At 57.5% G+C, this 55,199-nt stretch carries 60 protein-coding genes and 1 tRNA gene (2 of these 61 only partly in view); 46 read left to right on the forward strand and 15 right to left on the reverse strand.

Annotation, left to right across the window (positions count from 1 at the left end; translation table 11 throughout):
- From I9187_RS14435 to I9187_RS14585, 32 genes are all read left to right on the forward strand, one after another.
- Positions 1-771: the 3' portion of an AMP-binding protein gene (locus tag I9187_RS14435; RefSeq protein WP_171620663.1), read on the forward strand. Its footprint begins 759 nt before the window's first position; only the last 771 of its 1,530 coding nucleotides appear in the window; its start codon lies off the left edge, out of view; the stop codon is at positions 769-771.
- A complete protein-coding gene (locus tag I9187_RS14440; RefSeq protein ID WP_171175186.1) occupies positions 764-1,132 on the forward strand; it encodes a hypothetical protein in 369 nt (122 codons plus the stop codon). The genes I9187_RS14435 and I9187_RS14440 overlap by 8 nt, the downstream gene beginning before the upstream one ends.
- 2 nt (positions 1,133-1,134) lie before the next feature.
- Positions 1,135-2,742 carry a carboxyl transferase domain-containing protein gene (locus I9187_RS14445; RefSeq protein WP_209509432.1) on the forward strand — a complete coding sequence of 536 codons (1,608 nt, stop codon included), beginning with the start codon at positions 1,135-1,137 and terminating at the stop codon, positions 2,740-2,742.
- A gap of 1 nt (position 2,743) precedes the next feature.
- Positions 2,744-3,169, forward strand: coding sequence for an ASCH domain-containing protein (locus I9187_RS14450; protein WP_171175182.1), 426 nt, complete (start codon positions 2,744-2,746; stop codon positions 3,167-3,169).
- A gap of 3 nt (positions 3,170-3,172) precedes the next feature.
- On the forward strand, positions 3,173-5,104 hold the full coding sequence (locus tag I9187_RS14455; RefSeq protein WP_171727820.1) for an acetyl/propionyl/methylcrotonyl-CoA carboxylase subunit alpha: 1,932 nt from the start codon (positions 3,173-3,175) through the stop codon (positions 5,102-5,104).
- Between the two features lie 78 nt (positions 5,105-5,182).
- On the forward strand, positions 5,183-6,034 hold the full coding sequence (locus I9187_RS14460) for a hydroxymethylglutaryl-CoA lyase (protein WP_171727819.1): 852 nt from the start codon (positions 5,183-5,185) through the stop codon (positions 6,032-6,034).
- Position 6,035: 1 nt separating this feature from the next.
- Entirely contained in the window at positions 6,036-6,818 is a 783-nt protein-coding gene (locus I9187_RS14465; protein WP_171175175.1) for a crotonase/enoyl-CoA hydratase family protein, read from the forward strand.
- A gap of 192 nt (positions 6,819-7,010) precedes the next feature.
- Positions 7,011-7,376, forward strand: coding sequence for an NADH-quinone oxidoreductase subunit A (locus I9187_RS14470; protein WP_050602775.1), 366 nt, complete (start codon positions 7,011-7,013; stop codon positions 7,374-7,376).
- Positions 7,367-7,900, forward strand: a complete 534-nt coding sequence (locus I9187_RS14475; RefSeq protein ID WP_171175173.1) for an NADH-quinone oxidoreductase subunit B — start codon at positions 7,367-7,369, stop codon at positions 7,898-7,900. The genes I9187_RS14470 and I9187_RS14475 overlap by 10 nt, the downstream gene beginning before the upstream one ends.
- 11 nt (positions 7,901-7,911) lie before the next feature.
- Entirely contained in the window at positions 7,912-8,514 is a 603-nt protein-coding gene (locus I9187_RS14480) for an NADH-quinone oxidoreductase subunit C (protein ID WP_171175171.1), read from the forward strand.
- Between the two features lie 2 nt (positions 8,515-8,516).
- Entirely contained in the window at positions 8,517-8,693 is a 177-nt protein-coding gene (locus I9187_RS14485) for a hypothetical protein (protein WP_170422563.1), read from the forward strand.
- Between the two features lies 1 nt (position 8,694).
- Positions 8,695-8,820, forward strand: a complete 126-nt coding sequence (locus I9187_RS22130; protein WP_256368700.1) for a hypothetical protein — start codon at positions 8,695-8,697, stop codon at positions 8,818-8,820.
- Positions 8,820-10,043, forward strand: a complete 1,224-nt coding sequence (locus I9187_RS14490) for an NADH-quinone oxidoreductase subunit D (RefSeq protein WP_170621366.1) — start codon at positions 8,820-8,822, stop codon at positions 10,041-10,043. Before I9187_RS22130 ends, I9187_RS14490 begins: the two co-directional genes overlap by 1 nt.
- Complete coding sequence (locus I9187_RS14495; protein WP_171175167.1) at positions 10,043-10,672, forward strand: hypothetical protein; 630 nt, start codon at positions 10,043-10,045, stop codon at positions 10,670-10,672. The genes I9187_RS14490 and I9187_RS14495 overlap by 1 nt, the downstream gene beginning before the upstream one ends.
- A 39-nt stretch (positions 10,673-10,711) precedes the next feature.
- On the forward strand, positions 10,712-11,830 hold the full coding sequence (gene nuoE / locus I9187_RS14500) for an NADH-quinone oxidoreductase subunit NuoE (RefSeq protein WP_171175165.1): 1,119 nt from the start codon (positions 10,712-10,714) through the stop codon (positions 11,828-11,830).
- Between the two features lie 30 nt (positions 11,831-11,860).
- A complete protein-coding gene (locus I9187_RS14505) occupies positions 11,861-12,082 on the forward strand; it encodes a DUF5337 domain-containing protein (RefSeq protein ID WP_171092174.1) in 222 nt (73 codons plus the stop codon).
- 12 nt (positions 12,083-12,094) lie between these two features.
- A complete protein-coding gene (gene nuoF, locus I9187_RS14510; protein ID WP_170400329.1) occupies positions 12,095-13,393 on the forward strand; it encodes an NADH-quinone oxidoreductase subunit NuoF in 1,299 nt (432 codons plus the stop codon).
- 5 nt (positions 13,394-13,398) lie between these two features.
- Positions 13,399-13,815: an MAPEG family protein gene (locus tag I9187_RS14515; RefSeq protein WP_171092171.1), complete on the forward strand. Its 417-nt coding sequence runs from the start codon at positions 13,399-13,401 to the stop codon at positions 13,813-13,815.
- A gap of 37 nt (positions 13,816-13,852) precedes the next feature.
- Positions 13,853-14,203, forward strand: a complete 351-nt coding sequence (locus I9187_RS14520) for a hypothetical protein (RefSeq protein ID WP_171175163.1) — start codon at positions 13,853-13,855, stop codon at positions 14,201-14,203.
- Positions 14,204-14,304: 101 nt separating this feature from the next.
- Positions 14,305-14,709 (forward strand): DUF5333 domain-containing protein, encoded by a 405-nt coding sequence (locus tag I9187_RS14525; protein WP_245223228.1) that lies wholly within the window; start codon positions 14,305-14,307, stop codon positions 14,707-14,709.
- 3 nt (positions 14,710-14,712) lie between these two features.
- On the forward strand, positions 14,713-16,734 hold the full coding sequence (gene nuoG, locus I9187_RS14530) for an NADH-quinone oxidoreductase subunit NuoG (protein WP_171175161.1): 2,022 nt from the start codon (positions 14,713-14,715) through the stop codon (positions 16,732-16,734).
- Between the two features lie 204 nt (positions 16,735-16,938).
- Positions 16,939-17,976: an NADH-quinone oxidoreductase subunit NuoH gene (gene nuoH, locus I9187_RS14535; RefSeq protein WP_171175157.1), complete on the forward strand. Its 1,038-nt coding sequence runs from the start codon at positions 16,939-16,941 to the stop codon at positions 17,974-17,976.
- A gap of 1 nt (position 17,977) precedes the next feature.
- Complete coding sequence (gene nuoI / locus I9187_RS14540) at positions 17,978-18,472, forward strand: NADH-quinone oxidoreductase subunit NuoI (RefSeq protein ID WP_170343788.1); 495 nt, start codon at positions 17,978-17,980, stop codon at positions 18,470-18,472.
- Positions 18,469-18,879 carry a carboxymuconolactone decarboxylase family protein gene (locus tag I9187_RS14545; protein WP_171175155.1) on the forward strand — a complete coding sequence of 137 codons (411 nt, stop codon included), beginning with the start codon at positions 18,469-18,471 and terminating at the stop codon, positions 18,877-18,879. Before nuoI ends, I9187_RS14545 begins: the two co-directional genes overlap by 4 nt.
- The gene (locus I9187_RS14550) at positions 18,876-19,478 is read left to right on the forward strand and encodes an NADH-quinone oxidoreductase subunit J (RefSeq protein WP_170615376.1); all 603 of its coding nucleotides are present in this window, start codon (positions 18,876-18,878) and stop codon (positions 19,476-19,478) included. Before I9187_RS14545 ends, I9187_RS14550 begins: the two co-directional genes overlap by 4 nt.
- 4 nt (positions 19,479-19,482) lie before the next feature.
- Positions 19,483-19,788, forward strand: coding sequence for an NADH-quinone oxidoreductase subunit NuoK (nuoK, locus tag I9187_RS14555; RefSeq protein WP_005984024.1), 306 nt, complete (start codon positions 19,483-19,485; stop codon positions 19,786-19,788).
- A gap of 7 nt (positions 19,789-19,795) precedes the next feature.
- Positions 19,796-21,973, forward strand: a complete 2,178-nt coding sequence (gene nuoL, locus I9187_RS14560) for an NADH-quinone oxidoreductase subunit L (protein WP_171175153.1) — start codon at positions 19,796-19,798, stop codon at positions 21,971-21,973.
- Positions 21,973-23,517, forward strand: coding sequence for an NADH-quinone oxidoreductase subunit M (locus I9187_RS14565; protein WP_171175151.1), 1,545 nt, complete (start codon positions 21,973-21,975; stop codon positions 23,515-23,517). Before nuoL ends, I9187_RS14565 begins: the two co-directional genes overlap by 1 nt.
- A gap of 15 nt (positions 23,518-23,532) precedes the next feature.
- The gene (gene nuoN / locus I9187_RS14570) at positions 23,533-24,975 is read left to right on the forward strand and encodes an NADH-quinone oxidoreductase subunit NuoN (protein WP_209940227.1); all 1,443 of its coding nucleotides are present in this window, start codon (positions 23,533-23,535) and stop codon (positions 24,973-24,975) included.
- 54 nt (positions 24,976-25,029) lie between these two features.
- On the forward strand, positions 25,030-25,779 hold the full coding sequence (locus tag I9187_RS14575) for a biotin--[acetyl-CoA-carboxylase] ligase (RefSeq protein WP_209509429.1): 750 nt from the start codon (positions 25,030-25,032) through the stop codon (positions 25,777-25,779).
- A 12-nt stretch (positions 25,780-25,791) separates the two neighbouring features.
- A complete protein-coding gene (locus I9187_RS14580; protein WP_171175145.1) occupies positions 25,792-26,571 on the forward strand; it encodes a type III pantothenate kinase in 780 nt (259 codons plus the stop codon).
- Entirely contained in the window at positions 26,568-28,235 is a 1,668-nt protein-coding gene (locus I9187_RS14585) for a ribonuclease J (protein WP_171175143.1), read from the forward strand. Before I9187_RS14580 ends, I9187_RS14585 begins: the two co-directional genes overlap by 4 nt.
- 10 nt (positions 28,236-28,245) lie before the next feature.
- Here I9187_RS14585 and I9187_RS14590 read toward each other — a convergent pair whose 3' ends face one another.
- The gene (locus I9187_RS14590) at positions 28,246-28,947 is read right to left on the reverse strand and encodes an NUDIX hydrolase (RefSeq protein WP_171175141.1); all 702 of its coding nucleotides are present in this window, start codon (positions 28,945-28,947) and stop codon (positions 28,246-28,248) included.
- Between the two features lie 25 nt (positions 28,948-28,972).
- Positions 28,973-29,371, reverse strand: a complete 399-nt coding sequence (locus I9187_RS14595; protein ID WP_171175139.1) for a DUF983 domain-containing protein — start codon at positions 29,369-29,371, stop codon at positions 28,973-28,975.
- A 220-nt stretch (positions 29,372-29,591) separates the two neighbouring features.
- On the opposite strand from I9187_RS14595, the gene I9187_RS14600 reads away from it, so the two are divergent.
- From I9187_RS14600 to I9187_RS14615, 4 genes are read left to right on the forward strand one after another with little or no spacing between them, the layout of a single operon-like run.
- A complete protein-coding gene (locus tag I9187_RS14600; RefSeq protein WP_171175136.1) occupies positions 29,592-30,062 on the forward strand; it encodes an EF-hand domain-containing protein in 471 nt (156 codons plus the stop codon).
- 6 nt (positions 30,063-30,068) lie between these two features.
- The gene (locus tag I9187_RS14605) at positions 30,069-30,686 is read left to right on the forward strand and encodes an RNA polymerase sigma factor (protein WP_171175134.1); all 618 of its coding nucleotides are present in this window, start codon (positions 30,069-30,071) and stop codon (positions 30,684-30,686) included.
- Entirely contained in the window at positions 30,676-31,029 is a 354-nt protein-coding gene (locus I9187_RS14610; protein ID WP_245223229.1) for a hypothetical protein, read from the forward strand. Before I9187_RS14605 ends, I9187_RS14610 begins: the two co-directional genes overlap by 11 nt.
- Entirely contained in the window at positions 31,026-31,499 is a 474-nt protein-coding gene (locus I9187_RS14615) for a periplasmic heavy metal sensor (RefSeq protein WP_171175131.1), read from the forward strand. The genes I9187_RS14610 and I9187_RS14615 overlap by 4 nt, the downstream gene beginning before the upstream one ends.
- 6 nt (positions 31,500-31,505) lie before the next feature.
- Here the strand turns inward: I9187_RS14615 and I9187_RS14620 are convergent, their stop codons facing one another.
- A complete protein-coding gene (locus I9187_RS14620; RefSeq protein WP_171727815.1) occupies positions 31,506-32,906 on the reverse strand; it encodes a diguanylate cyclase in 1,401 nt (466 codons plus the stop codon).
- Positions 32,907-32,994: 88 nt separating this feature from the next.
- Between I9187_RS14620 and I9187_RS14625 the strand changes: the two genes are divergently transcribed.
- The 5 genes from I9187_RS14625 (at position 32,995) to I9187_RS14645 (ending at position 37,369) form a co-directional block, all read left to right on the forward strand.
- Positions 32,995-33,279 carry a DUF3572 domain-containing protein gene (locus tag I9187_RS14625; protein ID WP_171175120.1) on the forward strand — a complete coding sequence of 95 codons (285 nt, stop codon included), beginning with the start codon at positions 32,995-32,997 and terminating at the stop codon, positions 33,277-33,279.
- A gap of 24 nt (positions 33,280-33,303) precedes the next feature.
- A complete protein-coding gene (locus tag I9187_RS14630) occupies positions 33,304-34,005 on the forward strand; it encodes an HAD family hydrolase (protein WP_171175118.1) in 702 nt (233 codons plus the stop codon).
- 109 nt (positions 34,006-34,114) lie between these two features.
- Positions 34,115-35,674, forward strand: coding sequence for a trimethylamine methyltransferase family protein (locus I9187_RS14635; protein ID WP_171175116.1), 1,560 nt, complete (start codon positions 34,115-34,117; stop codon positions 35,672-35,674).
- Positions 35,675-35,792: 118 nt separating this feature from the next.
- Positions 35,793-36,380 carry a heme NO-binding domain-containing protein gene (locus I9187_RS14640; RefSeq protein WP_171175113.1) on the forward strand — a complete coding sequence of 196 codons (588 nt, stop codon included), beginning with the start codon at positions 35,793-35,795 and terminating at the stop codon, positions 36,378-36,380.
- Positions 36,377-37,369, forward strand: coding sequence for a GGDEF domain-containing protein (locus tag I9187_RS14645; protein WP_171175111.1), 993 nt, complete (start codon positions 36,377-36,379; stop codon positions 37,367-37,369). Before I9187_RS14640 ends, I9187_RS14645 begins: the two co-directional genes overlap by 4 nt.
- A 3-nt stretch (positions 37,370-37,372) precedes the next feature.
- Here I9187_RS14645 and I9187_RS14650 read toward each other — a convergent pair whose 3' ends face one another.
- From I9187_RS14650 to I9187_RS22205, 8 genes are all read right to left on the reverse strand, one after another.
- The gene (locus tag I9187_RS14650) at positions 37,373-38,071 is read right to left on the reverse strand and encodes a CbiX/SirB N-terminal domain-containing protein (RefSeq protein ID WP_171175102.1); all 699 of its coding nucleotides are present in this window, start codon (positions 38,069-38,071) and stop codon (positions 37,373-37,375) included.
- 61 nt (positions 38,072-38,132) lie between these two features.
- On the reverse strand, positions 38,133-39,065 hold the full coding sequence (locus tag I9187_RS14655; RefSeq protein ID WP_171175100.1) for an AEC family transporter: 933 nt from the start codon (positions 39,063-39,065) through the stop codon (positions 38,133-38,135).
- 54 nt (positions 39,066-39,119) lie between these two features.
- On the reverse strand, positions 39,120-39,917 hold the full coding sequence (locus I9187_RS14660) for an MBL fold metallo-hydrolase (protein ID WP_171175097.1): 798 nt from the start codon (positions 39,915-39,917) through the stop codon (positions 39,120-39,122).
- A complete protein-coding gene (locus tag I9187_RS14665) occupies positions 39,914-40,720 on the reverse strand; it encodes a TatD family hydrolase (RefSeq protein ID WP_171175095.1) in 807 nt (268 codons plus the stop codon). The genes I9187_RS14660 and I9187_RS14665 overlap by 4 nt, the downstream gene beginning before the upstream one ends.
- Positions 40,717-41,838 carry a DNA polymerase III subunit delta' gene (locus I9187_RS14670; RefSeq protein ID WP_171175093.1) on the reverse strand — a complete coding sequence of 374 codons (1,122 nt, stop codon included), beginning with the start codon at positions 41,836-41,838 and terminating at the stop codon, positions 40,717-40,719. Before I9187_RS14670 ends, I9187_RS14665 begins: the two co-directional genes overlap by 4 nt.
- Before the next feature lie 3 nt (positions 41,839-41,841).
- Positions 41,842-42,468: a dTMP kinase gene (gene tmk / locus I9187_RS14675; RefSeq protein ID WP_171175091.1), complete on the reverse strand. Its 627-nt coding sequence runs from the start codon at positions 42,466-42,468 to the stop codon at positions 41,842-41,844.
- Positions 42,465-43,631, reverse strand: coding sequence for a D-alanyl-D-alanine carboxypeptidase family protein (locus I9187_RS14680; RefSeq protein WP_209509428.1), 1,167 nt, complete (start codon positions 43,629-43,631; stop codon positions 42,465-42,467). The genes tmk and I9187_RS14680 overlap by 4 nt, the downstream gene beginning before the upstream one ends.
- 16 nt (positions 43,632-43,647) lie before the next feature.
- Positions 43,648-44,952 carry an SPOR domain-containing protein gene (locus I9187_RS22205; protein ID WP_209509427.1) on the reverse strand — a complete coding sequence of 435 codons (1,305 nt, stop codon included), beginning with the start codon at positions 44,950-44,952 and terminating at the stop codon, positions 43,648-43,650.
- 202 nt (positions 44,953-45,154) lie between these two features.
- Here I9187_RS22205 and I9187_RS14690 point away from each other — a divergent pair.
- Positions 45,155-45,244, forward strand: a tRNA-Ser gene (locus I9187_RS14690).
- Between the two features lie 375 nt (positions 45,245-45,619).
- On the opposite strand, the gene I9187_RS14695 is transcribed toward I9187_RS14690, so the two are convergent.
- Together I9187_RS14695 and I9187_RS14700 are read right to left on the reverse strand one after the other, a co-directional pair.
- Positions 45,620-47,299, reverse strand: coding sequence for a recombinase family protein (locus I9187_RS14695; protein WP_093964943.1), 1,680 nt, complete (start codon positions 47,297-47,299; stop codon positions 45,620-45,622).
- On the reverse strand, positions 47,296-47,712 hold the full coding sequence (locus tag I9187_RS14700) for a DUF2924 domain-containing protein (RefSeq protein ID WP_093964944.1): 417 nt from the start codon (positions 47,710-47,712) through the stop codon (positions 47,296-47,298). The genes I9187_RS14695 and I9187_RS14700 overlap by 4 nt, the downstream gene beginning before the upstream one ends.
- A gap of 675 nt (positions 47,713-48,387) precedes the next feature.
- Between I9187_RS14700 and I9187_RS14710 the strand changes: the two genes are divergently transcribed.
- The 3 genes from I9187_RS14710 to terL are packed head-to-tail and all read left to right on the forward strand — an operon-like array spanning position 48,388 to position 51,671.
- Positions 48,388-49,782 carry a DNA methyltransferase gene (locus tag I9187_RS14710; protein ID WP_245223230.1) on the forward strand — a complete coding sequence of 465 codons (1,395 nt, stop codon included), beginning with the start codon at positions 48,388-48,390 and terminating at the stop codon, positions 49,780-49,782.
- Positions 49,775-50,206, forward strand: coding sequence for a DUF5681 domain-containing protein (locus I9187_RS14715; protein ID WP_093964947.1), 432 nt, complete (start codon positions 49,775-49,777; stop codon positions 50,204-50,206). The genes I9187_RS14710 and I9187_RS14715 overlap by 8 nt, the downstream gene beginning before the upstream one ends.
- Positions 50,193-51,671: a phage terminase large subunit gene (gene terL, locus I9187_RS14720; protein ID WP_209940228.1), complete on the forward strand. Its 1,479-nt coding sequence runs from the start codon at positions 50,193-50,195 to the stop codon at positions 51,669-51,671. Before I9187_RS14715 ends, terL begins: the two co-directional genes overlap by 14 nt.
- Positions 51,672-52,122: 451 nt before the next feature.
- On the opposite strand, the gene I9187_RS14725 is transcribed toward terL, so the two are convergent.
- Positions 52,123-53,226 (reverse strand): hypothetical protein, encoded by a 1,104-nt coding sequence (locus tag I9187_RS14725; protein WP_209509545.1) that lies wholly within the window; start codon positions 53,224-53,226, stop codon positions 52,123-52,125.
- Between the two features lie 25 nt (positions 53,227-53,251).
- On the reverse strand, positions 53,252-53,950 hold the full coding sequence (locus I9187_RS14730) for a Crp/Fnr family transcriptional regulator (RefSeq protein WP_209509546.1): 699 nt from the start codon (positions 53,948-53,950) through the stop codon (positions 53,252-53,254).
- A gap of 118 nt (positions 53,951-54,068) precedes the next feature.
- Between I9187_RS14730 and I9187_RS14735 the strand changes: the two genes are divergently transcribed.
- Positions 54,069-55,199, forward strand: partial view of a DUF3604 domain-containing protein gene (locus tag I9187_RS14735; RefSeq protein ID WP_209509547.1) — the 5' portion only. It continues 798 nt past the right edge of the window; only the first 1,131 of its 1,929 coding nucleotides appear in the window; the start codon lies at positions 54,069-54,071; the stop codon falls past the right edge of the window.

A 55,199-nucleotide genomic window follows, 5' to 3' on the forward strand; every position in this document is an offset into this window, starting at 1 on the left:
CGTAACGTGTTCTTCCCACCCACGGCCTTGCGAATGCTGAAAGCGGCAGATCAGAGTATTCCCGGCCTGCGCTCGGTCGCGTCCGGGGGCGAGCCCTTGGGGGTCGAGATGCTGGCCTGGGGGCAAAAAGCGTTTGGTCTGACGATCAACGAGTTCTACGGCCAGACCGAATGCAATATGGTGGTGTCCTCTTGCGCCGAGGATTTCCCAGTGCAGCCCGGTTGTATCGGCAAACCCGTGCCGGGGCATGACGTGGCGGTGATCGACGAAGACGGCAATCCGACGACCGAGGAAGGCGACGTGGCGATCCGGCGCGGGTCCGCCTCGATGCTGCTGGAATATTGGAAACGGCCCGAGGCGACGGCTGAGAAATTCCGGGGCGATTGGTTGATCACCGGAGATCGAGGCGTTTGGGAGGGTGAGTTCCTGCGCTTTGTTGGTCGCGACGACGACGTGATTACCTCAGCCGGATACCGCATCGGCCCTGCCGAGATCGAGGATTGCCTGCTGACCCATCCCGCGGTGGCGACAGTAGGTGTGGTCGGCAAGCCCGACCCGCTGCGGACCGAGATCGTCAAGGCGTATGTGGTGCTGAAACCGGGGGCTCAGGCTGCAGAGCGTGAGTTGCAGGATTGGGTCAAAGACCGTTTGGCGCATTACTCTTATCCGCGCGAAGTGGCGTTTCTGGAGGAATTGCCGATGACGGTGACGGGGAAGGTGATCCGGAAAGAGTTGAAGGCTCGGGCGGCGGGGGAGACCGACAATGAATAAGATTTTGCGGCGTCTGTCAGGGTTAAAGTACCCCAAATATGGGGTGCCGCAGCCCTTAAGTGTTTTGAACACTAGGGTTGGCAGTGAGGAGTACGAGCCAGCTGTAAGGTGTGGCAACTGCGAAGCTTGGCTGCGCGTTAAGTCCAAGAATGGGGTTTTTCATTTCTTACTATTGTTTTTTCTGATGACGCTGCCTTTGCCTTTCTTGGCACTGGATGAGATTAGAATCAATTTGAACAACCCTGAAGGGCTGTTCAATTGGCCCCTCTCGTCTTCTGCAAAGAGCGTAACCTTCTACATAATTTACTTCGCAGTGGTGGTCTTGCCCATAAGTAATCGGGCATTGAAGGTGGATATCTAAAAATGAAACTCACATCAAAAGCCATGCCCGCCTCCGAGGGCTTCAAAGCAAACCGCGCCGCTCATCTCGACGCGCTGGCCCAAATCTCAGCTGCTGCCGAAACGGCCCGGATGGGCGGGGGCGAGAAATCCCGCGCGCGGCATGAATCACGGGGCAAAATGCTGCCGCGGCGCAGGGTCGCGAACCTGTTGGACGCGGGCTCTCCGTTTCTGGAAATCGGCGCGACGGCGGCGCATGGGATGTATGGCGATGCCGCACCTTGTGCCGGGGTGATTGCCGGGATCGGTCGTGTGCAGGGCCGGGAGGTTATGGTGGTCTGCAACGACGCTACCGTAAAGGGCGGCACATATTACCCGCTGTCAGTCAAGAAACATCTGCGCGCTCAGGAGATTGCCGAGGAAAACCATCTGCCCTGCATCTATCTGGTCGATAGCGGCGGTGCGAACCTGCCCAATCAGGATGAGGTTTTTCCCGACCGCGACCATTTTGGCCGCATTTTCTATAATCAGGCGCGGATGAGCGCGAAGGGGATCGCTCAGATCGCGGTGGTGATGGGGTCGTGTACGGCGGGCGGGGCTTATGTGCCCGCGATGTCTGATGTGACGATCATCGTGAAAGAGCAGGGCACCATTTTTTTGGCCGGGCCACCTCTGGTTAAGGCCGCGACGGGCGAGGTCGTCAGTGCCGAGGAATTGGGTGGGGGAGACGTCCACACCCGCTTGTCCGGCGTGGCGGATTATCTGGCCGAGGATGACGCCCACGCGCTTGCCTTGGCCCGGCGCGCGGTTGGGTCGTTGGGCGGTGCCGAACTTAAGCGTGGCCTACAGTTTGAAACGTCGGAGGAACCTGCGTACGACCCTGAGGAAATTCTTGGCGTCGTCCCTGCTGATCTGCGCACGCCCTATGATATCCGCGAGGTGATTGCACGTTTGGTTGATGGCTCGCGGTTTGATGAGTTCAAGCCCCGGTTCGGTGAGACACTGGTGACTGGATTTGCTCATGTCAAAGGCTGTCCGGTCGGGATCATTGCCAACAACGGCGTTTTGTTTTCCGAAGCTGCACAGAAGGGTGCGCATTTTGTGGAACTGTGTTCGCAGCGCAAGACGCCGCTTGTGTTCCTGCAGAACATCACCGGCTTCATGGTGGGACGGAAATATGAAAACGAAGGTATCGCCCGGCACGGGGCCAAGATGGTGACGGCGGTGGCGACGACCTCGGTGCCGAAGGTTACGATGCTGGTGGGCGGCTCGTTCGGGGCCGGGAACTATGGCATGGCCGGTCGGGCCTATCAGCCAAGGTTCTTGTGGACCTGGCCAAACTCGCGCATTTCCGTGATGGGCGGTGAGCAGGCGGCGGGCGTTCTGGCCACCGTGAAACGCGACGGCATCGAACGGCAGGGCGGCACTTGGTCGGCTGAGGAAGAGGCCGAGTTCAAACGCCCAACGCTGGAGATGTTCGAAGAGCAGTCCCACCCGCTCTATGCCTCGGCGAGGCTATGGGATGACGGCATCATCGATCCGCGCAAGTCGCGCGACGTTCTGGCCCTGTCGCTGAGCGCGGCGCTGAATGCACCCATTGAGGAGACACGTTTCGGCGTGTTCAGGATGTAAGATGAGCGTTTGTGTGAATGATGTCGTGGCGCGCTATCCAGGTTCGCAAACCTTCAAGTTTGGCGACAATGCTGAATTGAGCGCTGAGCTGTTGTCTCTGGTGCGAACGGGTCGGAAAACGGCGACTTGCGGAGCTTTGCGTGACTATCCCGAAGACAGCCCGGCGAAGCCTGTCGTGGGGCGGCGTGATATCGCACTGGAATGGGATGATCGCCCGGCATTGGTGATCGAAACGGTCGACGTGGCGATCTGTCGGTATTGCGACGTGACCGAAGATTTTGCGTTGGCCGAAGGCGAAAATGAAACCCTTGAAGGGTGGCGTGAGCACCACCGCCAGTATTTTGAGCGCAATGGCGGGTTTGATCCCAAGATGGAATTGCTCTGTGAACGGTTCCGCCTCATCGAAGATCTAGCGGCTGAGGAGTAAACTATGTTCAACAAAATCCTGATTGCCAACCGGGGTGAGATCGCCTGCCGCGTTATGGAAACTGCTCAGAAGATGGGCGTGTCCTGCGTTGCGGTGTATTCGGACGCGGACGCCTCGGCCAAGCATGTGCAGATGGCGGATCAAGCTGTTCATATCGGTGGTGCGGCCCCTGCCGAGAGTTATCTGAAGGGCGATGTAATCATTCAGGCCGCGTTGGATGCGGGCGCGCAGGCGATCCATCCCGGCTATGGGTTTCTGTCCGAAAACCCTGATTTCGTGGATGCGGTTGAGGCTGCGGGGTTGGTTTTCATTGGCCCGTCAGCGGATGCGATCCGCAAGATGGGCCTGAAAGATGCCGCTAAGGTTCTGATGGAGCAGGCCGGTGTTCCGGTGGTCCCAGGCTATCACGGTGACAATCAGGATGCCGAGCATCTGGCGGGCGCAGCGGATACCATAGGCTATCCGGTTCTTATCAAGGCCGTGGCAGGCGGTGGCGGCAAGGGCATGCGGCTTGTCGAACGGCCCGAGGATTTTGCCGCAGCGCTGGACAGTGCCCGCGGTGAGGCCAAGACCGCTTTCGGCAATGATGCGGTGCTGGTCGAGAAGTTCGTCGCCAAGCCGCGCCATATTGAGGTGCAGGTTTTTGGCGATGGCACCCATGCGGTGCATTTGTTCGAACGCGATTGCTCGTTGCAGCGGCGACATCAGAAGGTGATCGAAGAGGCTCCGGCCCCCGGCATGACGCCTGAGATGCGCGCGGCTATGGGGCAGGCGGGCGTTCGTGCCGCCGAGGCGATTGGCTACAAAGGCGCGGGCACGGTTGAGTTCATTGTGGACGCCTCGGACGGGCTGCGCCCAGACAGGTTCTGGTTCATGGAGATGAACACACGCTTGCAGGTGGAACACCCTGTGACCGAAGCGATTACGGGTGTTGATCTTGTCGAATGGCAATTGCGCGTCGCGGCGGGTGAAAGCTTGCCGAAGCAGCAGGAAGACCTGTCGATCCAGGGCCATGCGTTTGAGGCACGGCTTTATGCGGAAGATGTTCCGAAAGGGTTCCTGCCTGCGACGGGTACGCTGACGCATCTGGATTTCCCTGCCAATTGCCGCGCCGACAGTGGCGTGCGGGCAGGGGATACGATCAGCCCATGGTATGACCCGATGATTGCCAAAGTGGTTGTGCACGGGCCGACCCGCTCTGTCGCACTTGAGACGTTGCACCGGGTTTTACAAACAACCAAAGTGGCGGGCACCGTAACAAACCTGGCTTTCCTGGGGGCGTTGACCCGTCATACGGGGTTTGCCTCGGGCGATGTGGATACGGGTTTGATCGGGCAGGACCTTGAGACATTGGTTCAGGAGCCAGAACCTTCGGTCGAGGCAGTTGTTGCTGCTGCGATGACAGCTTTGGAGCTGGTGAATGTCGCGCCTGAAACCGGGTTCTCTCTTTGGGCTCCGTTGCATCGCGCCGTGCAACTCTCCGCTGAGGGCGAAACCCTGGATCTGGATGTGCAAGTCGACGGACCGGATCGTCAGATTTGGCAAATGGGAGAGGATCGCGTCTTGGCCGAGCGGACCTCGGATCGCTGGACACTGAACGGTGCGCCGATGCCAGACGTTTCTGTAAGTGGGTCGACCCTGACCGTGTTTACGGATTATGGCCGCAGCTTTGATCTGATCGACCCACTTGATCGGGATGCCAGTGCTACGGGCGATACCAATGTGATCGAGGCGCCGATGCCAGGTCTGGTCAAAGCGGTCTTTGCGACAGCGGGTCAGGCCGTGCAAGAGGGTGATCGCTTGGCCATTCTTGAGGCGATGAAGATGGAGCATTCCCTGCTGGCGGCGCGTGATGGCGTTGTGGCCGAGGTGCTGGTCGAAGATGGTGCTCAGGTCGAAGCCGGAGCAGCCTTGGTGCGGTTGGAGGAAGAGTGATCTGTACCCGCGTCGCTACACGTGGCACGGTCAGATCATCCGTTTTGAAAACAAAAAGCAGCCAGAAGGGGCACAGACATGGGTGATCAGGTCGAGATTTATGAAGTTGGGCCGCGCGATGGGCTGCAGAACGAAAAGCGTGAGATACCTGTTGCCGACAAAGTGGCACTGATCGACTGCCTCAGCCGTGCCGGGTTCCGTCGGATTGAAGTCGCAAGTTTTGTGTCACCAAAATGGGTGCCGCAGATGGCCGGGACAGCACAAGTTCTGGCCGGGATCAACCGCGCGGATGGTGTCCGCTACGCGGCGCTAACGCCCAATATGCGTGGGTATGAGGATGCGCTGGCGGCCAAGGCAGACGAGATTGCCGTGTTTGCCTCGGCGTCCGAGGGGTTTTCCAAGGCCAATGTCAACGCGTCAATCGCGGAATCGATTGAGCGGTTCGTTCCGATTCTGGAAGCAGCGCGCCATATCGACCTGCCGGTACGCGGTTATGTCTCATGTGTGACCGATTGCCCGTATGACGGCCCAACCCCGCCCGAGAAAGTGGCCGAGGTTGCAGACCGGTTGTTTGCGCTGGGCTGCTACGAGGTCTCGTTAGGTGATACGATCGGGCAGGGAACGCCAGACAAGGTCGCACATATGCTTTTGGCGGTGCGCGAAAGGGTTCCCGTGACGCGGCTGGCGGGGCATTTCCACGACACCAATGGACGCGCAATTGACAATATCGATGCGGCGCTGGCGCTGGGCGTGCGTGTGTTCGACGCAGCCGTCGGTGGGTTGGGCGGTTGCCCCTATGCGCCGGGGGCCGAAGGCAATGTAGCCACCGAAGCCGTCGCCGAGCATTTGCAACGACTAGGATATGAAACGGGGCTGGACCTCGATGTGATTGAAGAAGCCGCGCGGATGGCAAAGGCACTAAGGGGCTGAAATGTTTGAAACACTCGCGATCTCGACCGATTCACGAGGGATAGCCACTCTGACCCTGAGTCGGGCAGAAAAGCACAACGCTTTGTCGGGTCAGATGATCACCGAGCTGACCCAAGCCGCAGAGCAATTGGGGCAGGACGATACTGTCCGGGTCGTTGTTCTGGCCGCAGCCGGAAAGAGCTTTTGCGCAGGTGGCGATCTGGGTTGGATGCAGGATCAGATGGCGGCGGATAAAGCGACCCGTTTCACCGAGGCCCGCAAGCTGGCTGAGATGCTGCAAGCTTTGAACACACTACCCAAGCCTTTGATCGGCGCACTGCAGGGTAACGCCTTTGGCGGCGGTGTTGGGATGGCTGCTGTCTGCGACATCGCAATAGGGGTGGACAGCCTCAAGATGGGTCTGACTGAAACCCGGCTGGGCCTGATCCCTGCCACCATCGGGCCTTACGTCATCGCCCGTATGGGCGAAGCGCGTGCGCGCAGAGTGTTTATGTCGGCCCGATTGTTCGATGCTGCAGAGGCTGTTGAGCTGGGCTTGCTGGCAAAGACGGTGTCCGTAGACCAGCTTGCGGATGCAATAGAGGATGAAATTCGACCCTATCTGTCATGCGCGCCCGGCGCGGTTGCCTCGGCCAAAGAGCTGATCAGAACTCTGGGCCCGCACATTGATGACGCTGTGATAGACCAGACCATTGGGGAACTGGTTGAACGCTGGGAAACGGAAGAGGCGCGTGAAGGAATTGCGGCGTTCTTCGAAAAACGAAAACCTGCATGGAATAAGTAGGTTTAACAAAGAACCGCTTGGCCTTGGCAAGAAACCCCGCTGCGATTCTATGCCGCGCTGTCAAGCGCATGTTTGATGTCGTGGGGCACTGTGTTCGGTTGACCACCTGACCCCGCAGGGATAGAGAATGTCCAGTCAACACGCCAATTGACGGCGCACCCTTTTGGGATATGCGCAGGAAAGGAGCTATTCGTGGAAGACCTGCTGCGGGAGTACCTCCCGATTCTGGTGTTTCTGGCCGTTGCCGTTGGCCTTGGGATCGTCCTGATTCTGGCTGCTGTGGTTCTGGCCGTCCGCAATCCAGACCCCGAAAAGGTCAGCGCATATGAATGTGGTTTCAATGCCTTCGACGATGCGCGGATGAAATTCGATGTCCGGTTCTATCTGGTGTCGATTCTTTTCATCATCTTCGATCTTGAAATCGCCTTCCTGTTCCCTTGGGCCGTCGGCTTCAAGGACATCAGCGATGTCGGATTTTGGTCGATGATGGTGTTCCTTGGTGTTCTGACCATCGGCTTTGCCTATGAGTGGAAGAAGGGGGCCTTGGAATGGGAGTGATGACGGGTGCAAACATTGCTGGCGTCGACAAAGAAGTCGCCACCCAGGCCCTGAACGCTGAGCTGCAGGATAAGGGCTTCTTGCTGACCTCGACCGAGGACATCATCAACTGGGCGCGCACCGGGTCGCTGCATTGGATGACCTTTGGTCTGGCCTGCTGCGCGGTTGAAATGATGCATACCTCGATGCCCCGTTATGATGCGGAACGGTTTGGTATCGCGCCGCGTGCGTCCCCACGCCAGTCAGACGTGATGATCGTGGCAGGCACGCTGACCAACAAGATGGCCCCGGCGCTTCGTAAAGTTTACGACCAGATGCCCGAGCCGCGTTATGTGATCTCGATGGGATCCTGCGCCAATGGCGGTGGCTATTATCACTACTCTTACTCGGTCGTACGTGGCTGTGACCGGGTTGTGCCTGTGGACATTTACGTGCCGGGTTGCCCTCCGACCGCTGAGGCGTTGCTGTATGGTCTGATGCAACTGCAACGCAAAATCCGCCGTACCGGCACCATCGTCCGCTGAGGAGAGAGTTGATGAGCGAAGCACTCAAAGAACTCGGCGCACAGCTGGAGCTGAAGCGGGCCGATTGCGTCTTGTCCTGGGATGTCACCCATGGAGAGCTGAATGTCGATGTGGCGCCGTCAAACCTGGTTGAATTTATCGAATTTCTGAAAAGCGACCGGTCTTGCCAGTTTTCAACCCTGGTGGACATCACCGGTGTCGATTATCCCGAACGCGCCAAGCGGTTCGATGTGGTCTATCACTTCCTGTCGATGTACCAGAATCAACGCATCCGCCTGCGGGTTTCGATCCGCGAGGAGGACATGGTGCCCTCGATCGTCGATGTTCACCCCTCGGCCAATTGGTTCGAGCGTGAGGTGTTCGACATGTTTGGCATCCTGTTCTCGGGTCACCCGGATCTGCGGCGTATCCTGACAGACTATGGTTTCCGCGGCTATCCGCTGCGAAAGGACTTTCCGACCACCGGATATACCGAGGTTCGCTATGACGAGGCGCAAAAACGCGTGGTCTACGAACCCGTCAGTCTGGTGCAGGAATACCGACAATTCGATTTCATGTCCCCATGGGAAGGTGCCAACTACATTCTGCCAGGGGATGAGAAACAGGAGACCTAATCATGTTCGAGTTCCTGATCTGGATTGTTTTGGTGGTTGCAACGGTTGTACCGATGATCAAGCTGCTGCCGCATTTCGGGATCAACAAGAACTGGGCGTTTGCGTGCATCATCTCTCCGGTCGTGATTGTCCTCCTTTGGATGATGGCCATGAAATTGCAAGAGATGGAGCGGCGTTGACATGATAGGTGAACTGATCGTTTTGGGCGCTTTGGGCGTCTTGCTTGCAGGGGCCGCTGCCAAAGCGGCCGAAGCCGAAAAGGTCCGGGTGCGGGCTGAGGCGAAAAAGAAGAAACGAGGGCGTTGATGGACGGCTCAAGATACGATGATGGCAGCACGGACGCGCTGAGCGGAGAACAGAAGATCCGCAACTTCAACATCAACTTCGGCCCGCAACACCCTGCGGCGCACGGGGTTCTGCGTCTGGTTCTCGAGCTCGACGGCGAGATCGTCGAGCGATGCGATCCGCATATCGGCCTGCTGCACCGTGGCACCGAAAAGCTGATGGAAAGTCGGACATATCTGCAGAACCTGCCGTATTTCGACCGTCTGGATTATGTGGCGCCGATGAACCAGGAACATGCCTGGTGTTTGGCCATCGAAAAGCTGACCGGTGTCGAAGTACCGCGTCGGGGTTCGCTGATCCGGGTTTTGTATTCCGAAATCGGGCGCATCCTGAATCACCTGCTGAATGTGACCACGCAGGCAATGGATGTAGGTGCTCTGACCCCGCCGCTCTGGGGCTTTGAAGAGCGCGAAAAGCTGATGGTGTTCTATGAGCGCGCCTGTGGAGCCCGCCTGCACGCCGCCTATTTCCGCCCTGGCGGTGTCCATCAGGACCTGCCGCCGGAACTGCTGGACGATATCGAGGCGTGGAGCCACGAGTTCCCCGCCGTTCTGGACGACATTGACGGATTGCTGACCGAAAACCGCATCTTCAAACAGCGCAACGCTGATATTGGCGTTGTGACCGAGGATGACATCCAGAAATACGGCTTCTCGGGCGTGATGGTCCGTGGGTCCGGTCTGGCTTGGGACTTGCGCCGTGCGCAGCCCTACGAATGCTATGACGAATTCGAATTCCAGATCCCAGTCGGTAAAAATGGCGACTGCTATGACCGTTATCTCTGCCGCATGGAAGAGATGCGCCAGTCGCTGCTGATCATTCGACAGGCCATAGCCAAGATCCGTGAATGCCCGGGTGACGTTCTGGCCCGTGGCAAGATCACCCCGCCGAAACGGTCAGACATGAAGACCTCGATGGAGAGCCTGATCCATCACTTCAAACTGTATACCGAAGGCTTCCATGTCCCCGCAGGCGAGGTCTATGCCGCGGTCGAGGCCCCCAAGGGCGAATTCGGCGTCTATCTGGTCGCCGACGGCACCAATAAGCCTTACAGGGCCAAGCTGCGCGCGCCGGGCTTCCTGCACCTGCAAGCCATGGACCACGTTGCCGGAGGTCACCAATTAGCTGACGTCGCCGCCATCATCGGCACCATGGATGTAGTGTTTGGGGAGATTGATCGCTAATGGATTGGCTTACAAATAATGCCGAAGAAATCAGGTTAATCTCAACTGTTCTCGGTATCGTAGCGGCACTTTTTGGGTTCTATAAGTTCTACCTGCAAAGGGTTGAACAATCCCAGAAATTAGATGCGGAACGGCGTCAGCAGACGGTAAGCAGTTGGCGCAAGGCAAAACTCCAAGAGATTATGACTCAATCGGATAATTTACTTTCGATAGGTCAACTCACCGAAAAGCTTAAAGCATCAGCATTTGATGTTGAATTCGATATTGAGAAAGATGACTTGAAAGAACAGACTGTGCGTTTGCTGGTCTTGGAACTGGTCCGAGATGGTATTCTGGTCCAATTCCTAAAGGATATCTATGGACTCAAATTGCTACCATACAATCCAGCCGCGCAGTTGACCGCAGATCAAGTCAAGGGAAACCAGGCTTTGCGCGCAGCGTTTGCGAAAATAGTTGACTTTCCAGGCAGATATGACAGTGCCCGATTGTTCGACGAAGTCGGCGTGGAGGCGGGGTTGTCCAAAGCGGACTTTTTGCTGGCGATAAGCGACTTTGAGAGAATGAATCTAGCTAGCAAAAATGCTGAGGGTTTTTGGTCACCCAATTCAAGCTCTTCGGTACCGAATTAGTGCATAGCGAAGTTACAGAGAGAACATGAGATAGCCGAGATGCTCCGTCGCCTCCATTCAGATCAACCCGAAAGCTTCGCTTTTACCGCTGCCAACCAGCAATGGGCCGAAGCTCAGATCACCAAATACCCCGAAGGCCGTCAGGCCAGCGCGGTCATCCCGCTGCTTTGGCGCGCGCAAGAGCAGGAGGGCTGGCTAAGCCGTCCGGCGATTGAATCTGTTGCCGACATGCTGGGCATGGCCTATATCCGCGTGCTCGAGGTCGCTTCGTTCTATTTCATGTTCCAACTGCAACCGGTTGGGTCTGTTGCACATATTCAGGTCTGCGGCACGACCTCCTGCATGATATGCGGGGCCGAGGATCTGATTGCGGTGTGCAAGGAAAAGATCGCAGCCAAGCCGCATGAGCTGTCTGCCGATGGCAAGTTGAGTTGGGAAGAGGTCGAATGCCTCGGCTCCTGCACCAACGCTCCGATGGCGCAGATTGGTAAGGATTACTACGAAGACCTGACGGCTGAGAGTTTTGGCAGGATCATCGACGATCTGGTCGCTGGCAAGGTGCCGACGCCTGGACCGCAGAATGGGCGCTATGCGGCTGAGCCGTTGAAGGGGCTGAGCAGCTTGTCGGAATATGAAGCTGGAAAGCCGGAACACAACGCAAGCGTTGAGCTGGCGACGGATCTGGGCGACACGGTCAAGCGCATCGACGGAACCGAAGTGCCGATCCTGACGCCGTGGTTGGGCAAGGATGGCAAGCAGGCTGGGGCCTCGGCTGCGGCGAAGCCTCCCAAAGCACCAGAACCCGCGAAACCGGCGGTGAAGCAAGCGGAAGAAGCAAAAGCCAAGGCCGAGCCGGAAGCTGTCAAAGAAGACGCGCCCAGAACGCTGAACGAGGCCCGAGGCGGATTGCCGGACGACCTCAAGCTGCTGAAAGGCGTTGGTCCCAAGCTGGAAGAAACGCTGAATGAGCTGGGTTTCTATCACTACGACCAGATCGCATCCTGGACACCCGAACATGTGGCCTGGGTTGATGCACGCCTGAAGTTCAAGGGCCGGATCGAACGCGACGGTTGGATCGAACAGGCGGCTAAGCTTGGGGCGGGTGAGGAAACCGAATTCGCCAAACGTGCCAAGGAAGACGGCACCTACGAAGACTAAGCGGATGCCCACCCGGGGCATCAGGGAAAGATGGACAAAGATAAGGAACAGGCCATAGCCCGCAAGGGTCGACACATCGGGGTGGTCATCGCCGTGACCATGCTGATCTGGCTTGCCATGAACCTGTTCATCGGCCCCGCGCTGGGTTTGACCACCCGGCACGCTCTGCTGTTTGATCTCGCTGCTTTGGCGGGTTTCATCTATGCGGGCATCAACATTTTTCAACTCTGGCGCATGCGTCAGGACAGCTGAAGGTAACACGCGATGCTGAAGGATCAGGACCGGATCTTTACCAACATCTACGGGATGCATGAGCGCACGCTGAAGGGCGCGCAGGCCCGCGGGCATTGGGACGGCACTGCTGGCCTGATCGAAAAGGGCCGCGACTGGATCATCCAGACGATGAAAGACTCGGGTTTGCGCGGTCGCGGCGGTGCGGGCTTTCCGACGGGCCTGAAATGGTCGTTCATGCCCAAGGAAAGCGACGGTCGTCCGGCTTATCTGGTGGTGAACGCGGATGAATCCGAGCCCGGCACCTGCAAAGACCGCGAAATCATGCGCCATGACCCGCATACGCTGATCGAAGGCTGTCTGATCGCGTCTTTCGCTATGAACGCGCATACCTGCTACATCTACCTGCGCGGCGAATACATCCGCGAGCGCGAGGCGCTACAGGCCGCGATTGATGAGGCTTATGACGCCGGTCTGCTGGGTAAAAACGCGGCGGGTTCAGGCTGGGATTTCGATCTGTTCCTGCATCACGGTGCGGGCGCCTATATCTGCGGTGAGGAAACCGCGCTGATCGAAAGCCTTGAGGGCAAAAAGGGCATGCCGCGGATGAAACCTCCGTTCCCGGCAGGGGCTGGCCTCTATGGCTGCCCGACCACGGTGAACAACGTGGAATCAATCGCCGTCGTGCCGACCATCCTGCGCCGGGGTGCGGACTGGTTCGCAGGCTTTGGCCGTCAGAACAACGCGGGCACAAAGCTGTTTGCGATCTCGGGCCATGTGAACAACCCTTGCGTCGTGGAAGAGGCGATGTCGATTTCCTTCGAGGACCTGATCGAAACCCATTGCGGCGGCATTCGCGGTGGGTGGGACAACCTGTTGGCGGTTATCCCGGGTGGCTCGTCTGTTCCGTGCGTGCGCGGTGAAAACATGCGCGACGCGATCATGGATTTTGACTACTTGCGCAATGATCTGGGCTCGGGCCTTGGTACGGCTGCGGTGATCGTGATGGACAAGTCGACGGACATCATCAAGGCGATCTGGCGGCTGTCGAAATTCTACAAGCACGAAAGCTGCGGCCAGTGTACGCCATGCCGGGAAGGCACCGGCTGGATGATGCGCGTTATGGATCGTCTGGTGCGCGGCGAGGCCGAATTGGAAGAGATCGACATGCTGTTTGATGTGACCAAACAGGTCGAAGGCCATACCATCTGTGCCTTGGGTGACGCGGCCGCCTGGCCGATCCAGGGCCTGATCCGCAACTTCCGGGAAGAGATCGAGGACCGCATCAAGGCCCAGAAATCGGGCCGCATGGGTGCGATGGCAGCGGAGTAAACCGAATGGAAGCCTTTGCTGAATATTCACACGCCATAGCATCCGTTGTGTTCTTCACATTGGTCGTTTTGTTTCTGGCCCCGTTTTCCGCGTTGGCCAAGCAGGGCAAGGGCTTGGCACCCGGTGCCACGCCCGAGCAGGATTATGGCGATCAAGCCTATCGTCTGAACCGGGCCTATCTGAACGGGACCGAAACGCTCCCGGCGTTTCTAACCGTTGTTGTGGCGGCAATTTTGCTGGGGGTCAGCCCATTCTGGGTCAACCTTCTGGCGTCGGTCGCATTGGTTGCACGGCTACTTATGCTGGTGGTGCATCTCAGAGGGATCGGCAAGCCGAACAGCGGTCTGCGCTCCGTGCTGTATGTGCTGGGCTGGGCCTGCATGTTTGTGATCGGGCTTATGGCATTGGTGGCGGCGTTTTGATGGCGACATGGCGGAACAAAAAACAATGAGGGAATGTATGAAGGCCCCTAAAACTCTTGTTGTTGTGCTGGCTTTGGCAAGTGTGTCTGCCTGTGGTCTGATCAGACCGTCAGAGGACCGTATTCTGTTCGATGGCAAGGCGTTTCGGACCAAAGCCAAAGCGGTCGACAAAAAGAACTCACCTGCTGAGTTTACTGTTGTCGTCAAAGGTGTATCGGCGTCATTGGACGGTGCGCGCGAAGCTGGACGGCACGAGGGCACAAAGTTCTGCGTCCAGAATTTCGGGTCGTCGCGGATCAATTGGAAAGTGGGGCCAGACACAGAACCGCAGCAGCTTACCATTGCCGACGACCAACTCACATTTGCAGGAACTTGCCAACGGCCATGATGACCGGTGTTTTTGCATATCGTGACGTGTCGCGCATGGCGTTATTGCCTAGCAGACGCACATTCCTTCGTCTTGGACAGTCCAAGACGAAAGGAAAACCCATGTCATTTGCAAAAACAGTCGCTCTGGCCGCTTTGATGGCTTTCCCTGCCGCAGCAGATGCAAAGCCGCCCTTGAGGGAAGTCAAAGAGATCGACAACGAACTCTACTACATCGCCATCGCAAACGAGATTTCGGAATTCTGCCCTTCGATCAGCGGGCGGCGACTGAAGGCGATCAGCGTGATGTGGGGGCTGCGGTCCAAGGCAAACGAATTGGGGTATTCGGATACGGAAATCCGGTCTTACGTGGAATCGGATGCGGAAAAAGACCGGATGCGCGCCAAGGGCGAGGCGTATCTGGCCTCAAACGGCGTGACGTATGAAAACCCCACCACATTCTGCACCCTGGGGCAGAAGGAAATCCAAAGAAACAGCGCAATTGGCGTTTATTTGAGGGCGAACTAGACCATGTCTGACCTCCGCAAGATCAATATCGACGGGCAGGAAATCGAAGTCGAAGGCGCGATGACCCTGATCCAGGCTTGTGAGCAAGCCGGGGTAGAAGTGCCGCGCTTCTGTTACCACGAACGTTTGTCGATCGCCGGGAACTGCCGGATGTGTCTGGTCGAGGTTGTTGGCGGCCCACCGAAGCCTGCGGCCTCGTGCGCGATGCAGGTTCGGGACCTGCGTCCCGGGCCAGAAGGGCAGCCGCCTGTGGTCAAGACCAACTCGCCTATGGTCAAAAAGGCCCGCGAAGGGGTGATGGAGTTCCTGCTGATCAACCACCCGCTGGATTGCCCGATTTGCGACCAGGGCGGTGAGTGCGACCTGCAGGATCAGGCGATGGCTTATGGTGTCTCGGGTTCACGCTTCAAAGAGGCGAAGCGCGCGGTCGATGATCTGGATCTTGGTCCGCTGGTTGGCACGGCGATGACCCGTTGCATCAGCTGCACCCGCTGCGTGCGTTTCACGACCGAGGTCGCTGGGATCGCTCAGATGGGTCAGACCGGGCGGGGTGAGGATGCCGAGATCACCTCGTACTTGAATCAGACTCTGGATTCGAACCTGCAGGGCAATATCATCGATCTGTGCCCGGTCGGGGCGCTGACGTCGAAACCTTACGCCTTTACTGCCCGCCCATGGGAGTTGACCAAGACAGAAAGCATCGACGTTATGGATGCCCTTGGATCGAACATCCGCGTAGATACTAAAGGGCGCGAAGTGATGCGCTTTTTGCCACGCAACCATGATGGCGTGAATGAAGAGTGGATCAGCGACAAGACCCGCTTCGTCTGGGATGGCTTGCGCCGCCAGCGATTGGATCGGCCGTATATCCGAGAGAACGGCAAGTTGCGCCCGGCTACATGGCCCGAGGCGCTGACCAAAGCTGCTGAGGCACTGAAAGGGGCTGAAAAGCTTGCGGGGATCGTAGGTGATCTGACCTCGGTCGAAGCAACCTTTGCCCTGAAGCAGATGATCGAAGGGCAGGGCGGTGTTGTCGAATGCCGCACCGATGGGGCCAAGTTGCCTGCGGGCAATCGGGGTGCCTATGCCGGAACTGCTGCAATCGAAGATATCGATACGGCGGAACGTATTCTGTTGATCGGTACCAACCCGCGTGATGAAGCCCCTGTTCTGAACGCGCGAATCCGCAAAGCCTGGACGCACGGGGCCGAGGTGGCTCTGGTCGGTCCGGCGGTCGATCTGACCTATGACTATCATCACATGGGCGATGATCGTGCGGCCTTGCAGAAGGTCGTCGACATGGGGGGCAATGAGGCCATCAAAGGTAAGCCTTCGCTGGTCATCGTAGGGCAAGGCGCGTTGCAAGAGGCAGATGGCGAGGCCGTTCTGGCGGCGGCGCAAATCATTGCAACCAATACAGAAAGCGGGTTGATCGTACTGCATACGGCGGCCTCACGCGTGGGCGCGATGGATGTAGATGCAACCAACGAAGGTGGCATGGATCCAATCAGCGCAGCGGACGTAATCTATAACCTCGGCGCGGATGAGGTCGAGATCGGTGAAGGTGCGTTTGTCATATATCAAGGCAGCCATGGGGACCGGGGTGCGCACCGCGCCGACGTGATCCTGCCGGGCGCGGCTTATACCGAGGAAAACGGTCTGTTCGTGAACACCGAAGGTCGCCCGCAACTGGCCATGCGCGCTGGTTTTGCACCGGGCGGCGCCAAAGAAAACTGGGCGATTCTGCGTGCGCTTTCGGCCGAGCTGGGTGCAACACTACCCTTCGACACGCTGGCGCAATTGCGGACCCTGCTGATCGAGGCCGTGCCACATCTGGCGCAGATCGATGAGGTCATCGAAAACGAAGTCCAGCCGCTCGACACAGCGCCGCTGGGTCAGGCCACGTTCCGCAACGCGGTCAAGGATTTCTACCTGACCAACCCGATTGCCCGTGCGTCTCAACTTATGGCCGAGCTTTCGGCACAGGCCCAGGCGCGTCAGGCCGAAAAGATCGCGGCGGAATGAACCAGAACCGTTTCATATCGCTTGCAAAAGCGGCTGCCGGGTGGCAGTTCGCCGCGCTGGATTTGTGTGTGAAACTTAAGATTAAGGGTAGCGCAGAAGCAGCAGATGCTGTTTACACCAACGCGCCGACCCAGTCGCTCTTTGCGCAGGCATCTGGCCTTTGCATCGCGGGCGGAAAACGGAATACCCACGGTGTGAGGACCAATGGCTGAATTCTTTAACACCCCAGGCGGAATAGCCATCATCATTCTAGCGCAAGTGCTTGCCGTTGTAGCGTTCGTGATGATCTCGCTTTTGTTCCTTGTTTACGGCGACCGCAAGATCTGGGCCGCTGTCCAGATGCGCCGAGGTCCGAACGTTGTAGGCGCTTACGGCCTGCTGCAATCGGTGGCCGACGCGCTGAAATACGTGGTGAAAGAGGTCGTCATCCCTGCTGGGGCAGACCGGACCGTCTTTATCCTTGCGCCGCTGACCAGCTTTGTTCTGGCGATGATCGCCTGGGCTGTAATTCCGTTCAACGATGGCTGGGTGCTGTCGGATATCAACGTTGCCATTCTCTATGTTTTCGCTGTGTCTTCTTTGGAAGTTTATGGCGTGATTATGGGTGGTTGGGCGTCGAACTCAAAGTACCCGTTCCTTGGCTCGCTGCGCTCTGCCGCGCAGATGATTTCTTACGAAGTCTCCATCGGTCTGATTATCATCGGTGTGATCATCTCGACCGGGTCGATGAACTTTGGCGACATCGTGCGTGCGCAGGACGGCTCGTTTGGGTTCTTCAGCTGGTATTGGCTGCCGCACTTCCCGATGGTGTTCCTGTTCTTCATCTCGGCATTGGCAGAAACTAACCGCCCGCCGTTCGACCTGCCCGAGGCGGAATCGGAACTGGTGGCCGGTTATCAGGTCGAATACTCGGCCACGCCATTCCTGCTGTTCATGGCGGGCGAATATATCGCCATCTTCCTGATGTGCGCCCTGACCACGCTGCTGTTCTTTGGCGGCTGGCTGTCGCCGATCCCGGGACTGCCGGATGGCGTGCTGTGGATGGTCGCCAAGATGGCGTTCTTCTTCTTCATCTTCGCGATGGTGAAGGCGATCACGCCTCGATACCGGTATGACCAGCTGATGCGCTTGGGCTGGAAAGTGTTCCTGCCGTTCTCGCTGGCTTGGGTGGTCTTCGTGGCTTTTGCTGCAAAATTCGACTGGTTCTGGGGCGCGTTTGCCCGTTGGAGCGTGGGAGGCTGATATGACGCAAATCGATTACACCCGCGCTGCCAAGTATTTCCTGCTTCAGGACTTCTGGGTCGGTATGAAATTGGGGCTGAAGTACTTTTTTGCCCCGAAAGCCACCGTGAACTATCCACACGAAAAGGGCCCTCTCAGCCCGCGCTTCCGTGGCGAACACGCCCTGCGCCGTTATCCCAACGGTGAAGAACGCTGTATCGCTTGCAAACTGTGCGAAGCGGTTTGTCCGGCGCAGGCCATCACCATCGACGCCGAACCGCGCGAGGACGGCAGCCGCCGCACCACGCGCTATGACATCGACATGACCAAGTGCATCTATTGCGGTTTCTGCCAAGAGGCCTGCCCGGTCGATGCCATCGTCGAAGGCCCGAATTTCGAATTCGCCACCGAGACCCGTGAAGAGCTGTTCTACGACAAGGAAAAACTGCTGGATAACGGCGAACGCTGGGAAGCCGAGATCGCCCGCAACTTGGAACTGGACGCACCGTACCGATGAGTGACAGCCCGAAAAATCCGTTCGAGCTGATGATGAAGCAGGCTCAGGACATGGCCAAGGCGATGAACCCGGCGATGGAGAATTTCTCGCCCAAGGGGTTCGAGGCGCTGTGGCCGACCATGCCCAAAGAGGTCATGGAGATGATGTTCGGTAACACCGTCAATAAAGACGGGCTGGATGCCAAAACCCGCCTGCTGCTGACGCTGGCCGGGCTGACCTGTCAGGGCGCGCAAGCGGATAGTGCCGTGCGCCAAACTGTGCGCCACGCGCTGGAAGCGGGTGCCAAGAAACAAGAGATCGTGGAAACGATCGGTCAGATGTCGGTCTTTGCCGGCATCCCGGCCATGACCCGTGCGCTGGATCTGGCGCAAGAGGCCATGGGCGACAACGAGGATGAGGATCAATGACCGTCTTTGCCTTCTATCTGTTTGCCATCAGCGCCATCACCGGCGGACTGTTCACGGTGATCAGCCGCCAGCCGGTGCACTCGGTGCTGTGGCTGATCCTGTCCTTCCTGTCGGCGGCGGGGCTGTTCGTGCTGCTGGGGGCCGAGTTCGTGGCTATGCTGCTGATCATCGTCTATGTTGGCGCGGTTGCGGTTCTTTTCCTGTTCGTGGTGATGATGCTGGACGTTGACTTTGCCGAGCTCAAGGCCGAGATGGCGCGCTATATGCCGCTGGCCTTGCTGATCGGTCTGGTCATCCTGATGCAGTTCGTCATGGCCTTTGGCGCATGGGACAGCGCGCAGGGTGCTGCGGCCAATCTGGCCCAGCCGGTTCCAGCAGACCGCCATAACACCGAGGCGCTCGGCGTCATCCTTTACGATCAATACTTCCTTCTGTTCCAACTGGCGGGCCTGATCCTGCTGGTGGCGATGATCGGTGCTATCGTGCTGACCCTGCGCCACCGTCAGGACATCAAGCGTCAGGACATCGTCGGCCAGATGATGCGCGACCCGGCCAAGGCGATGGAGTTGAAGGACGTGAAACCGGGGCAGGGACTTTGAGACGATGATCGGACTTGAACACTATCTTACGGTCGCGGCGACGCTGTTCGTCATCGGCATCTTCGGTCTCTTCCTGAACCGCAAGAACGTCATCATCCTGCTGATGAGCATCGAACTGATGCTGTTGGCGGTGAATATCAACCTCGTGGCGTTTTCCAGTTTCCTCGGCGATCTGGTTGGGCAGGTGTTTACGCTGTTCGTGCTGACCGTTGCGGCAGCCGAGGCGGCGATTGGTCTGGCCATTCTGGTCTGCTTCTTCCGCAACCGTGGCACCATCGCGGTTGAAGACGTCAATATGATGAAGGGCTAAGAGAACTATGGAAACCACCATCCTCTTTGCCCCGCTCGTGGGCGCGCTGATCTGCGGCTTTGGCTGGAAGTTCATTGGCGAGAAAGCCGCCATGTGGACGTCCACGGGTCTGCTGTTTCTGGCCTGTCTGCTGTCGTGGATCGTTTTCTTCACATTTGATGGGGTGACCCAGCAGATCGAGATCATGCGCTGGATCGAAAGCGGCTCGCTGTCGACAAGCTGGGCTATTCGACTGGACCGTCTGACTGCGATCATGCTGATCGTGGTGACGACCGTTTCGGCGCTCGTGCATCTCTATTCCTTCGGGTACATGGATCATGATCCGCAGTGGCGTGAGGGCGAAAGCTATAAACCGCGTTTCTTTGCCTATCTGTCCTTCTTCACCTTCGCCATGCTGATGCTGGTGACAGCGGACAATCTGGTGCAGATGTTCTTTGGCTGGGAAGGCGTAGGCGTCGCTTCGTACCTGTTGATCGGCTTCTACTATCGCAAATCTTCGGCCAATGCGGCGGCGATGAAAGCGTTCATCGTGAACCGGGTGGGTGACTTCGGCTTTGCGCTTGGGATCTTCGCAATCTTCTTCCTGACCGACAGCATCAATTTCTCGGACATCTTTGCATCCGCCCCTGCGCTGGCCGAAGAAAAGCTGCACTTCCTGTGGGGTGAGTGGACTGCGATTGAAGTCATCTGTGTGCTGCTGTTCATCGGCGCCATGGGTAAATCGGCTCAGTTGATCCTGCACACCTGGTTGCCGGACGCGATGGAAGGCCCGACTCCTGTGTCTGCCCTGATCCACGCCGCGACCATGGTGACGGCGGGTGTCTTCCTGGTCTGCCGCATGTCGCCGCTGATGGAGTTTGCTCCGGGCGCAACCGGCTTCATCACGGTACTGGGCGCGTCCACCGCGTTCTTTGCGGCCACCGTGGGTCTGGTGCAAACCGACATCAAGCGCGTGATTGCGTATTCGACCTGTTCTCAGCTTGGATACATGTTCGTGGCTGCAGGCGTGGGCATGTACTCGGCGGCGATGTTCCACCTGTTCACACACGCCTTCTTCAAAGCTTTGTTGTTCCTTGGCGCCGGGTCAGTGATCCATGCGATGCATCACGAGCAGGAGATGACTGAATACGGCGGTCTGCGTAAGAAAATCCCCTATACCTTCTGGGCGATGATGATCGGCACGCTGGCCATCACCGGCGTTGGTATTCCGCTGACCACATTTGGCTTTGCCGGGTTCCTGTCCAAGGACGCCATCATCGAGAGCGCTTATGCGGGCGGCTCGGGCTATGGCTTCTGGTTGCTGGTTGTGGCGGCTGCGTTCACCTCGTTCTACAGCTGGCGTTTGATCTTCCTGACCTTCTACGGTGAGCCGCGTGGCGACAAACATACGCATGATCACGCGCATGAAAGCCCGATGGTCATGCTGGTGCCGCTGGGCGTTCTGTCACTGGGCGCGGTTTTTGCCGGGATGATCTGGTACGGCAACTTCTTTGGCCACGCCGACAAGGTTGGTAAGTTCTACGGCATCCCTGTTGCTGAAGCGTCAGAACACGCAGAGGCCGGCGATCACGGCAAAGCCGAAGAGCATGACGATGCCGCACATTCGGATGACGGTCATGCGGATGATGGTCATGGCGCTGAATCACATGCGGATGAGGGCCATGCAGACGACGGCCACGGTGACAAAGCTGCTCATGGTGGTGATCACCACTATGCCTTTGTCGGCGAACCGGGCGAGGGCGCGCTGTATATGGCACCGGACAACCACGTGTTGGACGATGCGCACGCCGCTCCGAAATGGGTTAAGGTCTCGCCCTTTGTCGCGATGGTGCTGGGCTTTATCGTGGCCTATTGGTTCTACATCGTGAACACGACGCTGCCCGCGCGGTTGGCCGACAACCAGCGCCCTCTGTACCTGTTCCTCAAGAACAAGTGGTATTTTGACGAGATCTACAACGTGATCTTTGTCAAACCCACCATCGCCCTTGGTCGCTTCCTGTGGAAACGCGGCGATGGAAATACAATTGATGGCTTCCTGAACGGAGTAGCAATGGGCGTTGTTCCCTTCTTTACCCGCCTCGCAGGCAAGGCGCAGACCGGGTACATCTTTACCTATGCCTTCTGGATGGTGCTGGGCATCGCAGCCCTTGTGACCTGGATGTCTATCGGCGGAGGGGCCAACTAATGGACAATATCCTCTCTATCGTTACGTTCATCCCGGCGATTGCAGCAGGTATTCTGGCGCTGTTCCTGCATGGGGATGACGCTGCGGCCCAACGCAATGCCAAGTGGATCGCGCTGTTGGCGACGACCGTGACCTTCCTGGTATCGATTGGCATCTACACCGGCTTTGATCCCTCGAACCCCGGCTTCCAAATGGTGGAAGAGGGTGAGTGGCTGATGGGTCTCAAGTACAAGATGGGCGTTGATGGCATCAGCGTGCTGTTCGTGCTGCTAACCACCTTCATCATGCCATTGACCATTCTGGCCAGCTGGAATGTGACCGACCGCGTCAAGGAATACATGGTGGCTTTCCTGCTGCTGGAAACCCTGATGCTAGGCGTGTTCATGGCGCTGGATCTGGTGCTGTTCTACCTGTTCTTCGAAGCGGGCCTGATCCCGATGTTCCTGATCATCGGCATTTGGGGCGGTAAGGACCGCATCTACGCCAGCTTCAAGTTCTTCCTCTACACCTTCCTCGGCTCGGTGCTGATGCTGGTGGCGATGGTGGCGATGTACGCGGATGCGGGCACCACGGATATTGAGGCACTGATGACCCATCAGTTCTCGTCCGAAAGCTTCAGCGTGCTGGGCATCTATGTTGTCGGCGGTATGCAGACTTTGATGTTCTTGGCCTTCTTTGCGTCGTTTGCGGTGAAAATGCCGATGTGGCCGGTGCACACCTGGTTGCCGGACGCGCACGTTCAGGCCCCAACTGCAGGGTCGGTCGTTCTGGCGGCGATCCTGTTGAAAATGGGTGGCTATGGCTTCCTGCGATTCAGCCTGCCGATGTTCCCTGTGGGTTCCGCGGTGATGACCGATCTGGTGCTTTGGATGTCTGCGATTGCGGTTGTCTACACTTCGCTGGTGGCGCTGGTGCAAGAGGACATGAAAAAGCTGATCGCTTACTCGTCGGTCGCGCATATGGGCTTTGTGACTATGGGCATCTTTGCGGCAAACCAGCAGGGCATCGACGGCGCGATCTTCCAGATGCTGAGCCACGGGTTTATCTCGGCCGCGTTGTTCCTGTGTGTCGGCGTGATCTACGACCGGATGCATACTCGGGATATCGAGGCTTATGGCGGTCTGGTCATTCGGATGCCTGCCTACGCGCTGGTCTTCATGCTCTTCACCATGGCCAATGTCGGCTTGCCGGGCACATCCGGTTTCATCGGTGAATTCCTGACCCTGATGGGGGCCTTCCAGGTCAACACTTGGGTGACGGCTGTGGCCGCGACCGGTGTGATCTTTTCGGCCGGTTATGCGCTGTGGCTGTACCGTCGCGTGGTCTTTGGCGATCTGATCAAGGAAAGCCTGAAGGCAATGACCGACATGAGCTCACGCGAACGTCTGATCTTTGCCCCACTGATTGTGATGACCATCCTATTGGGCGTCTACCCGTCGCTGGTAACGGATGTGATCGGGCAATCCACTGCCGCACTGATTTCGAACTATGACACGGCTCTGGCCGCAGCTGAGGCTGCGAACCAGACGGCCGCTTCGCACTAAGGGAGCTTTGGAGACATGATCCAGGCTGATCTGACAATTATCCTGCCGGAAATCATTCTGGCGCTTTATGCGATGGCGGCGCTGCTGGGGGCTGTCTACACGACGAAAGACGGCATGGCACCTCTGCTGGTCTGGACCACGGCCGGTTTGATGGCCCTTTTGGCGATTTGGATTGCCACCCAGGGTGAAGGCACCAATGTGGCGTTCAACGGTATGTTCGTCGATGATGGGTTCGCCCGCTTTGCAAAAGTTGCCATTCTGCTTTCGGCAGGTGCCGTACTGGTCATGAGCCAGGAATACATGGCGCGCCGCGATCTGCTGCGTTTTGAGTATCCGCTGCTGGTTGCACTTGCCGCCGTTGGCATGATGATGATGGTCAGCGCGGGCGATCTGATGTCGCTGTATATGGGGCTCGAGCTGCAATCGCTATCGCTTTATGTAATTGCTGCACTGCGTCGTGACAGCGCCAAGTCGACCGAAGCGGGTCTGAAGTATTTCGTGCTGGGTGCGCTCAGCTCGGGCTTGCTGCTTTATGGTGCGTCGCTGGTTTATGGCTTTACCGGAACCACGCTCTTTTCGGGCATCATCACGACCGTTCAGGCCAGAGACGTTTCGATTGGTCTGCTATTTGGTCTGATCTTCCTGATCTCAGGACTCGCCTTCAAGGTCTCGGCCGTTCCGTTCCACATGTGGACACCGGACGTGTACGAAGGCTCTCCAACGCCAATTACAGCCTTTTTTGCGACCGCACCGAAAGTGGCGGCCATGGCCCTTTTTGCCCGGCTGATGCATGACGCGTTCGGAGGCATTGTGAAAGATTGGCAGCAGGTGATCGTTCTGCTTTCGGCGCTGTCGATGTTGCTGGGTGCTGTCGCCGCGATTGGCCAGCGCGACATCAAACGTCTGATGGCATTCTCGTCAATTGCCCATATGGGCTATGCGCTGATCGGTCTTGCTGCAGGTACTGAGTTGGGCATCAAAGCGATGCTGATGTATCTGGCCATATACGTGACCATGAACATCGGAAACTTTGCCTTCATCCTGATGATGGAACGTGACGGAAAACCGATAACCGATATTGACGCATTGCGCCAGTATTCCAAGCGCGATCCGGGCAAGGCCCTTGCCGTTTTGATCCTGATGTTCTCGCTGGCCGGTGTGCCGCCGATGCTGGGCTTTTTTGCCAAGTTTGGGGTGTGGCAAGCGGGTGTAAGCGCAGGGTTGACCGGCCTTGTGATCGTCTCGGCCATCGCGTCCGTCATTGGTGCGTTCTACTACCTGCGGATCGTGTTCTACATGTATTTCGGGGCTGAAAACGAAGAGCCAATCGAGACCCGATCGACGCCCGTTCTGTGGGTGGCTTTGATGGGATCTGCGGCGTTGATGCTGGTCGGCATCTTCTATCAGTTCGGTGTCGAGGGCGCAGCAGCAGCTGCTGCGGCGACGCTTGTCAACTGAACGTCTTGAACATTCGAAAGGAGGGGCTCGGTCACGTGACCGAGCCTTTTTGATATGAGTAAATGGCCCCAAGGCTACGGTCTGCACGAGGTGCAGGAAGTCGATAGCACCCTGAACGAGGCGGCGCGGATCGCGCCCAATGCCCGTGGTCCTGTCTGGATCATGGCACATCATCAGACAGCAGCCCGCGGACGGCGTGGACGGGCCTGGGCTAATCCTATGGGCAATCTGGCCTCGACGTTGCTGATGCGTCCGCAAGGCGCGCCGGAACAGGCGGCATTGCGCAGCTTTGTGGCCGCGCTGGCCCTGTTCGACGCCTGTGTCGCCGTAACCGGAAGAACGGCCGGGTTGTCGCTGAAGTGGCCCAATGATGTCCTGCTGAATGGCGGCAAGCTTGCCGGTATCTTGCTGGAAAGCACCGGGCAGGGGCACGGTGTGGCGCATCTGGCGATCGGTATCGGGGTAAACCTGGCCAATGCACCGGATGCGGATGCGGTCGAACCTGGTGCGATGCGGCCTGTTTCACTGCTGTCAGAAACCGGGACGCACGTCTCGCCAGAGGATTTTCTGACCGAGCTTGCAGGCGCCTTTGCCACTTACGAAACCCAATTTACCACTTATGGGTTCGAACCGATCCGTACTGCTTGGTTGGCCCGCGCGGCCCGGTTGGGAGAGGTTATCACCGCACGTACCGGAACGTCAGAGACGGTAGGAACATTCGAAACAGTGGACGCAAGCGGCAACCTTGTCTTAAACACCGCCAAAGGCCGCGTGAGCATTCCCGCGGCAGACGTGTATTTCTGAAAGGGGCGTTAAATGCTTCTGGCCATTGATTGCGGCAACACCAACACCGTTTTCTCGATCTGGGACGGCGAGAAGTTTCTGTGCACCCTGCGCACCTCGACCCACCATGCGCGTACGGCGGATGCATATTTCACATGGTATTCGACGCTGGTGAAACACTATGGCATTGAGGCAGTCATAACAGATGTCGTCATTGCCTCGACCGTGCCACGTGTGGTGTTCAATCTGCGCATTTTTGCGGATCGCTTCTTTGGGTGCCGCCCGCTGGTGGTTGGCAAGCCTGACTGCCTATTGCCTGTGCCGCCGCGTGTCGACGAAGGAACTGTCCCAGGTCCTGACCGGCTGGCCAATGCAGTGGGCGCGTTTGACCGGCACGGCGGAAACGTGGTCGTGGTGGATTTTGGCACTGCAACGAACTTTGATGTGGTTGCCGCCGATGGGGCCTATGTCGGGGGAATTATTGCGCCCGGTGTGAACCTGAGCCTTGAAGCTCTGCATCAAGGGGCGGCTGCGCTTCCGCATATCGACATTACCCGACCGGATAAAGTGATCGGGACGAATACGGTTGGATGTATCCAATCGGGCGTGTATTGGGGCTATTCCGGCCTGATCGAAGGCCTGATCGCCCGGATCAAAAACGAATACGGAATGCCGATGAAAGTTGTCGGAACAGGAGGGCTAGCCCCTTTGTTCGATCAGGCCGACGTAGGGTTTGACGCAATCGAAGATGATCTGACGATGCACGGATTGACCGTGATCCATCGCTATAACAAGGATAATAGCTCCGCATGAGCAGTGAAAGATTGATCTACCTGCCGCTGGGTGGCGCGGGTGAAATTGGCATGAATGCCTATGTGTACGGTTATGGTAAACCGGGACAGGAGCGCCTGATCCTTGTCGATCTGGGCGTCACCTTTCCGGACATGGACACAACACCCGGTGTTGACCTGATTTATGCAGATATTTCTTGGTTGAAAGAGCGTGCGGATCAGCTGGACGGCGTCTTTATCACTCACGCGCATGAGGACCATGTTGGCGCGGTGGCGCATTGCTATGAAGCCTTGGGTGCCCCGATTTATGCCCGCGCGTTCACGGCCAACATTGCACGCCGCAAGATGGAAGAACACGCGCACCCAACCGAGGCGGTGACGACCGTATCTGCCTGGCCTGAACAGGTCTCGGTTGGTCCTTTCACAATTGGGTTTCTGCCTGTATCGCACTCGATCCCTGAAAGCGCGGCTTTGGTCATCGACACGCCTGCAGGACGAGTGGTGCATTCCGGTGACTTCAAGCTGGACGAGAATCCGGTCGTGGGCGAGGCTTTCGACCCAGACCTTTGGACCGAAGTGGCCAAACCCGGTGTCAAAGCCCTGATCTGCGACAGTACAAACGTGTTTTCGGCCCATCCCGGCCGTTCGGAATCCGAAGTTGGGCCGGAAATCACCAAACTGGTTGAAAACGCCGAAGGCATGGTCGTGGCGACCACGTTTGCCTCAAATGTTGCGCGGGTCAAAACACTGGCCGAAGCGGGTCAGCGGGCAGGGCGATCGGTTGTTCTGTTGGGCCGCGCCATGCGCCGGATGATCGAGGCCGCAACCGAAACTGGCATCCTGTCGGATTTCCCAAAGGTGATCAGCGCGGAAGAGGCGTTGGATCTTCCGCGTCAGAATCTGATGCTGATCGTAACCGGCAGCCAAGGCGAGCGCCGTGCCGCCAGCGCCCAGCTGGCCCGTGGTAAATACCGAGGTCTGGAACTGGCCGAGGGCGACCTGTTTCTGTTTTCTTCTAAAACCATTCCGGGCAATGAGCGGGGCGTGATCTTCATCATGAACCAGCTCAGCGAAAAGGGCGTGGATGTGGTGGATGACAGCTCGGGTCTTTATCACGTGTCAGGCCACGCCAACCGGCCTGATCTTGAGAAGGTCCATGCGCTGATTGACCCGCAGGTCATTATTCCCATGCACGGTGAACACCGTCACCTGCGCGAACATGTCAAACTTGCCGAGAATGGCGGCAGAACCGGTGTGCTGGCGGTGAATGGCACCATGCTGGATCTCAGTGGCAACGCCCCGGCTGTTGTCGACTATGTCGAAACCGGGCGCACATATCTGGACGGGTCGGTCAAGATCGGTGCGTTGGACGGCGTGGTGCGGGATCGTATCCGCATGGCATTGAACGGCCATGTCACGGTCACCGTGGTTTTGGACGAGGAAGACGAACCGCTGGGTGAACCTTGGTGCGATACCATGGGCCTGCCCGAGATCGGAACTTCGCGCGCGGCTGTGGTGGAGGTTCTGGAGGAGGACCTGAATCAATTCCTGATGCGGGCTGCGGCCAAAACCCTGCGCGACGACGACAAACTGGAAGACGAGATGCGCCGGATTGTTCGTCAGACCGCGAAAGCGGAAATCGGTAAGAAGCCCGAAGTGACGGTGGTTGTCAGCCGGATGCGGTGACCCGGTACCGTCAGTCGTGTTCCGGCATCGGGTAACCCCTGAGGCGCAGGAACAGGTTGGCTTCTTCGTCATTCTTGTAAAACGGAACGGACACTGGAGGCTCGGGGGATGTAACCCGGGCCGCTACTTCGGCAAGAACAACCTCGGTTATGAAGGGCAGGTCCAAATCTCGCGCGCGGTCCAGTTGCACCCATTGCAGGTGCGACAGCTCGTCTGAGGCGCGACTGAAATCGTCCAGATCACCTTGCAAGGCTTCCGCGTCGACCAAAAAGAACCGTGCGTCAAACCGGCGAGGGCGACCGGGTGGTGTCACCGCGCGGAAAACGAACTGCAATGCAGCTGCAGATGGCACGTATCCCATGTCGGAAAAGCTTTGCCAGTCGTCAGGTGCGTGCCCCGGCCATGCGCCCGGCTGGCCCAGAACAAGGCCCGTTTCCTCCCAGAGCTCGCGAATGGCAGCGGCGGCCAGCGCGTGTTGCAATCCGGACTCGGCCTGTTCAGCCAAACGGTCACGGCACAGATCGGGCAGCTTGGTCGCCAGGGGCACTGCTGAATCCGCCGGATCAACGGCACCGCCAGGGAACACAAACTTGTTCGGCATGAACACGGCTTTGGACCCGCGTTGCCCCATAAGGATCGACGGATTGGTCCATCTGTCCCGCAAAACGATGACAGTTGCGGCGTCACGGATGGCGGTCTTGTCTGCTGTCATGTCTACGCCACCTGGCCCGGCAGGTTCAATTCGATGTTCCGAAACCGTGCATACGGCGGGCCCACTGATACGCGACAACGGCGCCTTTCAAACGGGGCAGCAGGTACAGCGACAGAGCAACGCAACCGATTGAGAAACCGATGGCCATGGTCCAGGGGTCTGGCCGCCAATGGACGTAGGACACGTGCAGGGCAGGCGCCAGCAGGTGACCAACAAGTAGAATCGTCAGATAGGCTGGCCCGTCATCGGCGCGATGATGAAACAGCTCCTGCCCGCATTTCGCGCAGCTATCATTGACCTTGAGATAGCTGTGCAACAGCTTGCCTTCGCCACAGTTGGGGCATTTGCACCGAAACCCTTTAACAAGGGCGGGCCATGTTTCACGCTCTGTCTCGGTCGCGGTGTTGATCGTCTGATCCGTCATAATATAACTCGCGCATTAATCTTTGCCGGATAATGCGCCTGAACGGGCAGATTTGAAAGGGGGGTGCGTCGCTTTGCAACGCCCGATACCCAATGCGCAGAAATCGCTTCTGAATTCACTTTCAAAAAAATGCATTTTTCTGCGACGGAATTTTCGATGCCCCGCGTTTGAATTGGTATGAGCAGCGGCACTGGGGCCGCTTCAACACGGGAAAAACGAAATGAAAAACGCGACATTCATCACGGCTATTGTTTTGTCCGCAGTTGCTGTCACAGGCACATCGGTTCTGGCTGCCGGAAAAGGCGGACGCGAGCCTGTGTCCTTTCAGGAACTCGACGCCGATGGCGACGGTCAGGTGACACAGCAAGAGATGGAGGCCCACCGCACCGCGCGTTTCACGCAAGCGGATACCGACGGTGATGGCCAGCTGAGCCTTGACGAGATGCAAGCTGCTGCACAGAAAAAGGCAAGTGACCGCGTCGCCAAGATGTTCGAAAAAAATGATGCGAACAAAGACGGGTTTCTCAGCCAGGACGAGTTGCCGAAACCCCGCCGGGCTGACAAGATGTTTGATCGGATGGACGCTGATAACAGCGGCGGGATCTCGGAACAGGAATTTGCCGATGCCAAAGACAAGATGGGACGGCACCACAAGAAAAAGCATCAAAACTCGGACGCAGACGATAGCTGATGCAGGATGGAGGATCTGACCTCCTACCCACAAGACGCCCGCGGTGCGATGTGCAGCGCGGGCACCCTCAGCGACGATGAGTTGCTGGGGCGCTTCGCCGATGGCAATGCCGAAGCCGCACGGGTTCTTACTGACCGTCTGGGGCCACGGTGTTACTCGGTCGCGTTACGAATGTTGGGCAATCGGGCCGAGGCGGAAGATGTGACGCAAGAGGCGATGATGCGGCTGTGGCAAATGGCACCGGATTGGGTGTCGGGCCAGGCTAAAGTCTCGACCTGGCTGTACCGGGTGACTTTGAATCTGTGCGTGGACATACGGCGCAAGAAGACACCGGACAGGCTGTCGGACGTTCCTGAGCCTGAAGATGGTGAAGCCAGCGTAGTTGACCGGATGCAGGATGAGGCGCGCAAGGACGCGTTGCAGATCGCTTTGGCCGAGTTGCCCGAACGGCAGCGGCAAGCAGTGGTGTTGCGCCATATTGAAGAGTTGCCCAACCCCGAAATTGCCGGGATCATGGGCATTTCCGTGGAAGCGGTTGAAAGCCTGACGGCGCGGGGCAAACGCAGTCTGGCCGCTATTCTGGCGGGACGGCGCGAAGAACTGGGGTATGACAATGGCGGATGACGATCTGGAACTGGATCATTTGTTTGCACAAGCGCGGCGACAACGGCCGGCTTTGCCAGACGATCTGGCCGTGCGCATCCAAACGGATGCAGAGGCGGTGCGCTTGGGCCGCATGAAACCCGCGCCACAACCGGGGCCTGCGTTGTGGGACAGGCTGGTGCGCAATCTGGGTGGCTGGCAGGGGTTGAGTGGCCTTGTTGCGGCCAGCGCGGCCGGTGTCTGGATCGGGTTTTCCGCGCCTGCCTTTTTGCCCGATCCCGCCAACCTGCTGACAACGCAAGATACGGCCTTTCTTGTGGCCGACCTTGGCTATGACACGAGTTTTCTGGAGACCACGGAATGAACGCTGATTCCAAACCCAAACGCCGGTGGATGCCCATTGTCCTGGTTGTGTCTCTGGCTCTGAACCTGTTGATCATTGGCGTCGCTGTAGGAACTGTGTTGCGCCTGAAAGGGGGGGATCACGCCAAGGCGCCGCCGGGATTTGGCCCGGCCTTGTACCGGGCGTTGCCAAAAGACGACCGCAAGGCGATGCGGAGTGAATTGGGGGACTTGCACAAGAAAGGTTCTAAGGGCCGCACGCAAGATTTTGAGGCGATGAGCCAGGCATTGCGCGCCGTGCCTTTTGACCCGAATGCCGTCGAAACTCTGCTGCAGCAGCAGGCGCAGGCCACGGCCAACCTGCAAGGGGCACTGCAAGCGCAATGGCTGATCCGCGTCACCGCCATGAGCGATGAGGAAAGGCAGGCCTATGCAGATCGATTGCAAGATGTCGTCAAGCGTGGCCCGCATAAACACAAGAAAAAGGACTGACCGGCGTCAGGCTGCGCTTTGCCGGATGCTCACCTGATTGCGTCCGGCTTTTTTCGCCGAATACAACGCTTTGTCAGCGGATTGAATCAGGGTCTCTACATGCGGAGTGAGGCTGTCCCGACCAGGGAACGCGTCCAGAGACATTTTTAGCCCGATACTGACTGTCACGTTGACCTCTGGTCCCTGTTCAGAAAGTTGAAACGGCGCGCTACAGATACTGCCGCAGAGAGTTTCAGCGAGCCGCACCGCTTGTTTGGGTGACACATCCGGCACTCCAATCATGAACTCCTCTCCACCTATGCGGGCGACAAACCCCCTTGGACCAAGAGCGCTGCGCAAGCGCTCTGCGGCCTGCGTAAGAACGTGATCCCCGCTGGCGTGACCGTGGTCGTCATTAATCGTCTTGAAGTGATCGAGGTCAGCCAGCATGACCGCAAAGCCGCGTTTGGTTCGAGCGGATTCACGTGCGATCTGGTCCAGCGCGCGCATGGCAAACCGGCGATTGTGCAGCCCCGTCAGCGGGTCGACCCAGGAATCGGCAAGCCCCTTTTTTAGCGATATTCGCATGTGGTCCAGACGGGCCTTGCGCGCGATCTGGTTGTCCAATCGAAGCTGGATTTCCTGCGCACAGAACCCACCCAGGCACACGGCATCCGCACCCCGATCCAAGGCTTCGGATGCCTGAACAGCGTCGTTGTCTTTTAGCACTCCGATCAACACGGTATTACGCGTGACGCCCCGCGATCTGAGATCCGCCAGAATATTCAGATCGGAGGGATGCGGGCCCAGTTCGACCACGATAGCATCTGGGACAGCTCCGGACAGGAAGCCTTGAAGGTTCGACTGCAAGTGCCAGGACAATGTGTGTTGGCGCTGATCGCTCAACGCCTTTTGCCACAGCACGCCAGTTTGCACGGCGTGTGTCAAAACACTCACCTTTGCGGATTTGGGCGGGCGGATAATCGCTGGTGCGGGCTCACCGAACCCAATGGGTTGCGCGCCAGTGCCAACCTGCAGGTCCTGTCTGATTGCGTGTGCGCGCAGCAAGCTTCGGATACGCGCCAGCAGCAAGGCATCCTTGAAGGGATGGGTCAATACATCGTCCAGCCCATCTTTCAGGGCACGCAACCGTGCGTCCCTGTCGTTTTGCGCGGCAATTGCAACAACCGGCACATCCTCCAGCCCGGGAACTGTTGCTATGACCTTTTTGACATCCGCAGCCGTTCCGTCCGGCAAGGTCTGCGCTGTCAGTACCAGATCAGGTTGCGTTCGACGCACAAGCGACAGCAATCCATCTATTTTTTCCCCCTGTACCACGTGGTACCAAGCCGCAGTCAGTTGAACTTTCAACATGATGCGATTGGTTGATACCCCGTCGAGGACAAGGATGGTTCCCTGCACAGACATAGTCGTTCACCGTTGATTGCATGCGTGAACAAAGTGTTTATGAGTCTGGTTAATAAACCCTTTCCATGACTGGATCTGAGCACAGTTTATGCCAATATCATCTGATTCCGCGGAAACACTCGCCCTGACGGCTCTGGGCTGGCTGGTTGGAAATGACGAGCTTTTGCCGGTGTTTCTGGGTTCGACGGGTGCATCAATCGAAGATGTGCGCGATCGCGCCGGGGACCCGGATTTTCTGGCGTCGGTAATGGACTTTCTGGTGCTTGACGATTCGTGGGTCATGGCGTTTTGTGACGCCAATGCGATCGCCTATGATCTGCCTGCCCAGGCAAGAGCGGTTTTATCCGGCGGTGCTGACATTCATTGGACCTGAAATCCTCTTCCGCTGGAGCACCTGATGCCGATAGATGCAATCGTCTTCGATAAAGATGGTACGCTGTTTGATTTTGCCAACACATGGGGTGGCTTTGGCCGCAGTTTACTGCTGCGCTTGACAGATGGTGACAAAGAACGAGCCGCCGGGCTTGGGCGCCTTATCGGTTATGATCTTGAGCAAGAGCGATATGCCGAAGACAGTATTGTGATCGCCGCGACTGTCGAAGAAATCGCCGATGTGTTGGCTGCACATGTGGATACCATGACCGTTCAAGAGATCGTGGATGTGATGAATGCCGAAGCCGCCGCAGCCCCTCAGTCCCCGGCTGTTCCGCTGGTCCCGTTTCTAGAGGGCTTGCATAAGGCAGGGCTGAAGCTGGGGGTTGCAACCAATGACAGTGAACATCCTGCGATGCAGCATCTGGAATCGGCAGGGATCAGCGAACATTTCGATTTCATAGCTGGATATGACAGCGGCCATGGATTTAAGCCGGGGCCCGGACAGCTATTGGCCTTTGCTGCGCATGTCGGCGTTGACCCTTCGCGGGTTGCGATGGTGGGGGACAGCCTCCATGACCTACAAGCCGGGCGTGCCGCGGGGATGACAACCATAGGGGTTTTGACAGGTCTGGCCGAGGCAGAAGTGCTGGCCCCAATGGCAGATGTGGTCTTGCCGGACATTGGACATATACCCGAATGGCTAGCGAAAAACCAATTGGGTTAAGTTGGCAATCGACCATCCGAGATAAAAAACCGACATTTCCTGTCGCAGACGGAGCGGCGAGAATCGTGTCTCATGGGCTTGCTTGTTTAACGCAGGAACGGAGGCAACGATGGGCGAGACACCAACACGCAAGCGTCGCGGCGGAGGACGCGCAGGGGCTGCCGCACGCAGAGGAAGTGCGGTGATTGACCAGATGCCTTGGAATCCGCCGGTCAATATCGACCGTCCGACAGAACCGTTGGACCAGGCCGGGATCGAAGCGATCCATGAAGGGGCCATGCGTATCCTTGAAGAGATCGGGATCGAATTTTACAACGAAGAGGCAATAGGCATCCTGCGTAAGGCGGGTTGCACCATCGAAGGTGACAATGTGCGCATGGGGCGCGACTTTGTCATGGAGATGATTGCGAAAGCCCCGAGTCAATTTTCCATCACGCCACGTAATCCGGATCGCAAGATCGAGATCGGTGGAAAGAACATGCTGTTCGGCAATGTCTCGTCGCCGCCGAATTATTGGGACATGGAAATCGGAAAGAAGGTGCCCGGAAACCGCGAGATGTGCCGGAATCTTCTGAAACTGACGCAGTACTTCAACTGCATCCATTTCGCGGGTGGATACCCGGTTGAACCAGTCGATATCCACGCCAGCATACGGCATCTGGACGTGCTTTATGACAAGCTGACGCTGACCGACAAAGCCATGCATGCCTATTCTTTGGGTAAGGAACGTGTCGAGGACGTGATGGAAATGGTGCGCATCGCTGGCGGCCTGAGCCACGAAGAGTTCGAGGCCACCCCGCGCGTGTACACCAACATCAACTCGACTTCGCCGCTAAAGCATGATCATCCGATGATCGATGGCTGCCTTCGGCTGGCACGGCGCGGGCAGGCGATTGTGGTGACACCCTTTACTCTGGCCGGGGCGATGGCACCGGTGACAATGGCAGGTGCTGTGGCCCAGTCATTGGCCGAAGCGCTGTGTGCGATCGCCTTGTTCCAATATGTGCGCCCGGGGATTCCCTGCGTCATCGGAACTTTTACGTCGAATGTGGATATGAAATCCGGCGCGCCGGCTTTTGGAACACCAGAGTACATGCGCTCGACCCAGATGACCGGACAGATGGCGCGCTTCTATGGCTTGCCGATGCGGTCTTCGGGCGTTTGTGCCGCAAACGTGCCCGATGGACAGTCTATTTGGGAAACCTCGAACTCGCTTTGGGCGTCCGTTCAATCGGGCACCAATATGGTCTATCATGCGGCTGGATGGCTGGAAGGCGGCCTGATAGCAAGCCCGGAAAAGTTCATCATGGATTGTGAAATCCTGCAACAAATTCAACGCTATATGAACCCAGAATTGACGGCTACCGGTCCCGACGAGATCGCGCTTGATGCGATCCGCGCAGTTGGCAATGACGGTCATTTCTTCGGCATTCAGCACACGCAGGACCGTTATACCACTGCATTCTATCAACCCTTTCTGAGTGATTGGAAAAACTATGAAGGGTGGGAGGTCGCTGGCGGCATCTGGACGGCTGAACGCGCCCATCACATGTTCAAGGAGATCATCTCGAGCTTTGAGGCACCGCCGATGGATGAAGCCATTCGCGAGGAATTGGCTGCCTTTGTTGAGCGTCGCAAAGCTGAGGGCGGCGCGCCGACAGATTTCTGATCAGGCAGCAAGTGTCGAAGTGATACCCGATTGAATTCGCTACAACTTAGGGTGGATTTTGGCTATTTGTTAAGACTTTTCAGCCCAGAGTGCAGGGAACACCAAATTGGGGTTTCCAATGCATGGTCTGATCAATCGGGCGATACAGTCTTTTGTCTGCGCAACCTATGGGCAACCCTATTGGGTGCGCGTGGCCGAGACTGCGCAGCTTGGATTTGTCGAATTCGAAGCCATGCTTGTCTATGACGATGACGTAACGGCTAGAGTATTGGACGCGCTCAGCGGTGAACTGAACCGACCTAGGGCGGAAATTCTTGAGGATGTGGGGACTTACCTTGTGTCCCACCCGAATATGGAAGGGTTGCGCCGTCTGCTTAGATTTGGTGGCGTCAGTTATGTGGAGTTTCTTCATTCCCTTGACGATCTAGCTGACCGGGTGAGGTTGGCAGTGTCCGATTTGACCCTACCGGCCCTAGAATTGAGAGAGCTTTCGACAACAGAATACCAACTGTTTTGCTTCCCGGGTTTGTCTGGTTATTCCAGCGTGATGGTCGGTGTTCTGCGTGCCATGGCCGACGACTACGGAGCGTTGGTTATGTTGTCTCATGAGGGACAACAGCAAGACAGCGAAGTCATTTCCATAATGCTGGTTGAAAGCGCTTTTGCAGAAGGGCGGCATTTTGATTTGGGGGCTCGGACCGGATGACAGATCCTCGCGAGCTTGTCAGTCTGCTGGAAACGCTTTGCCCGATGTTTCTGTTGGTGGACCAAAACGGGTGTATTCAACAAGCCGGTCCAACCCTGCAAAAACTGAGACCAGACTTGCAGCTGGTGGGCCAAGGGTTTCTGGACGTTTTTGAACTGATCCGTCCCAGAACAGTCACAACCATTCCGGCATTGATGTCGATGGCCAGGGCGAAACTGCACCTGAAATTCCATGATGAGCCCCGAACTGCACTCAAGGGGTTGGTCGCCCCATTGCCGCATTCTGGTGGCGCTGTCATCAACCTGTCATTCGGAATTTCAATTCTGGATGCGGTGCGGGACTACGCGCTGACAAGTGCGGATTTCTCAGGTACCGACCTTGCGATTGAATTACTTTATCTGGTCGAGGCCAAATCTGCCGCAATGGAGGCGTCGAGGTCGCTAAACCTGAGGCTTCAAGGCGCCATGCTGGCGGCTGAAGAGCAGGCTTACACCGACACACTAACCGGATTAAAAAACCGTAGGGCCATGGATCACGTGCTGGCACATATGATCTCTGCAAATTCGGCTTTTGCTCTGATGCATCTGGATCTTGATTTCTTCAAATCCGTGAATGACAGGCTGGGCCATGCGGCAGGTGATTTCGTCTTACAGCAAGCGGCCCGCATCATGCTTGAAGAAACGCGCGATGACGATACGGTTGCCCGTGTCGGAGGAGACGAATTTGTTATCGTTTTCAAAGGCCTGACGCGGGAAGACACGTTGGAGGCAATTGCAGGCCGCCTCATCCAGCGTTTGAACGAACCGATGCTTTTTCAAAACCAGAAATGCAGTGTGTCGGCCAGTATTGGCACAGCTTTGTCCACTCAGTTCCAAGTGCTTAAAGCGGCGGATATTCTGCATGCCGCTGATTTAGCGTTGTACCAAGCGAAACGCGACGGTCGGTCCTGTCATCGTTTGTATTCGACACTGACCAACGCGCGACCCTGAGCGTTAGACTGACGCGAACGCCTCAGTCACCTTCTTTGCAATTTGGTGCTGGATGGGTGCAAGCTCCCCGACGACGGGCATAACGGTTCCGTTAAACTTGGCGCGCGCCAGCTCATCGGGGACGTCCTCTAGGACATGCCCGCCGGTACAGGCGAAGAACGGCAGGCAAATCGCCTGATCTGACGCATCGTGTGCTGCCTCGGCAATCGAGGGCGGTTCTTCGACAAAACCAACGCGGATGGATTGGAAGGCAACTTGCGTGCCAAGCTGTCTTGCAAATTCGTTGGCCACCGCCGAAGGGTTGCGGCTGCGGCCTGACCCGTGCGCCGCGATCACCAGGTCAGTTGTCGAAGCTTTCCAATTCCGTTCCCGCAGTTTTGCATGCAACGCCTGCGCAGTAAGCGTGGGCAGATCGGGATCAATGCCCAAAGGGTCAAGAATTCGCGCGGCGTGGTCCCCGACCCGTTTCGGCAAGGCACTGGTCACAAACCAACCCTTTGCCATGAAAAGCGGATAGATCACTGTGTTTTCGGGTAGGCCGTCCAGTTGCGCCTCTAGCGCGCCGGGTTTAGCAAGTGTTGCCGAATGCACGGTCACAGAGCTTGTCAACGCGTCGACCTTGGCTGCAAAAGCAGCCAGTGCCGCTTCTGCCGGGTCCGGTTCGGAAGGCTGGCCATGGGCGACAATAATGGCGTGTGACATTCGGTACTCCCGCTGTTTTCTGCGATAAGTGTTACGGCACGACCTGAAGTCAACACCACAGTTAACCCAGAAGGGTCAGCCAAAGCCAGACGGTCAGAATGGACGTCGCTGTTCCGATCAGGACGGATGAAGCGGCAACACGTTTGGCGCGGCCATACATATTGGCAAAGATATAGGCGTTAAAGCCCGGCGCCATTGCAGCATTCAACACACCCGATCGGAACAGATCCTGTGGCAGGCCGGTAGATGCTCCGAATAACCACACTAGGCTGGGGTGGACCATCAGCGAGATGCAGCAAACGAAACCAATGGTACGCAGATCGCCTTCCGGTTTGTATTTGACCAAGACCCCGCCCAAAGCAAACAACGCGCCCGGTAAAGCCGCGCGGGTGACAAGCCCAAGGGCCTCGTCGACCACCGCAGGGATGACCAAACCTGTCAGGTTGACCAGAAAACCAAGCGCAATTCCCAGGATCAATGCGTTCTTGAACATCGCGGACAGAACCGAGCGTGCCATATGTACACCGCCGTTGCCGCGATTGCGCACGACCTCCATCACCGTGATCCCAACGCCGTAACAAAACGGGGAATGGAAGGCGATAATCGCGTAGTTGCCTGTCAGGTTCTCGGGGCCATAGGCGCGCTCGGTAATCGGCAGGCCCAGCAGGACCGAGTTGGAGAACAAGCAACAAAAGCCAATGGCGACGCAGTCTTCCCAGTCTCGGCCAAAAATGATCCGTGCTCCAAAGAGGCCCACGGTGAAGCACAACGCTGCAGCGGAATAGAAACTCGCCAGCAGCCGGGGGTCGAAACTGGCGCTAAGGTCCAGGTGTGCGATGGCCAGAAAAAGCAGGCAGGGGATCGCAAAGCCTTGGGTGAATTTCATCAACCCATCGACATGCTCTTGTTTGAAATAGCCTGTCCGAGTTGCCGTGTACCCGGCACCGATCACCAGAAAGACCGGAAGAATGACATCGATCAGGCTCTGAAGCATATGGCCCCCATGCGGCGCGCGTATTGCGGTATTGCGATGGCGCGGGGCAGGGGTCTACTGCGCCTGATGGATCACCATCCCATCAAAAGCGGGGGTGATGTAGTCCGGAGTTTCAGCGTCAACCGTGGCATAGTCGAGGTCGATATGCATGTTGGTTAACACCGCGCGTTTCGGTTGCAGCTTGTCGATCCAACCCAGTGTCTTGTCCAGATGCGCGTGGGTAGGGTGCGGGGAGCGGCGAAGGGCGTCGATGATCAGGCAGTCCAGCCCTTCCATCTCGGGCCAGGCGTCGTCGTAAATCTCTGCGACATCCGGAAGATAGGCAAGCTGGCCGATGCGGAAGCCAAGAGAGTCGATCGAACCGTGGTTCACTTTGAACGGGCGCAGTGAAATGGGTCCTCCGGGGCCGTCGATGTCGAACGGGCCATCAATGGATTTGAGGTCCAGGATCGGAGGATAAGGGGATCCTTCAGGCTGAATGAAGGCGTATCCGAAACGGCCCAGCAACGCGTTCTGTGTGTCACCGTCTGCCCAGACCGGCACGCGCGTTTTCATGTTGAACACGATCATGCGCAGGTCGTCGATTCCATGCACATGGTCCGCGTGTGAATGGGTATAGACCACACCGTCCAACCGCCCGGTGCCGGTGTCCAGCAACTGGCTGCGCATATCCGGCGTGGTATCGACCAGAACCGAGGTCGTCCCATCCGGCCCCTCGCGTTCAATAAGCAGCGAGCAGCGACGGCGTACGTTCTTCGGATTCTCGGGGTCACAATCACCCCATTGTCCGCCCAGCCGTGGAACGCCGCCCGAGGAACCGCAGCCCAGAATAGTAAAGCGCGTCCCGGTCATGCAGCGGCCTTATACAGCGCGGCCTTGGTGAACAAGCGGTCAAAATTGGCCTGTGTCTGAGCTGCAAAAGCGGCATAGTCCATGCCGAAAACCTCAGCCCCTTTCCGGGCAGTGTGGGCGGTGTAGGCGGGTTCGTTACGTTTGCCGCGATAGGGTGGGGGGGCCAGATAGGGCGCGTCTGTTTCCACCAGAATGCGGTCTACCGGTGCAGTTGCGAAAATATCGCGCAACTCCTGGCTTTTGGGGAAGGCGGTGATGCCGGACATGGACAGGTAAAAGCCCAGATCCAGCGCGGCCTTGGCCAATTCGGCAGAAGAAGAGAAGCAGTGCATAACGCAGGAATAGGGTGCGTTGCGATACTCCTCTGCCAGAATTCGGGCCATGTCATCGTCCGCTGCGCGGGCGTGAATGATCAGGGGCAGGCCAGTGCGCTGGGCCGCTTCGATATGGATGCGCAAGGATTGTTTCTGCACTTCCGCACTGTCAGCGGTATAGTGGTAGTCCAGACCAGACTCTCCAATACCGACGAATTTCGGATGCTGGGCCAAGGCAACCAGTTCGTCGACCGACGCTATCGGCTCATCCGCCGCACTCATCGGGTGCGTGCCTGCGGCATAGAAGACGGGCGCAAAGGCCTCGGCAATCGCGCGTACGCTGGGTTCGTTGCGTAGCTTGGTACAAATCGTGACCATACGGGTCACGCCAGCCTCGGCTGCGCGCGTGATGATCTCGTCCAACTGGCCGTCGAAATCCGGGAAGTCCAGATGGCAGTGGCTGTCGGTAATCTGGGGGGTGTCGCTCATCTGTTCTGACCGGCGGTTTCCTGTATCTTGAACACCGTATCTAGGACCAGAGCGGCAGGGTCAAGGTTCACCGCCTGACCATGCCGTGCGCGTGCTGTGATTGTCGCGGCGACTTCTGCCCAGCGGCGGGCTTGATCGGGGGAAGCCGAAAGACGCATCAGCGTTTCACCTTCGTTTGGGGCCGCTTCGGGTACGGGTGGTGTGCCGGTCGCCCCAGTTAGGGCCAGCCGTGACAAGGCGACATCGATGAGCGTTAGCAACAACTCGAAACGATCAGCGGCACCGCGTTGTGCTGCGGCTTCGGCCAACGCCAGTGCGCGTTGCCGGTTCATACGGGGCAGGGTGCCCAGAATGGCGATCAGCTCGGCATAAATGTCCAGACCGCCAAGATTGATTAACCGCACAGCATCCCCAACTGATCCTGCCGCAAGTGCGGCCAGGTGTTCAGTCTGGGCGGGAACTTCTGTTCCGGTTTGCGACAGGGCGGTTTGCATGTCCTGCGGACTCAGTGGGCCAAGGCGCAGCGTGCGGCAGCGCGACCGGATGGTTGGCAGCAGGCGCGAAGGTTGGTGCGATACGAGCAAAAGTGTGGTGTGCGCAGGCGGCTCTTCCAGCATCTTCAACAGCGCGTTGGCAGCACTGATGTTCATTTCATCCGCAGAGTCGACGATGACCACGCGGCGGCCTCCATCGGCAGAAGACAGACCAAAGAATTTTCCTAGCTTGCGGATATCATCCACGACAATCTCGCCGCGTAATCGCCCCTGCTCGTTGAGTGACCGGGTGATAGTGGCCAGCCCGGGCTCAGCCCCGGACTGTATTCGGTGCGCCACGGGGTGATCGGGATCAATGCCGAGCGTTTCGGGCGGAGGAGGTGCTCCGAACAAGCCGCCGTCATCTGCCGGGGGTGTGGCCAGCAAAAATCGCGCGATCCGCCACGCCAGCGTTGCTTTGCCGACGCCGCGCGGCCCGGTCAGCAACCAACCGTGATGCAGCCTGTCGGAATTGTAGGCCGTCAGAAACGCCTGTTCGGCTGCGTCCTGGCCAAAAAGCCGCGCGGTTTCGCGCGGATGCGGTGCACCCGGCACCTGATCCGGGGAAGGGGTGTCGTCACTCATCGTTTACCGCAAAGCTGCTTGAACGATATCTGTCACATCCTGCGCAACGCTGTCCATGTCTCTGTTGCCATCCACTATGCGAAACCGGCCCGAGAATTCGTCAGCCAGCGCCAGAAAGCCAGCGCGCATTTTCTTTTGCAGATCGGGGCCGAAATCTTCAAACCGCTCTTCGGTGCCTTGCCTGCCTTTTGCGCGTGACAAGCCCGTTTCGGGGTCCATATCAATCAGCAAAGTCATGTCCGGTTCCCGGCCGATCATCAGGTTGTGCAACTGATCCACCAGACCGCGCAGGTTGCCACGTGACAAGCCCTGATACATGCGCGTGCTGTCTGCGAAACGGTCGCAAATCACCACTTTACCTGCCGCAAGGGCGGGTTCGATGGTGCGCTCCAGATGGTCGCGGCGGGCTGCGGTGAACAACAGCAACTCTGTCTCGGCCGACCACCGATCCGGGTCGCCTTCCAAAACAAGCCGGCGAATTTCCTCGGCCCCCGGAGAGCCGCCGGGTTCGCGCGTCAACACGACTTCATGGCCCTGCAGGCGTAATTGATCCGCCAGCATCCGCGCTTGGGTCGACTTGCCTGATCCGTCAATGCCTTCGAAGGTCAGAAATAACCCCGTTTTCGTCACATCGACTCCAGCGGGTTGTTGATCATGTCTTTCAATACGATGCCGCCAACCGTCAACATCCGCACGACAAAGCCACCGACGGCCACGTCCTCGGCTGCCACCAGTGGGCGCCGGATCTCGGGCAGTCCTTCGGGCTTGATCACAAGTTCAGCCAGTTGCTGTCCTTTTTGGACTGGCGCGTTGATTGGGCCGTCATACACAACTTCGGCCTCGACATTTTGGGTGCCCAGAACCGGGAAGAGCACGTTCAGATCACCTTCGGCCACAAGCCCGACGGTCTTTTTCTCACCCATCCACAGTTGGGCTTCGGCTATCGGCGTTTCCGCGTTGGCAACTGTCCTCTCGACAAAATTTCGAAACGACCAGTTAACCACGGCCTCAGCCTCCTCTGCACGCTGGCCGGTGGTGTCGAGGCCGGTTAGCACGAAGATAACGCGCCGATCACCCTGTTTGGCAGAACCGACAAGGCCATAGCCGGCCTCTTGCGTGTGGCCGGTTTTCAAACCATCCGCGCCGATATCCAGCTTCAGCAGCGGGTTGCGATTGCGGGCATTTGACGGCGCGCGGCCGTCGAATTCAAAAACTTCCTCGGCGAAAAGAGGGTAATATTCGGGGAAGTCCGAAATCAAGCGATCCGCAAGAACGGCCAGATCATGCACTGACATCATATGACCGGCGGCAGGCCAGCCGTTTGAGTTGGCAAAATTGGAATTGTTCATGCCCATCTGCTGCGCGCGTTGGGTCATGTACCGCGCAAACCCGGCCTCGGTTCCGTCGGGGCTAAGTGCTTCGGCGATAACGACGCAGGCATCGTTGCCCGACAAAACGATGATGCCGCGCAGCAGGTCTTCGACCGTGACCCGATCCTGAGTGTTCAGGAACATGGTCGAGCCGCCATAGCTCATCGCGTGTTCAGACACAGGCAGGGTTTCGTTTAGCGTCAAGCGCCCGTCCCGCAGGGCTTCAAACGCCACATAGAGCGTCATCAGCTTAGACATCGACGCGGGCGGCAGGGGCTGGTCGGCGTCTTTTGACAGAAGAACAGTGCCGGTGGTCTGATCAATCACATAAGCCGCGCGGGCTGTAGTATCAAAAGCGTGTGCGGGCAGGCCCATGAGGGCAATCCCCATGGCCAGAACGGATGTGCGCATCGAGGCTAACATGCTGCGTCTCCCTGTTTCAGTCGGATACGGTGAAAGCGTCTTTGAAGCCAAGGTCTTTTACGTCCTTCTGAATGGCTTTGCGTTCGGCCCGGGTTGCGGCAGGTCCAACCAGCACCCGCCAGACGGTGTTATTTGCTGTTTTCAGTTCCCGAACAACTGCGGACATGCCGTTCCTGCGCACTTTTTGAGCAGCGGAGTTCGCGTTCTCCTCGACGCTGAAGGTTCCAATCTGAACAAATGGTTTGCTCAGGTGTGTAGTCGCGGTTGTGGTGGCTGCCGCTGCTGCTGGGGTCGCTTCGGTCGCATCAATAGCGGCGGCTGCGCCATCAATCGGATCCAGTGGTGTTTCAGTTATCGCGGCTGGATCTTTCTTTTGCCACCATTTCCGCTTGGCGGGTTTCTCTGCCGGGGCTTCGACCGGCGCATCCGACAAGGCCGGAGAGGACACAGAAGCTGCGGCTTCGGCTGTTACTTCTGCGCCATCCGTGGCTGCATCTGCCGCTGCCACAGCGGTTCCCGCAGCGGCTGCGGCTGGTGCTTTCTTCTGCCACCATTTCCGTTTGGCAGGTTTCTCAGCCGGGGTTTCTGTCTGTTCACTCGCTGATGTTGAAGCCTCAGCGGAGTCGCTGGTGGTATCTGCGTCTGCCGGGGCGTCATCTTCTGTGCCGGCGGCACTCGCGACAACAGCCGTTGTACCTGCCGCGGCCACAGCGGTTTCTTTCTTCTGCCACCACTTGCGTTTAGCAGGCTTTTCAGGATCACCTGTGCTTTGGCCATCGGTTGCCGTATCGGCCGAGGCTGTGACGGTTTCTTCTGCGGAATCTTCGGCCTGTGGGGTCTCGTCAGCTGGGGGTTCTTCTATCTTTTCACGACGCAAAGCCACAACACTAAGTTTTGTGGGGGCACCGGCCAACAATCCAAGCTGTTCAGCTGCCGCGGACGAAACCTGAAGCGCCGGGCCAGGCAAGTTGCGTTCGCGACGGAACAGGGCTCCAGTTACCGATTTGTTGTTGGCCGTGTTTTTGATCACCACGCGCTCGGGTTGGGTCACGTCTGGATGCGCAACCCAAATCCCACCCAGCGAGGGCCGCCCGTCCCAAAGCCCTGCTTCGGTCACACCGAACACGTTTGGCGCTTCGACATCGCGTTGAGACTCACTGGTCGTTTGGGGAAAAAGCTCGATTTTGCCCTCATTCTCGTCGGGCTTTTCCGCTGTTTCCGCGGTTCCCAAGGCCTCTTCACATCCGGCCAAAATCGTTAAAGATAACGCTAGAAACGCCAGCCTCTTGGGCCCCGGGCGTGTCTCGATCGCTCGCTTCATCTGCTTATCCCTTGCCTGAAGGGGTTTCGTTTTCCGAACCCCGCTGCCGATCTGCTGGTTCTGGATGCCAGCCTGTTGCGGTCTTTCACGCCGATCATAACGTGGCTGAAGTGTCATGGAAAGACCGCTGAAAAGTCTTCGGCAAGATTTCCCGTTTTCGACTTGCCTCTGATCAAACTTGGCCTTAGACCCTGCCTTCAACGGGGAGGTGGCAGAGTGGTCGAATGCGGCGGTCTTGAAAACCGTTGGGCGTGAGAGCGTCCCCAGGGTTCGAATCCCTGTCTCCCCGCCACTCATACCTGTCTCACTTCAGTTGTATTTTCTGATCCGGAATTGTTACGCAATTCCCGCGCGTTGGCGCATGCGCTTTCAATCAGAGACGAAGCAAACCGTACATTCAGAGGACAATTCAGGCGCGAGTCTCAGTGTCGCATTTTAGCGGGGTCGCTTTGGGCTGGATTTCCCTGATAACCTGCAATTTACAGGGAATATTCGCAAACCGGGACTGACTTCCGTCATTTCTTCTATCAGAACTGTATGTTTCTCAGAGGTTTATGTTGCAAATTCCCTAAAAGGTGGAACAGGGAATTTCCTCGTGCGAACAGGGAATTGTTCCGCCGGATCAGGGAGGGCGAAGTCTGTATCAGGGACGCAGGAGCTGGAGATGTCAGAAGCCGAACAGGCGTTCCTGTTCGGACCATTCAAGTGGGTGGGTCACGCTGACCAGACGCTTGAGTGTGAGTTCGGGCGGCTGGCTCCCGTCGAGAATCGCCGTTTGAATCTTTGGTGAGAGAAAGGCGAGCTGAGCACGGGTGCGGATGAAGGCGTCAGGGACGCTTTCGCGGCGGGCAATCTCCATCAGTTGAACTCCGGCCTTCAGATCACGGGCCCAGCCATGGGCGCGGATCAGCATGGACCGGAGGTGGGGATCAGGTTGGGGTGCCATGTCTCCGGCGATGACCTTGGCCTCGACGCCGCGGCGGCACAGATCGAAAGATGCGGTGACGTGGGTGAGATCCGGGTGCAGATGATCGGCCGCGATGCCAAGTGCGCTTGCCAGAGTTTTGGGGTTAAATTCGAGGTCGATCTGTCCTCGTGCAAGTTTGCCTTTGGCCAGAAGAGCAGCGCCGATCTGACAGCCATGGCCTAGAAGCCGGGTTACTAAATCCGCAACTGAAGTCTGAACTGCCTCGGCTGACCCGGCCTCCGGCTGCGCCAGTACTTGGTGCGCCGCGGCGGCGTCTTGCAAATGTCTGACGATGACATCAATGACCGCGTTTTCCAGCGCTGGGCCGGGCAGTCGCCAGCCAGAGATATCCTTGCCGCCTGAGATCAGTCGATTGGAGATATAGTAGCGCAACCGTCGGCCTTTGCGCGTGGTGTGGGTCGGCGTCAACCGATCACCAGTTTCGTCATACAGCAGACCGGTGAGCCAGGCCCCGGGGTCAGTGGAGTGTTGGCGCGCATCGGAGTCGCCGCGTGCCCGCGAGCGGTTGGAGGCCTGTCGCATTTTTTCCTGCACCCGGTCCCAGATGTCCTGATCGATGATCGCCGGATGTTGTCCGTCCCAGATCTTATCCTTGTGGCGGATTTTTCCGAGATAGACCGGATTGCGCAGCAGGTAATAGATTTGACCCCGTGACAGCGGACAATCCCCCTTCACACTGCCATCTGTCCGAACAACCCGTTTTGACCGCAGGTCTTCTGCCGTTGCCCGTTCTTCTACTTTGCGCAGGCAACCAAGCTCGTCATAAAGCCCAAAGAGATGCCGGACCGTTCTGGCCTCCTCTTCATTCACCACCAGCGTTCTTGCCTTCGGATCGGGGTGGCGATCATAGCCCAGAGGCAGGTTGCCACCCATCCAAAGCCCCTTCTTCTTCGACGCTGCAATCTTGTCGCGAATACGTTCGGCGGTGACTTCCCGTTCAAACTGAGCAAAGGACAACAGCACATTCAGCGTTAACCGGCCCATGGAAGATGAGGTATTGAAGGCCTGCGTGACGGACACAAAAGAACAGTTTGCCTGTTCCAGCCGGTCGACCAGCTTAGAGAAGTCGGCAAGCGACCGGGTCAGCCGGTCAATCTTGTAGACCACCACCATGTCAATACGCCCGGCATCGATCTCTTCAAGAAGGCGCTGAAGGGCGGGTCGCTCTAGGGTGCCGCCCGACAGGCCACCGTCATCGTAGCGCCCGGACAACAGGGTCCAGCCTTCATGTCGCTGGCTTGCGACATAGGCCGCGCAGGCCTCATATTGCGCATCCAGCGAATTGAAGTCCTGATCCAGACCATCTTCTGAGGACTTGCGCGTGTAGATGGCGCATCGGATTTTACGGCGCGGGCTCATTTGGCCGCCTTGCCGGTGAGCCCAAAGAAACGCGGCCCTGACCAATGCGCGCCGGTAATCTCTCGGGCGATGGCCGAGAGTGAGCGATAGGACCGACCGTTCCAAGTGAAGCCGTCTTCTGTAACGTCGACTACATGGGTCACACTATTCCACTCGCGTAGCAGGCGCCCGCCGGGTTTTAGGGCAGGGCATGTAGGCCGGGGTTTCTTCCCAGAGCCCTTTTCCAGCGTGGCTTTGACCTGGCGGGGTAGCCTGCCATGACGGCGGGACTGCATCTCAAAGGCGATAAAGCGGCGCAGAAAGGGTTGGCTGAGCATGGCGGGGGCGGGTTGATCAAACAGTTGCTGCCAAAGCGTGACCAGATCCGATCGACCCATGGCGGCGAGATCGGCGACATCGCTCGTCTTGGTCATGACGCTTCTCCAGTTCCCGCCGCCAGATGATATGTGGATGGTCCATTTGGTTTGTCGGATGTCCGCCGTTCAATTGTGACGCCTTTTTTCCGCAGACCGCTTAGAGCTGCTCGGACCGAATGAGGCTGCCATCCCGTTGCTTTGCAGAGCGCCTCAAGGCTGGCGCCGCTCGGGCGGCGCAACAAGTGTTGCACTTTGTCAATTTTGGTTTGCTTCCGCTTGGACATGTATTGTCTCCTCTGATTTGGGGCTGGCTAGATGCCGAACCCCGGTACCGAGGAGCGCCCGAATGGCTCGGGCGTGGGTTCAGTGATGCGTGGTTGACGGCAACAGTCCAGCTCTTTCTGAAGCGATTACTTGAGGCGTGTGTTTTGAAGGGCGTTGCTGGCGTACCCCCGATTATTCGTCAACAATCTTAATTGGTTACTTTTAGTTTGGGGGGTTGCGTCTCGTATTGATGGCACCTACATTCGACCTAATCGCCCGGACTATCAGGGCGGGAAACTGCTCCCGCAGGCAGCACTCATTGGAAACACAGGTTTCCGCAGAGAGCATTCAAAGGAGCAACGTCTCGGATCGATTGGTCCGGGGAGTTGCGATTTGTGCTCTCTCCGATTTTCCAGCGCGATCCCTCCATCTCGACGTCCGCGCGGCGTCACGCAAAAGGAGGCGGTTATGCCTGCCAAAAACACACACAGCGACGTTCGGGCGTCCAATACGCCTATCTGGATGGCCGAAAAAGTTATCCAATCCCAGATCAGCCAGATCAAGCCCTACGCCAACAACAACCGCGTGCACGCGGCCAAGAATGTCGACAAACTGAAAGCATCGGTGGCCCAGTTTGGCTTTGTCACTCCGATCCTGTTGGATGGTTCGGGCACAATCATCGCGGGTCATGGCCGCTATGAGGCCGCTAAGGCCCTGGGGTTGAATTCCGTACCGACTGTTGTCGCGGATCATTTGTCAGAAGCGGAAGTGCGCGCTCTGCGCATTGCGGACAATAAGCTGGCGGAATTGTCGGACTGGAATGAAGCGGCGTTGCAGATCGAATTTGCCGAGCTGATGGACCTCAGCCTTGATGGCGAGTTGAACTTTGATCTGGACATCACAGGGTTCGAAACACCGGAGATCGACATCATTATCGACAGCGTCGGTGAGGTGACGGTATCTGTAGCGGAAACTGTTGAGACGCCGGACCCTGCGGCACCCGTAGTCACGGAGCCGGGCGACCTCTGGGTTCTCGGAGATCATCGCATTTTCTGCGGGGACGCCCTTCAAGCCCAGAGCTACGACACCTTGCTGGAAGGCGAGACCCCGCAGATAGTCTTCACCGATCCGCCTTACAACGTGCCTGTCAATGGGCATGTGCGGTCCGGCAATAGCGCCGAACACCGCGAGTTTGCCATGGCGTCGGGAGAAATGACGGATAGCGAGTTCCGCGGCTTTCTTTCAGGCGCGATCACGCAGTTGTTTGACTGCCTGCCGAACGGAGGCATCGCGATGATCTGCATGGACTGGCGTCATATCGAAGAACTGATTACGGCGGGCAAAGCAGCTGGATTGGACCTCATCAATCTCTGCGTCTGGAACAAGACGAACGGAGGCATGGGCAGCCTTTATCGCTCAAAGCATGAGCTGATTTGCATTTTCAAGAAGCCTGGTGCGCCGCACATCAACAACGTCGAGCTGGGCAAACACGGGCGCAACCGGACCAACGTCTGGGATTACGCCGGTGTGAACAGCTTTGGGGCAGGGCGCGAGGCGGATCTCGCGGATCATCCCACGGTGAAGCCGACAGCTCTGGTTGCAGATGCCATCATGGATGTGAGCCACCGCGGCGATGTCGTGCTGGACGCCTTTGGCGGGTCCGGCGCGACTCTGCTGGCAGCTGAGAAAACCGGGCGCCAAGCGCGGCTTATTGAGCTCGACCCGGCTTATGTCGATGTGGCCATCCGCCGTTGGCAGGAGATGACCGGTGATAGCGCCGTGCACGCGGTAACAGGCCAGACGTTCGATGCGCGTTTTGCGGCCAACGATACCACTTCAGAACAGGAGGTGGGTCATGTCTGACGATACGAAAGAGTATGAGGTCGGCTACGGCAAACCGCCCAAAGCGACCCAATTCAAAAAAGGCCGATCCGGCAATCCGAAAGGGCGGCCGAAAGGTGCCAAGGGGGTGAATGCCAGCTTGAAACGTGAATTGGAAACCAAGATTACGGTTCGCGAAGGCAGCCACGAAATCCGGATTTCCAAGGCTGAGGCAATTGCCAAGCGGTTCACGGCAGGCGCGTTGAAGGGCGACACGAAATTGTTGATGGCGCTGCTTAAGCTGGACACAGATCTGTTCAACGCAAGTGAATTGGACGCGCAAGAAAGCGTCCGTACGGTTGAGCCCGACGCTGTCGACTACGACATCCTCCGGGATTTCTTTTCCAGCCAACTGGACGGTGACGGTGATCTGGAAAACGAGGAGGCGGAAGATGACGACTCCTGATCCAAAAATCGTCGTGCAAGCCGCTCGCGAGGTTTGCCGGGACAATTTCTTTCCCTTCGTTTGGCGTGTGTTTGGCACGCTGCACCAGGGAACTGACCGCAGCTTTGATCCGGCCTGGCATGTGCGGGCCATGTGCCATGAGTTGGACAATGTCCGTCGAGGCGAAAACAAGCGACTGATCATCAACATCCCGCCACGTTGCCTGAAATCGGTCACCGTGGCCGTTGCATATGTCGCTTATCTTCTCGGTCATAACCCCAGCGCCAAGATCATCGTTGCCAGCTATGGGTTGGATCTGGCGCGCAAACATTCCGAAGATTGTCGTCGGATCATGTCTGCGCGCTGGTACCGGGAAATGTTCCCTGAAACGGTCTTGGCTAAAAAGTGCAACACCTCAGAAGAAATCCGCACCACAAAGGGAGGCAGCCGTAAGGCTGTCTCCATTGGAAGTTCTGTCACCGGTCATGGCGCCGATTACATCATCATCGATGACCTGCTGAAAGCCGGAGATGCCGGCTCCGAAGCCGAGCTGGTCAAGGCGCAGGAGTTCATTGAGGGGACCTTGTTGTCGCGCTTCGACAATCCGGCCGAAGGGCGTGTGGTTATGGTTGCGCAACGGTTGCACGAGATGGATCCGCCGGGTTATCTGCTCGAACGCGGGACCTACCGGCATCTGAATCTGCCTGCCATCGCAGAAGGCCATGAGGTGGTTCCTCTTGGGCGTGGAAGGGTCATGCGCCGCAAACCGGGTGATCTCCTGTGCCCGTCCCGTTTGGATCAGCAAACGCTGGATACCAAGCGTCGCGAAATGGGCGCGGCCGTGTTCAATTGCCAGTATCAGCAGAACCCCATTGCTCCCGACGGGTCGCCCTTGCGCTGGGAGTGGTTTGGCACCTACGAGACCATCGAAGATCGCCGCTGGTTCCAACTGGTGGTTCAGAGCTGGGATACGGGCATGTCGGCAGACCCCCGGTCTGATTTCTCTGTCTGTACAACCTGGGGGTTCCGCGAAAATGCGTGGCATCTTATCGACGTCTGGCGCGGGCAGGTAGACTACCCAGACCTGAAAGCCAAGGCACTGCAACTTGTCGGCCGTTGGGATCCCGATCGTGTCCTGATCGAAGATGCGGCCTCCGGCAAACCTCTTTTGGACGAATTGTTTCGTGATGACCGTCGGCGCTACGAACGCATTAAACCCGACAAGGACAAGGAAACCCGGTTCCAGTCCGCTTGCGGTCCTGTCGAAGAGGGCAAGGTTTATCTGCCTGCAGATGCACCCTGGCTGCCGGTATTCAAACGGGAGCTTCAGTCCTTTCCACGCGGACGCAACGACGATCAGGTCGACAGCTTTGCCCACTTTCTGAACTGGTCCAAGGGACCGGGCTTCTACCGGGCATTGGGCCGCGACCACCGGATCAACATCGAACGTCGGGAGCGTAATCGAGAGAGGGTCAGGCGACGGTAGGATCTCGGAGTTGAGCTTGAAAACTCGTTGAATAGTACTGGGAGGGCCGATGTCGGACCAATCCTGAGAGCGGCCCCAATGACCGCTCGCAACCACAAACCGGTCTAATCGCTAATGCCGTCGGATGACGGCTTTGAGCCCTTCCCGACCGATGCAGCTTTTGTCACGAACGGGCAGAATGCCGACCTTACGGACCTTCGCTGCGGGCACGAGAAGTCAGAGTTCGCAGAAACCAAGGCGGTCAAGATGGGCGGGAAGCAGACCTTCGCTGCCCCTGCCAAATGAATAGTTGGTATTTCAGGAACCGGACGTTCAGATCAACCAAGTATGAGTAAGATTTCAATCAACGTCTGACAGGATTGGCAATTGCATTACGAAAGAAAGATCAACTGCCTTAACTTGTGCGATTACCCAATGAAGCAGTTTCAGCGCAGTTCGAAATCTTAGGCTGTCACTCAATTGGAGCGAGTTTGGTTTGGATGACGAACCGCGTGACCGGATCAACGTCTTCGTTTTCGAGCAAAGGTGCAAACTGGCTGTCCAGACGAACTTCATTCCAATTGCGCATGGCAATCGCAATCTCCAAAGCCGACGAGTGATCCTGTTCCAACTCACGAGAAAAGATCCTGATGATCTGATCTCTGATCGCCGGCGAGACCGTACCTGAGTCAGCCAAGGCGCGAATGAGGGATCGTTTATGGTCCTGCTTGAGGTTTGCCGACCCTAACGCGGCGTCGACAGCCGCGATCGCGTCTGGTCCATCGACAGAAATCCCAGCCAGAGCCCAATCATACGCATACCCCGAGCCTTGAAGAACCGACCTGGGATATCGTGATCGGACAATTTGCGTGGCCTTGTCATCGTCGACCTGCAGGCCCAGCAATCGGATCGCGACCGGAACGAAGCTCATACGAGAGAGGCTGTCGAACTCGCGCAACAACTCGTCTGCAGCAACCCTATTGCGCAACAATTGGATACTTCCATACGGCGCTCGGTCGATTTCGATCAGGGCGGTGTCTCTGAGCATCCGATCTTCGTGCGCAAGGTATCGGGCAAAAAACACAACGCGCGCATCTGATGCCGTTGTGCGGTCATGCCATGGCTCTGCTTCGGCCCAAAGCGCATCCAAGAAGCTTTTGCGCTTTGGGGTAAGCGTGAAAATCCTTGTCCATTTCCGTGACATACCGCGTCCGGCACCATCCTTGGCAACGGTTCCGTAGGTCAGCAGAACTGTCATCTCGGGATCAGCGCGGAAGGCAGCGCGGGTTGTGCTGTCGATTAGAAAGGGGATTTCGGGAAGTCTTTCAAGATCGTCCTGTGTGCCTCTAATGATTTGAAGTGGAGTAAATTTGAACGCGTTGTCCGGCGCCGGTACCGCCAAAACGACGACATCTGCCGTGATCAAATGATCCGCAAGTGAAGTCTCGGGCAACGTGACGCAAATTTGGCATGCCAAAGCCGAACGTGGGTCGAACACCCCAAAACAGAAGATCAGAACGATCGTTAAAACCCGAGAAAAAGTCAGGAAGGGTCGTTCCCAAAATCGGTTGTGCATATTATGAGCCCCAGCAAGCATAGCTCTATTCCTCGACCACGCGACGCAACCCGTCCAAATCGAGCAAGACGGTGCGACCATATTCCAAGCGTATCAGGCCTTCGGTCGCCATTTCTCCTAAATACACCGAGATCTTGGACAGGGCGATATTCGACAGGTCCGCAAGTTCCTGCTGGCTGGCTACAACGGTGTCTGTCGGTTCGGCACCCTGCAAAGCGCCACGCCATCCGCCCAATCGCAAAAGCGCGGCCGTGATGCGTTTGCGTGTGTTTCGTTGCGCAAGGTCATTGGCCGCTGACATAGCCAGCAGCTGATTCATCGAGGCAAGGCGGGCAAATGCCTCCCACAGATCAGGGCGTTCGTTGGCCAGTGGCCGAAACCGGGAATAGGCGATCCTGACCAATCTGACACCGCCTGCGGCCTTCATTTCCACCAGACCGTCAACGCCAAGCAACAACTCTGATTCACCGAACCAGGCACCGGGGTGGTGGATATGACCCAAGACCGGCTCTATTTCGGTCAGGGCGAGGCGAACCTGAACCTTTCCCGAGACGGTGCCATAGAGAAAGCTTTGCGGCCCACCAATAGCGTAAATCGTTTCCTTGTCCTTGTACGTGACGATTTCGGAAATCTGTTTGAGTTTTTCTAAGCTTTCTTGAGATACGCCTCTTAGCCATGCTGAAGAAAAGATAGGGAAAAATGTATCTTTAGATTCCTTCTTCATCGCAATTACCCCATTTGGGAAAGTATTTGACAAACCGTTCTGTTAGCTTTGCCCAATAACGTTTACGTTACAATAGTATAAATACCTGATAATAAACAATATTATGGGGACATTAGGGATGCATTCCGCTCAGAATTCTCGTGAGTTTCTGTTCTCCACTTCTGCTGTCAGCTGCGCTGCAATTACTTGCATTGCAGGTATAATAGCACATTCGGCAGTAGCGCAGGATGCGCCCAATGTTGCACCAGATCGGGCTGAATACTCCCCATACCCGGAACAAAGTTTTCCTAATCAGGTCTTTTTCGGGGATACGCATCTGCACACATCCTATTCGTGGGATGCCGGATTGGTCTTTAACAAACTGTCCCCAGCAGATGCCTATAAATTTGCCAAGGGCGAAACGGTAGTTGCGTCTACGGGCATTCCGGCAAAACTGCAGAGGCCGCTGGATTGGCTGGTAGTTTCCGACCACTCTGACGGTCTTGGCATCGCCCCGCTACTGACGCGCGCTGATCCTACTTTACTGGAAGACCCTCTGGGCGCAGAGCTGTATGAGCTGGTCAGCCAGAAGACGATCGAAAGCACGCAGGCCGCTTATAACTTGTGGCTTGGCCGCGCCTATGAAGGCACGAACCATCTGGCATCGGATCAAAATATTCCCAAAGTTCCGTGGGAAGAGATCATCGATGCCGCTGAAGAGGCCAATGTGCCCGGCAGCTTTACCGCCTTCATCGGATATGAATGGAGCTCGGCCCCGGACGGCAATAACCTGCACCGTGTCGTCGTCTATCGGGATGGTAAGGAAGAGGCGAATACCCGTATTCCTCTGTCCAATGAGCTTAGCAATGATCCCGAGGCACTGTGGGACTGGATGGAGGACTATCAGTCCGAAACCGGAGGCCAGCTTCTGGCTATCCCACATAATGGGAATCTGTCAAACGGGCTGATGTTCGACGACAAACGCTTCTCGGGGGAACCTCTGTCTGCGGAATATGCCGAGCGACGGCAACGTCTGGAGCCTCTTTACGAGGTGACCCAGATGAAAGGGGATGGTGAGACGCACCCAGCCTTGTCCCCGGATGACGCCTTCGCGGATTTCGAAACATGGGATAAAGGCAGCTTCGGAACTGAGGTCAAAACACCTGAAATGTTGCCGCGTGAATATGCGCGATATGCTTATCGTCTGGGGCTGCAACATGAGGCCGCGCTCGGCACCAATCCGTTCAAGTTCGGGATGATAGGATCGACG

Origin of the sequence: Ruegeria sp. HKCCE4148, from assembly GCF_017872495.1 — a bacterium.
Lineage (GTDB): Bacteria > Pseudomonadota > Alphaproteobacteria > Rhodobacterales > Rhodobacteraceae > Ruegeria.

Excerpts from the sequence above, each read along its gene's own strand:
- I9187_RS14440 (WP_171175186.1), top strand. The coding sequence starts at position 764 with ATGAATAAGATTTTGCGGCGTCTGTCAGGGTTAAAGTACCCCAAATAT.
- I9187_RS14445 (WP_209509432.1), top strand. The coding sequence starts at position 1,135 with ATGAAACTCACATCAAAAGCCATGCCCGCCTCCGAGGGCTTCAAAGCA.
- I9187_RS14450 (WP_171175182.1), top strand. The coding sequence starts at position 2,744 with ATGAGCGTTTGTGTGAATGATGTCGTGGCGCGCTATCCAGGTTCGCAA.
- I9187_RS14455 (WP_171727820.1), top strand. The coding sequence starts at position 3,173 with ATGTTCAACAAAATCCTGATTGCCAACCGGGGTGAGATCGCCTGCCGC.
- I9187_RS14460 (WP_171727819.1), top strand. The coding sequence starts at position 5,183 with ATGGGTGATCAGGTCGAGATTTATGAAGTTGGGCCGCGCGATGGGCTG.
- I9187_RS14465 (WP_171175175.1), top strand. The coding sequence starts at position 6,036 with ATGTTTGAAACACTCGCGATCTCGACCGATTCACGAGGGATAGCCACT.
- I9187_RS14475 (WP_171175173.1), top strand. The coding sequence starts at position 7,367 with ATGGGAGTGATGACGGGTGCAAACATTGCTGGCGTCGACAAAGAAGTC.
- I9187_RS14480 (WP_171175171.1), top strand. The coding sequence starts at position 7,912 with ATGAGCGAAGCACTCAAAGAACTCGGCGCACAGCTGGAGCTGAAGCGG.
- I9187_RS14485 (WP_170422563.1), top strand. The coding sequence starts at position 8,517 with ATGTTCGAGTTCCTGATCTGGATTGTTTTGGTGGTTGCAACGGTTGTA.
- I9187_RS22130 (WP_256368700.1), top strand. The coding sequence starts at position 8,695 with ATGATAGGTGAACTGATCGTTTTGGGCGCTTTGGGCGTCTTGCTTGCA.
- I9187_RS14490 (WP_170621366.1), top strand. The coding sequence starts at position 8,820 with ATGGACGGCTCAAGATACGATGATGGCAGCACGGACGCGCTGAGCGGA.
- I9187_RS14495 (WP_171175167.1), top strand. The coding sequence starts at position 10,043 with ATGGATTGGCTTACAAATAATGCCGAAGAAATCAGGTTAATCTCAACT.
- nuoE (WP_171175165.1), top strand. The coding sequence starts at position 10,712 with ATGCTCCGTCGCCTCCATTCAGATCAACCCGAAAGCTTCGCTTTTACC.
- I9187_RS14505 (WP_171092174.1), top strand. The coding sequence starts at position 11,861 with ATGGACAAAGATAAGGAACAGGCCATAGCCCGCAAGGGTCGACACATC.
- nuoF (WP_170400329.1), top strand. The coding sequence starts at position 12,095 with ATGCTGAAGGATCAGGACCGGATCTTTACCAACATCTACGGGATGCAT.
- I9187_RS14515 (WP_171092171.1), top strand. The coding sequence starts at position 13,399 with ATGGAAGCCTTTGCTGAATATTCACACGCCATAGCATCCGTTGTGTTC.
- I9187_RS14520 (WP_171175163.1), top strand. The coding sequence starts at position 13,853 with ATGAAGGCCCCTAAAACTCTTGTTGTTGTGCTGGCTTTGGCAAGTGTG.
- I9187_RS14525 (WP_245223228.1), top strand. The coding sequence starts at position 14,305 with ATGTCATTTGCAAAAACAGTCGCTCTGGCCGCTTTGATGGCTTTCCCT.
- nuoG (WP_171175161.1), top strand. The coding sequence starts at position 14,713 with ATGTCTGACCTCCGCAAGATCAATATCGACGGGCAGGAAATCGAAGTC.
- nuoH (WP_171175157.1), top strand. The coding sequence starts at position 16,939 with ATGGCTGAATTCTTTAACACCCCAGGCGGAATAGCCATCATCATTCTA.
- nuoI (WP_170343788.1), top strand. The coding sequence starts at position 17,978 with ATGACGCAAATCGATTACACCCGCGCTGCCAAGTATTTCCTGCTTCAG.
- I9187_RS14545 (WP_171175155.1), top strand. The coding sequence starts at position 18,469 with ATGAGTGACAGCCCGAAAAATCCGTTCGAGCTGATGATGAAGCAGGCT.
- I9187_RS14550 (WP_170615376.1), top strand. The coding sequence starts at position 18,876 with ATGACCGTCTTTGCCTTCTATCTGTTTGCCATCAGCGCCATCACCGGC.
- nuoK (WP_005984024.1), top strand. The coding sequence starts at position 19,483 with ATGATCGGACTTGAACACTATCTTACGGTCGCGGCGACGCTGTTCGTC.
- nuoL (WP_171175153.1), top strand. The coding sequence starts at position 19,796 with ATGGAAACCACCATCCTCTTTGCCCCGCTCGTGGGCGCGCTGATCTGC.
- I9187_RS14565 (WP_171175151.1), top strand. The coding sequence starts at position 21,973 with ATGGACAATATCCTCTCTATCGTTACGTTCATCCCGGCGATTGCAGCA.
- nuoN (WP_209940227.1), top strand. The coding sequence starts at position 23,533 with ATGATCCAGGCTGATCTGACAATTATCCTGCCGGAAATCATTCTGGCG.
- I9187_RS14575 (WP_209509429.1), top strand. The coding sequence starts at position 25,030 with ATGAGTAAATGGCCCCAAGGCTACGGTCTGCACGAGGTGCAGGAAGTC.
- I9187_RS14580 (WP_171175145.1), top strand. The coding sequence starts at position 25,792 with ATGCTTCTGGCCATTGATTGCGGCAACACCAACACCGTTTTCTCGATC.
- I9187_RS14585 (WP_171175143.1), top strand. The coding sequence starts at position 26,568 with ATGAGCAGTGAAAGATTGATCTACCTGCCGCTGGGTGGCGCGGGTGAA.
- I9187_RS14590 (WP_171175141.1), bottom strand. The coding sequence starts at position 28,947 with ATGACAGCAGACAAGACCGCCATCCGTGACGCCGCAACTGTCATCGTT.
- I9187_RS14595 (WP_171175139.1), bottom strand. The coding sequence starts at position 29,371 with ATGACGGATCAGACGATCAACACCGCGACCGAGACAGAGCGTGAAACA.
- I9187_RS14600 (WP_171175136.1), top strand. The coding sequence starts at position 29,592 with ATGAAAAACGCGACATTCATCACGGCTATTGTTTTGTCCGCAGTTGCT.
- I9187_RS14605 (WP_171175134.1), top strand. The coding sequence starts at position 30,069 with ATGGAGGATCTGACCTCCTACCCACAAGACGCCCGCGGTGCGATGTGC.
- I9187_RS14610 (WP_245223229.1), top strand. The coding sequence starts at position 30,676 with ATGGCGGATGACGATCTGGAACTGGATCATTTGTTTGCACAAGCGCGG.
- I9187_RS14615 (WP_171175131.1), top strand. The coding sequence starts at position 31,026 with ATGAACGCTGATTCCAAACCCAAACGCCGGTGGATGCCCATTGTCCTG.
- I9187_RS14620 (WP_171727815.1), bottom strand. The coding sequence starts at position 32,906 with ATGTCTGTGCAGGGAACCATCCTTGTCCTCGACGGGGTATCAACCAAT.
- I9187_RS14625 (WP_171175120.1), top strand. The coding sequence starts at position 32,995 with ATGCCAATATCATCTGATTCCGCGGAAACACTCGCCCTGACGGCTCTG.
- I9187_RS14630 (WP_171175118.1), top strand. The coding sequence starts at position 33,304 with ATGCCGATAGATGCAATCGTCTTCGATAAAGATGGTACGCTGTTTGAT.
- I9187_RS14635 (WP_171175116.1), top strand. The coding sequence starts at position 34,115 with ATGGGCGAGACACCAACACGCAAGCGTCGCGGCGGAGGACGCGCAGGG.
- I9187_RS14640 (WP_171175113.1), top strand. The coding sequence starts at position 35,793 with ATGCATGGTCTGATCAATCGGGCGATACAGTCTTTTGTCTGCGCAACC.
- I9187_RS14645 (WP_171175111.1), top strand. The coding sequence starts at position 36,377 with ATGACAGATCCTCGCGAGCTTGTCAGTCTGCTGGAAACGCTTTGCCCG.
- I9187_RS14650 (WP_171175102.1), bottom strand. The coding sequence starts at position 38,071 with ATGTCACACGCCATTATTGTCGCCCATGGCCAGCCTTCCGAACCGGAC.
- I9187_RS14655 (WP_171175100.1), bottom strand. The coding sequence starts at position 39,065 with ATGCTTCAGAGCCTGATCGATGTCATTCTTCCGGTCTTTCTGGTGATC.
- I9187_RS14660 (WP_171175097.1), bottom strand. The coding sequence starts at position 39,917 with ATGACCGGGACGCGCTTTACTATTCTGGGCTGCGGTTCCTCGGGCGGC.
- I9187_RS14665 (WP_171175095.1), bottom strand. The coding sequence starts at position 40,720 with ATGAGCGACACCCCCCAGATTACCGACAGCCACTGCCATCTGGACTTC.
- I9187_RS14670 (WP_171175093.1), bottom strand. The coding sequence starts at position 41,838 with ATGAGTGACGACACCCCTTCCCCGGATCAGGTGCCGGGTGCACCGCAT.
- I9187_RS14680 (WP_209509428.1), bottom strand. The coding sequence starts at position 43,631 with ATGTTAGCCTCGATGCGCACATCCGTTCTGGCCATGGGGATTGCCCTC.
- I9187_RS22205 (WP_209509427.1), bottom strand. The coding sequence starts at position 44,952 with ATGAAGCGAGCGATCGAGACACGCCCGGGGCCCAAGAGGCTGGCGTTT.
- I9187_RS14695 (WP_093964943.1), bottom strand. The coding sequence starts at position 47,299 with ATGAGCCCGCGCCGTAAAATCCGATGCGCCATCTACACGCGCAAGTCC.
- I9187_RS14700 (WP_093964944.1), bottom strand. The coding sequence starts at position 47,712 with ATGACCAAGACGAGCGATGTCGCCGATCTCGCCGCCATGGGTCGATCG.
- I9187_RS14710 (WP_245223230.1), top strand. The coding sequence starts at position 48,388 with ATGCCTGCCAAAAACACACACAGCGACGTTCGGGCGTCCAATACGCCT.
- I9187_RS14715 (WP_093964947.1), top strand. The coding sequence starts at position 49,775 with ATGTCTGACGATACGAAAGAGTATGAGGTCGGCTACGGCAAACCGCCC.
- terL (WP_209940228.1), top strand. The coding sequence starts at position 50,193 with ATGACGACTCCTGATCCAAAAATCGTCGTGCAAGCCGCTCGCGAGGTT.
- I9187_RS14725 (WP_209509545.1), bottom strand. The coding sequence starts at position 53,226 with ATGCACAACCGATTTTGGGAACGACCCTTCCTGACTTTTTCTCGGGTT.
- I9187_RS14730 (WP_209509546.1), bottom strand. The coding sequence starts at position 53,950 with ATGAAGAAGGAATCTAAAGATACATTTTTCCCTATCTTTTCTTCAGCA.